Here is a 57,671-nt window from a genome sequence, read left to right as displayed (position 1 = left end):
GCGCCATTTTTGAAGCTTTTTCAAGTCTTTGTCAGTGACATACTCTTTTGAATGGGCAACATCGATTAGCGCTGAATAATTGCTTAACGAAACTGCTGTAATCTTTGCTTCCGATAATAATTCATCGGCCTTTGGCAGCTCATAATTGAAAATGGATACAATCCCTAATACGTCGCAGCCTTCTTGTCTTAAAGCTTCGACTGCTGTAATCGCACTGCCGCCAGTAGAGATTAAATCCTCTACCACTACGGCTTTTTGACCGGCATTTACTTTTCCTTCAATTTGATTTCCTTTTCCATGGCCTTTCGGCTTACTGCGGACATAGCACATTGGCAGATCTAATACCTCACTCACCCATGCTGCATGTGGAATGCCTGCTGTTGCTGTGCCTGCAATGACCTCTGCCTGGGGAAAGTGAGTTTTAATAAGATCTGATAAACCTAATGCAATTTTCTTTCTTACTTCAGGATAAGATAATGTTAAACGGTTATCACAATAAATGGGAGATTTTATTCCGCTCGACCAAGTGAAAGGTTCATTTGGCTGCAAAAACACAGCCTTAATCTTTAACAAGTCCTCTGCCAATTCCTTTTTCATACTTTCAATCCTTTCCATTCATCGTTCACTTTTAAATAAGCATTGAAGGGTTCCGCCGCTCTTGTAATGCTTCTTCCGACAACTATAGCTGATGTTCCAGTACTTCTTGCATAGCCAGGCGTCGCTACCCGGACTTGATCATCTGCACGATCTTCATTTAATCGTATGCCAGGTGTTACAGTTAAAAAGGAAGGGGATATCTTTTCATGAATCGTTTTCACTTCATGGACAGAGCAAACAACCCCATCAAGACCGCTTTCAAAAGCAAGCTTCCCATAATGGAATACAGTCTCATCGAGGTCTCTCTCTATTAACAATTCCTCTTTTAGCATCGAAGAAGAAGTGCTTGTTAGCTGTGTAACCCCGATACAAGAAGGTCTTGAAAAGCCTGATTGTGTTCCTGCCTCTAATCCTTCAATGGCTGCCTCCATCATCCTTTTGCCGCCTGCAGCATGTACATTCACAAGGTCAACGTTTAATTTGGCCAAGCCTTTCATTGCCTGGCAAACAGTATGCGGAATATCATGAAGCTTTAAGTCTAGGAAAATCCTGTGCCCTTCATTTTTCAAATAGTGAATAATCTCCGGGCCTTCTTGATAAAAAAGCTCCATTCCCACTTTTACAAACAGTGACTTACCTTTAAAAGGCTGCAGGAAGTGGTGTACTTCCTCCTTTGAGGAAAAATCAAGGGCAATGATAAGCTCTTTGTCGATCATTCTTCCAGCTCCTTCCCACACACTCTGAAATATGCTCAATTCCATATGAATGTAATAAAGCAGGCAATTCTTCAATAATTTCCGGGCAAATGTAAGGATTGACAAAGTTTGCTGTACCAACTGCTACTGCGCTTGCTCCAGCATAAAAGTATTCAAGCACATCCTCTGCATTTTCAATTCCACCCATTCCGATAATCGGGATATTGACCACCTGACTTACTTCGTGAATCATCCGAATGGCAACTGGTTTAATCGCCGGACCTGATAGTCCTCCCGTTTTATTTGCGAGAATAGGCTTCGCTTTTTTCAAATCGATTCTCATCCCAAGTAATGTGTTGATCATCGTTAATCCATCAGCACCTGCATTTTCGATCGCTTTTGCAATGCCAACGATATTTGATACGTTTGGAGATAGTTTCACGTAGACAGGTACTTCAGACACTTCTTTAACGGCTCTAGTCAGTTGTGCAGCAATCTCTGCATCTGTTCCGAAAGCAATACCGCCCGTTTTTACATTCGGACAGGAGATATTAAGTTCAATGGCTTTAACGTTTTCAGCCCGGCTGATTTCTCTTGTCACTTCAACATAATCCTCGATTGTAGAACCAGCTACATTTGCAATAATCGGCACATCAAATTGCTCAAGCCAGCGTAATTCATTTCCAATCACGTTCTCAAGTCCGGGATTTTGCAATCCAATTGCATTTAACATGCCGCCTGGCGTTTCCGCTACTCTGGGTGTATCATTTCCGAATCTCGCCTCTAAAGTTGTAGCTTTGATCATTATGGCACCAAGCTGACTTAAATCATACAGCTCAGCCATTTCTCTTCCGAATCCAAAACAACCAGAAGCAGGCATTACAGGGTTTTTAAGCGATAAGCCTGGTAATTTTATATCTAACATTGAAGTTTAACCTCCCCTGACTTAAAGACCGGCCCGTCACTGCACACTTTCTTATAGGAAACATCGCTTTCATAAGTATGGCAAACACAAGCGAAGCAAGCTCCAATTCCACAGCCCATCCGTTCTTCAAGTGATATATAAACTTCTTTGTGCGGAAACATCTTAGTTAGTGCACTTAGCATAGGTGTAGGGCCGCAAGAATAAAGACAATCAAAGTCTGGATTTAATTCCTGCAGTAAGCTTGTGACAAATCCTTTTGTCCCGTAAGTCCCATCATCTGTTGTGACATATGTTTCTCCTAGCTTATTAAATTCTTTTTCAAAAAAAACATCTTTTTTAGATTGAAATCCTAATACGTGAATAACGTTTATTCCCTTTTCGCAAAGCTGCTTAGAAAGCTCATATAAAGGTGGGACTCCTATCCCGCCCCCTACAAGCAGAGCTGTTTGCCCTGCCTCAAGGTTGCGGATAGGGAATCCTTGGCCAAGCGGCCCTAATACATCAACGAGATCGCCTTGTTGTTTCTTTGCTAAAAGAGAAGTTCCCTTCCCTTCCACGCGGTAGATCATAGAAAATTCCTTAGCTGATTGATTGATAGCCGAGATACTGATCGGCCTTCTTAATAATGGTGCGATATTTTCAGAAACTCTAAGATGCACAAATTGGCCAGGCTGTTTCATATTGGCAACTTGTTGACCTGTTAATGTTAAATGAAAAATCTTGTCGGCAATCTCTCTTTGGAAAACAACTTTCATTTCTTCACGTTTTTTCAAGAAAAACTCACCTCATGTGCCTTTTTTTGAGCAGGCATAGCATTTGTTGAAAAGCTCATTGATTCCAAGACTCTAAGGATCGCTCTTGCTGTATCCAAGGAGGTTAGACACGGCACACCATTTTCAACCGATTCTCTGCGAATTTTAAACCCGTCTCGTGCTGGCTGCTTGCCTTTTGTAAGTGTGTTGATGACAAACTGGGCCTCACCGTTTCGAATCACATCCAAAAGGTTCGGTGATTCCGTTCCAATTTTATTTACGATTTTTGACGGCACCCCTGCTTCCTTCAGAAACTCTGCTGTCCCGCTTGTAGCCAGAATCTGATAGCCGATATCGTAAAAACGCTTGGCAATTTCTAAGCCTTCTTCTTTATCTTTATCTGCTACCGTAAGAAGAACTGAGCCATATTTTTGAATGTTAATACCAGAAGCAATTAGTCCTTTATAAAGGGCTTTTTCCAAGGTTGAATCTTTCCCCATTACTTCACCAGTTGATTTCATCTCAGGTCCGAGTGTAATATCTACCCTGCGCAGCTTAGCAAATGAGAATACTGGTACTTTTACATAAACTCCTGATGCTTCTTCTTGAAGACCATGTTCAAATCCGTGTTCTTTTAAATTTTTCCCTAAAATGACCTTTGTTGCTAAATTGGCCATTGGGATTTTGGTGATTTTACTTAAGAATGGCACCGTTCTGCTTGAACGTGGATTCACTTCGAGAACGAACACATCATCTTTGTAAATGACAAATTGGATATTAAGTAATCCAACAATGTTTAATCCTTTTGCCAAGCGAATTGTATAATCCACAATTTTGTCTTTAAGATGCTTAGAAATCGTTTGTGGCGGATAAACAGCGATTGAGTCGCCTGAGTGAACGCCTGCTCTTTCAATATGCTCCATGATTCCAGGAATAATGACTGTTTCACCATCTGAAATGGCATCCACTTCAATTTCTTTTCCAATTAAATATTTATCAATTAAAACGGGGTGCTGCGGGTTTATTTTCACAGCATTCCTCATGTAATGGAGCAGTTCTGTTTCTTGGTAAACAATTTCCATTGCACGCCCGCCTAGAACATAGGATGGTCTTACAAGGACGGGATATCCAATAGTTGATGCAATCTTAACTGCTTCATCGACAGAAGTTGCTGTTTTACCTTTTGGCTGAGGAATGTTTAATTCATTTAACGTTAATTCAAATTTGTCGCGATTTTCCGCTCGATCAATATCCTCAAGGGTTGTTCCAAGGATTTTAACTCCCCTCGCTGACAGCTCCTCTGCCAGGTTGATCGCGGTTTGTCCGCCGAACTGGACAACAACACCCATAGGTTTTTCTAGATCGATAATATGCATAACATCCTCGATTGTTAAAGGTTCAAAATAAAGCTTGTCTGAAATACTGAAGTCTGTTGAAACAGTTTCCGGGTTGTTGTTCACAATAATCGCTTCATACCCTGCTTCCTTTATCGCCCAAACAGAGTGAACTGTTGCATAGTCGAATTCAATCCCTTGTCCAATCCTGATTGGTCCAGAACCAAGCACGATGACACTCTCTTTATTTGTTACAAGTGATTCATTTTCCTCTTCATATGTTCCATAAAAGTATGGTGTAGTTGATTCAAATTCTGAAGCACATGTATCAACCATTTTATAAACCGGAATGATATCAGATTGTTTTCGATATTCATAAATTTCACGCTCTGTTGTATTCCATAGCTTTGCAAGGGCAATATCTGAGAATCCTAACTCTTTCGCTGTCTGCATGACCTCTGCATTAAATACATTTTCCTTGAGAACCTCTTCATATCTGACGATTTTTTCGATTTTGTTTAAGAAGAATAGATCGATCATGCTCCACTCATGAATCGTTTCAATGGTGATCCCTCTTCGAATCGCTTCTGCAAGGTAGAATAACCTTTCATCCCCAGCTTTTTTAATTCTTTTTGTAAGCAGTTCATCGTCGATTTCGTCTGCATCTTTTAATTCTAAATGATAAACATCTGCTTCAAGGGAACGGACTGCTTTTAATATAGACTCTTCAAATGTTCTTCCGATCGCCATTACTTCGCCTGTTGCTTTCATTTGCGTTCCCAGCCTGCGGTTTGCAGATTCGAATTTATCAAATGGCCAGCGCGGGATTTTAGAAACAACATAGTCTAAAGCCGGCTCGAAGCAAGAATACGTTTTGCCTGTAACAGGATTCATCATTTCAGCGAGTGTTAACCCGACAGCAATTTTAGCAGCAAGCTTTGCAATCGGATAGCCTGTTGCTTTTGAAGCTAGCGCAGATGAACGGCTTACACGCGGATTTACTTCAATAATGTAATATTGAAAACTATCTGGATCGAGCGCAAGCTGAACGTTACAGCCCCCTTCGATTTCAAGGGCGCGAATGATCTTAAGAGAGACATTTCTTAATAATTGATATTCTCTGTCACTTAACGTCTGGCTCGGTGCTACAACGATTGAGTCACCAGTATGAACGCCGACAGGATCAATGTTTTCCATATTACAGACGACAATGGCATTGTCGTGACTGTCACGCATGACTTCATATTCAATTTCTTTAAATCCTGCAATACTTTTTTCGAGCAGGCATTGAGTAACAGGGCTTAATTTAAGTCCATTTGTAACAATTTCTACAAGATCCTCTTCATCCTCACAAATTCCGCCGCCAGTTCCGCCTAATGTATAGGCTGGTCTTACAATGACAGGATATCCTACTTGTTCAACAAACGATTTGGCTTCATCTAGAGTATGAATAATTTCACTTTCTGGAACTGGCTCTGAAAGTTCATTCATTAAGTCTCTAAACAACTCTCTGTCTTCTGCTTGTTTAATAGCTGATAGCTTCGTTCCTAACACTTCCACATTACATTCTTCAAGGACTCCTGCTTCAGCTAATTCAACAGCAAGGTTTAAGCCTGTTTGACCTCCAAGAGTAGGTAAAATGGCATCTGGGCGTTCTTTGCGGATAATATGTGTGACAAATTCAAGTGTTAATGGCTCAATATAGACTTGATCAGCAATTTCGGTATCAGTCATGATTGTTGCAGGATTGGAGTTAACGAGAATAACCTCATAGCCTTCTTCCTTTAAAGCAATACATGCTTGTGTTCCTGCATAGTCAAATTCAGCTGCTTGACCAATAACGATTGGACCTGATCCTATTACAAGTATTCTTTGAATATCTAGGCGTTTAGGCATACGGCTGTCCCCTCTTTCTTTGATGTTTCAATCATGGATATAAAGCGGTCGAACAAGTTATTGGCATCTTCTGGTCCCGGAGATGCTTCAGGATGATACTGTACTGTGAAAGCTGGATAATTTTTGTGCTGCAAGCCTTCGATAGTTTCATCATTTAGAGCGACATGAGTCGCTATTAAGTTAGTACCTTCAAGAGAATCACTTTTAACGGTGTAGCCATGGTTTTGCGCAGTAATCGCTACCTTCCCAGTCGATAAATCCTTTACAGGATGATTAGAGCCCCTGTGGCCAAATTTCATCTTCTCTGTATCAGCTCCGCAAGCAAGGGCAAATAATTGGTGTCCTAAGCAAATTCCAAACAAGGGCACCTTCCCTAATAAGCCTTTGATCATTTCCATCGCAACCTCTACATCTTTTGGATCCCCAGGACCATTTGAAAGCATAATCCCGTCAGGTTTTAACTGCAGAACTTCATCAGCTGTAATGTTATAAGGAACAACAACTACGTCACAGTTCCGTTTATTTAATTCCCGAAGTATTCCGTGCTTCATACCAAAATCAACGAGAACAATGCGATGACCGCGTCCAGGACTTGGGAAAGCTGTTTTTGTTGAAACTTTCTGAACTTGATCTCGGGGTAATTCTGTTTTTCTAAGCTTTTGAAGGATCTCCTCCACACTTACATCTGCAGAACAGAACATTCCTTTTAATGTTCCGTGTTTACGGATAATTCGTGTAAGCTTCCTAGTATCAATCCCAGCTAGACCCGGGATCTCTTTTAATTTTAAGTATTCATCTAATGAATACTCACTTCTCCAGTTTGAAGGAAGTTGACATAATTCTTTTACAATCAACCCATTAACAGAAGGAGAGATCGTTTCAAAATCATCTCTATTTATACCGTAATTTCCAATTAGCGGATAAGTAAGAGTGACAATCTGCCCGCAATAAGAAGGATCTGAAAGGATTTCTTGATAACCTGTCATCCCTGTATTGAAAACGACTTCCCCTGCAATAGCTTTTTCGCTGCCAAAGCCTTCACCTTTAAAAATAGTTCCATCTTCTAAAACCAATAATCTTTTCATCAAAGCCCTCCTATGGTGACTAGTTCTCTAACCTTCGCAGTATTTGCATAGTTTTTATACTATTTGCATCGAAAATGAATGGCATGCTTATCTCATTGCACAAATGTGGACTACCTGATTTTTTTAGGAAGAATCCTCTGATTTTACTATTTTGTTTAAAGAAGATCCTTCCCGATCTCTTATGCAAAAACTTTTCCATCCTCCCATACCACTTGACCTTCAACCATTGTTAATACCGGCCAGCCTTGACACTTCCAGCCTGTAAATGGTGTATTTTTTCCTTTTGATAAAAACTCATCCGGATCAATTGCTTTTTCTTTTTCCAAGTCAATGAGGGTGAGGTCTGCTATTTCATTAATAGCCAGCTTTCCATATGGAAGGTCAAATGCCTGGCAAGGTTTAGTTGTTAGGTAGTCGACAAGTTGTTTCAACGTCCATTTGCTGCCTGCAACAAAATGGGTATACAATAATGGAAATGCTGTTTCAAGCCCTACAATTCCAAATGGTGCAGCACTTAATCCTTCTTGTTTTTCTGCTGTTGTATGCGGAGCATGGTCTGTTGCAATAAAATCAATTGTTCCGTCTAATAAGCCTTCCAATAGGGCCTCTTGATCTTCCTTCCCTCTTAATGGAGGATTCATTTTAAAATTAGCATCTAAGCCTGGGATATCATCTTCACATAATAGCAAGTGATGCGGTGTTACTTCTGCAGTTACCTTTATACCTGCACGTTTGGCATCTCTAACAACTCTTACAGATTCCTTTGTACTAATGTGACATACATGGTAATGGCATCCTGCTGCTTCAGCTAAAAGCACATCGCGTGCAATATGGACTGATTCACAGATGGAAGGAATTCCGTTGAGCTCGTGTTTCTTTGCAAACTCTCCATCATGCACAGATCCTTTGTATATGAGGGAATTGTCTTCGCAATGAGCAACAATGGAATACCCTTTTTCAGCTGCCTGCTTCATCGCTTCAAACATTTTTGCTGCTGTCTGAACTCCAACACCATCATCTGTAAAAGCAAATGCTCCTGCAATTTTAAGTGATTCAAAATCAGTTAATTCTTCTCCTAACTGACGAGTTGTGATCGCTGCATAAGGCAAAACTCGAACCTTTGCGGTCTCTTTAATCTTGCTTGTGACCCATTTCATTTGTTCTTCATTATCGGGTACAGGTCTTGTATTAGGCATTGCAGCAACCGTCGTAAAGCCCCCTCTTGCTGCTGCTTTTGTGCCTGTTTCAATCGTTTCTTTCTTCTCTCCACCCGGCTCTCTTAAATGGACGTGCAAGTCTACCAAACCAGGGGAAACAAGCTTTCCATTTGCATCCATCACATCAGAACCTTCATCATTTAAGCTATCGGCAATTTCAACAATTCGCTTACCGTCAATTTTAATATCTTTCTTTACCATTTCACCTGTTTCATTTAAAATCAAACCGTTTTTAATAATGATGGACATGCTGCCTCTCCCCTTTTCTCAAATGCTCTTTTTAATACAGCCATTCTCACAAAAACACCATTTTGTACTTGTTTAAAAATTCGGGATTTCCCGCACTCTACTAGGCTATTTTCTATTTCAACTCCTCTGTTGACAGGAGCAGGATGCATTATAATAGCTCGAGGCTTCATTAACTTCGCTCTTTCTTTTGTTAACCCATAAGCTTCTAAATATTGATCTGTCTTCTTCTCTTGGTCATGCCTTTCATGCTGAATTCTTAACAGCATGACTACATCGGATTTTTTAATCGCTTGATCTGTATCAGTAATCATCCCTGATGTGTTAAAAGGGTCCATCCACTCTTTTGGCCCGGCAAACATGACATTTGCTCCAAGTCTCTTTAATGTTTCAGCATTTGATCGTGCGACCCGGCTATGACGGATATCTCCGTGAATGGATACTGTTAATCCATCAAAGCGTCCGAATTCTTCATAAATTGTCATGAGATCCAATAAAGATTGAGTAGGGTGATGTCCACACCCATCTCCAGCATTTAAGATCGGAATTTGGACATTTTCAAGCAATTCATCAAAGTAATGATCTTGCGAATGTCTAATGACGCAAGCTTGAGCTCCGATTGCTTCCAGAGTTTTCACCGTATCGTATAATGTTTCTCCTTTTTGAACACTTGATGAATGAGCCTCAAAATTAAGGACCTCAAGCCCTAATTTCTTTTCAGCTACTTCAAAGCTAAAGCGAGTTCTAGTACTCGGTTCAAAAAACAAATTGGCGACAAAAAATTTCTGATCCGGCGCCCAGCCAGCTCCGTTTTTATACTCTTGTGCATCCTCTAAAATCGTCATAATCTCTGTTTCACTTAGATCACTCATTTTTAATAAGTGCTGCATGGAATGAACTCCCCCTCATTTTAGAGTAAAAAAATGCCCTGACAGTCGGCTCAGGGCGTATAAAAGGAGAACGAAGCTATCATCTTCCTCGTCTTCCTTTTACACCCTTTGAAGCCTCTCTGTACTTCGTTAAAAGGTGTATTATGCAATTGAATGTTTTTTATTGCTATTCACTTCATCTTCATTAGAACTAGTACCGACCGATTTTGGCAGGATGGCATTTAGCAGAATGCCGATAATAGCGGCAAGCGCCATCCCATGGAGTTCAAATTCGTCTGAGAACTTGACAAAAGCTCCTCCGATTCCAATAACAAGAATAACGGAGGCTATAATTAAATTTCGTTTATCACCTAAATCAATCTGGCTGTCAATCATCATGCGAAGACCGCTTGATGCAATAATTCCGAATAAGAGGATGGATACCCCTCCCATCACTGGTGATGGAACCGAAGAAATCAGTGCAGATATTTTCCCTATAAACCCAAATCCTATTGCAAAAATGGCTGCTCCGGCGATGACAAACACACTATATACTCTGGTAATCGCTAAAACCCCTATGTTTTCTCCATAAGTTGTATTTGGAGGCCCTCCGAGTATCGAGGCAATCATTGTTGCCGTTCCATCTCCTAATATAGATCGATGTAATCCGGGTTTTTCAATATAATCTCGTCCAACTACTTTACTTAACACAAGTTGATGACCAATGTGCTCAGAAAGAGTAACGAGAGCAACAGGTACCATTAATAGCGCAATTTGCCAAGAAAAAGTTGGCGTATAGTTTACAAAGGGAATGATAAATTCTGGTCTGGAAAACCAATTCGCTTCGACCACCGGCTGTAAGTTTACGATTCCGATAGCCAGTGAGTATCCATAGCCGCAAATAATCCCGATGAGAATAGGAATGAGACTAAAAAACCCTCTGAAGTAGATGGAAAAAATGATGGTTATAAGCAATGTCACTAATGCTGCGGAAAAATGCAGCAAACTGTATTCTTGATTAGGATTATTCATCGCCATATCAACAGCTGTACCTGAAAGACTTAATCCGATGACCACTATCACCGGGCCGACTACAATCGGAGGAAGCATTTTCATGACCCATTGATGTCCTGATGTTTTTATTAGGATGGCAACAAGTCCATAAACAATCCCGGCCATAAAGCTGCCAACCATTGCTCCTCCAGGTCCAAAAGCTGCCTTTGCAGCAATAAGTGGCGCGATAAAAGCAAACGATGATCCAAGATAAGCAGGAACCTGGCCTTTTGTTATAAGTAAGAAAGCGATTGTTCCGACACCACTGGAAATTAATGCTACAGCAGGATCAAGATCTACTAAAAATGGCACTAAAATTGTTGCTCCGAACATCGCAAACAAATGCTGAAAGCTTAATGTTAGCCATGTAATAGGTTTTGGCGTATCACCAACATCTAATATGATTCCTTGTTGTTGTTCTTTCATATGTTATCCCTCCTCTTGCTCTTATAAAAAACCTCTTTGCGAGAAGGTGCAAAGAGGGAATGACAGATTTCACCGGTTATAAAGGCCATGTGAAATCGAGCTTCCCCTTTACAGCCTCACTGGACTACAGTTAAAAGGGATTACCTTTATTTATTTTTTTCGAAAATCGTAACTTGATCGAGTTCGTCTACCTCTTTCAGTGTTACAACAATTTTTTCTGACCCTGAAGTCGGAACATTTTTGCCAACATAATCGGCTCGAATCGGCAGCTCGCGGTGACCTCTGTCAACAAGGACTGCTAATTGAATCTGATTTGGTCTCCCCATATCAACCAATGCATCCATTGCCGCCCTTACTGTTCTCCCAGTATAAAGGACATCATCTACAAGAATTACCTTTTTATTTTCTACATCTACAGGAATATCGGAGCCTTTTACCAGCGGCTCACGATCAGTAGTTTTTGTTGTTAAATCATCCCGATATAATGTGATGTCGAGTTCTCCTACTACAATGGATTTGCCTTCAATTTGTTCAATTCTTTCTGCAAGCCTGCCTGCTAGGTAGATCCCTCTTGTTTTAATACCAACCAGCAGACAGTTTTCAATACCTTTATTATGCTCGATAATTTCATGGGCAATTCTCGTTAAAGCTCTTCTAATTGCCTGTTCATCTAGAACAATGGCCTTCTGGTTCATAAAGTCTCCCCCTATGTTTTCCGATATAAACAAAAAGCCCTCTTGCCTATTTGGCGAGAGGGCATAGATATCCTATATAGCGATAGGAGAACATTGCTTCATTCTGATATCCGTTTCCTTCTCAGCCTCACGGGACTGTGTTAAAGGTTCTTATTCAACTGAATTTATTATTTCAAAAAAACGCGGAGCTGTCAACGGTTTTTTCTCAGCTGCTCAAGCAGCTTTTGAAGCTCCTTAGGCATTTGAGCTTCGAATTCCATATACTTACCTGTTCTGGGATGCTCAAACCCTAAAACAGCTGCATGTAAAGCTTGACCATCCATAGAAATCGTCTTCTTAGGTCCATATTTTGGATCTCCAGCTAACGGAAACCCAATATATTTCATATGAACACGAATTTGATGAGTCCGACCTGTTTCAAGCCTGCATTCAATAAAACTGTAGTTCGTAAAACGTTCTAGCACTTGAAAATGTGTAACTGCCGGCTTACTATTTTCATCTGTAACAGTCATACTTTGCCTGTCCTGCTTATCTCTGCCTATAGGAGCATCTATCGTTCCTTGATCATGGGCGATGACACCGTGGACAATTGCCTTGTACCTTCTTGTTACTGTTTTTTCGACCAATTGATTTACAAGAGATTCATGGGCTAAGTCATTCTTTGCTACCATTAAAAGCCCTGATGTATCTTTATCAATTCTATGGACAATTCCAGGTCGCAAAACACCGTTAATTCCTGATAAATCCTTGCAATGAGCCATCAGCCCATTTACAAGGGTGCCTGATAAATGACCAGGAGCGGGATGAACGACCATCCCCCTTGGCTTATTAACTACTAAAACATCTTGATCTTCATAGTAAATGTCAAGATCTAATTCCTCTGGCAACAAGTCAAGAATCTCCGGTTCAGGTATTTCGACATAAATATGATCCTCTTCTTGACACTTATAATTAGGCTTTACCTGTTTGCCATTTACCTGTACATTGCCCTCTTTTATCCACTGTTGTACCTGAGAACGAGACCATTCCGGTTCATAGGCAGAAATGATCTTATCTATCCGTTCACTTCCTTGCTCTGAAGTGACCTTTATTTCAACTACATTCATCCCCTATGCTCCTTCTCTCTTTTTCCTTCTAACAGCATTTGGATAAACAATAATCCAACCCCAATGCACAAAGAAGCATCCGCAATATTAAAGATTGGAAAATCATAACCAAATATGTATGTGTTGAAGAAATCAACGACTTCTTTTCTAAAAATCCGATCAATAAAATTCCCAATCGCCCCTCCGAGCATGAGGCCTAGGGCCATTCCCATCAGCTTTTCCTTTTTTGCATAACGCTGCATATAATAGATAATCCCAATAATGACGATGACTGTCACAATGTAAAAAAACCACATTTGCCCTTGAAGAATTCCCCAAGCTGCTCCGGTGTTTCGATGAGACGTTATATAGAAAAAATCTTCAATAACAGGTATATTCTCACCAAGTTCCATATTTTTTACAACAAGCCATTTTGTAAGCTGATCCAATAAAATCACACCAGCAGCAATTAAGTAATAGAACACGAAGTTTCCCCAACTTTCCTATTATGTACCCTATGAATTTTATCATAGACGAATCAATCGAGTAAAGAAAGTGTTTGGGCAAAAGGAAATAGCTACGCTTTCTGTTTGCGGAAACAAACGGTAATTACGGTACCAGGTACCTTTGGTACCGTAATTAATTGATTGGATTAATGATATGAATATGAGTTAAAATACTCTGGAGATAACGAGAGGCATTTTCGTTCAAATTGTTCTTGATAAGAGAAATCATAAATTGTTCTCGCTGTTGGGATAATTCGTAATTTATCTAATGGAATTGGTTCACTTGTTAGTTCACAAATTCCATAGCAGCCCTCATCCATTTTCTTTAACGCATATTCAACATCCTGCAGCTCTTCTTTAATATGAAACAGCAGTGTTTTTTCTTGGTGAATCGACATTATTACTTGCGGCATCCGAACTTCCATATCAAAAAGGGAATGTTCAAACAATCGGGAGGTTAACTCTTCGCGCATCAGTTCTAACTCATAACGAATGGAAGCTAAAAGCTCTGGCAATTGAAACAGCTCCTCTCTTGCTCGAGTCGTGGTTGTAATGATAGTGTAACCCGCCATAATCTTCTTCAAGCTGTTAAGAATTTTCCTATCTTATCAATTTTCTGGAGATGAGATATCAGAATGTGGAATAGCTGCAATCATCGGTGAAGGTAATGGAAAGCTGCTGAGAAGAGAACGAAAAGCGCAGAGCGCTAGTCCTTCGGCGACAAGCACAAGGCGAGCCGGCAGGGATTGACCCTGAGACTTAAGGACCGATGGCGCTCGGCCGGCAAAGGCGTCACGGCCTTATGCCTGCCGGCACTAGGACGTCCTGTCCGCCTGCGCTGGACAATGATACCACTCTTTATTACGTTAATATTTTAATTAACTTAAACTTTCTAAACTGACAAGAAAAGGAGCCGCCCCATTATAATCACCAGGGCAGCTCCTATTTCTTTTGTTAAGCATTTGCATAATGTTCTTTTACAATTGAAGCACAACGAAGACAAAGTGTTTGATGATCGGGGTCTTCTCCAACTTCAGGAGTGACGATCCAGCAGCGTTCACATGTTTCACCGTCAGCTTTGTTTACGACTATTTTTACGGTTTCAAAGGTGTGAGCATCTTTTGGAGCTTCTTCATATTTGCCGCCAATTTCAAAGCCTGAAACGATAAACAGCTGTTTCAAATCCTCATTTACAGATTCAAGCAGGTTTGAGCTTTCCTCATTTGGATATAAAGAAATGCTTGCAGCTAAAGATTTGCCGATAACTTTTTCATTTCTTGCTGCTTCTAATGCTTTTAAAACATCATCTCTTAATGCCATAAAGGCATCCCATTTCTTTTCTAATGCATCAGCATTTTCAAGCTTCTGTACATCAGGCATATCTACAAGTTGAACACTTTCTTCCTTAACCGATTCAATATGCTGCCAAACTTCATCAGTTGTATGCGGCAGTATTGGAGTTACCAGTTTTACCAGTGATAAAAGCGTCTCATAAAGCACAGTTTGAATAGCCCGACGATCTTGATGATCAGCACTTTCAATATAGAGAATATCCTTAGCAAAGTCTAAATAGAATGAGCTTAATTCAATTGTACAGAAATTGTGAACAGCATGGTATATTGCCGCATATTCATATTGTTCATAGGACTTTTTCACTTTATCCGTCAGCTTATTAAGTTTTACAAGCATATAACGATCAACATCCCGCAACTCTTCGTAAGGCACTTTGTTTTGATTAGGATCAAAGTCAGCTAAGTTTCCTAGTAAAAAACGGAATGTATTTCGAATCTTTCGATATACTTCAGCAACTTGTTTTAAAATCGCATCCGAAACACGCACATCTGCTTGATAATCAACAGATGCTACCCAAAGGCGAAGGATGTCAGCACCAAGCTGTTTCATAACTTTTGCAGGTACGACAACATTGCCCAATGATTTACTCATTTTTCGGCCATCTCCATCCAAAGCAAATCCATGGCTTAGAATACCTTTGTATGGGGCTTTCCCTGTTACTGCAACAGCTGTTGATAAAGAAGAATTAAACCAGCCGCGATATTGATCAGACCCTTCTAAATAAAGGTCTGCAGGACGAACTAAATCCTCCCGCTCTTCCAGCACAGCCTGATGAGAAGAGCCTGAATCAAACCATACATCCATAATATCCTGCTCTTTCGAAAACTTTCCGTTAGGACTTCCTTCATGAGTAAACCCTTCAGGTAAAAGCTCGTTTGCTTCACGCTCAAACCAAACATTAGAGCCATGCTCGCGGAATAAATTTGATACATGTTCGATCGTTTCATCAGTTATAATGGGTTCACCATTCTCAGCGTAAAAGACAGGAATTGGCACACCCCAAGCTCTTTGACGGGAAATACACCAATCTCCCCGGTCACGAACCATGTTAAACAATCTTGTCTCTCCCCAAGCAGGTACCCATTTTGTTTCTTTTACTGCTTGCATCAGCTCTTCTCTGAAATCTTTTATAGAAGCAAACCATTGTGCTGTTGCTCTGAAAATCGTTGGTTTCTTCGTTCTCCAGTCATGTGGATAGGAGTGTGTAATAAAGCTTAATTTTAATAGAGCGCCTGCTTCATCAAGCTTCTCTGTAATCGGTTTGTTCGCTTCATCATAAAATAACCCTTCAAATCCAGGTGCTTCACCCGTCATATATCCTTTTTCATCTACTGGACAGAGTACATCTAATCCATTTTTCTGGCCAATAATAAAATCATCTTCCCCATGTCCAGGTGCAGTATGAACACAGCCCGTACCAGCATCTGTTGTAACATGTTCACCTAGCATTACTAGAGAATCACGTCCGTATAGAGGGTGCGATGCAACAATATGCTCAAGCTCGCTTCCTTTTAACGTTTTGTCAACGGTGTAAGCTTCCCATTCAACAGCCTTCGCAACAGAGTCAACAAGTGCAGAAGCAACAACATATCGATTTCCTTCCACCTCAACAATGCTGTACTCTAAGTCAGCATGAACAGCTATTCCTAAATTTGCTGGGATCGTCCAAGGAGTCGTCGTCCAAATAATAAATTTTTCACCATTTTTTAAAACATCTTTTCCATCTATTATATCGAAGGCAACATAAATGGATGGAGAACGTTTGTCAGCATATTCAATTTCGGCTTCTGCAAGCGCAGATTCACTTGAAGGAGACCAATAAACTGGTTTTTTACCTTTATAAATGTATCCTTTTTTCGCCATTTCACCGAATACTTTGATTTGCTGTGCTTCATATACTGGTTTTAGGGTAACATAAGGATTATCCCAATCTCCGCGAACACCTAAGCGTTTAAATTGTTCTCTTTGGCTTTCAATTTGCTGCCATGCATATTCTTCACATAGCTTTCTAAATTCAGCTACACTCATCTCTTTGCGTTTTATTTTTTTATTTTTCGTTAAGGCCGTTTCAATTGGAAGACCATGTGTATCCCAGCCTGGGACATATGGTGCATTGTATCCGCTCATCGATTTGTATCGAACAATGAAGTCTTTTAAGATTTTGTTAAGGGCATGACCCATATGAATGTCACCATTTGCATATGGAGGGCCATCATGCAGAACAAACATCGGCCGGCCTTTTGTATGATCTTGAACCTTTTTATAGATGTTCATTTCTTCCCATTTTTCTTGCATTTCCGGCTCTCGATTCGGTAAATTCCCGCGCATTGGAAACGCAGTTTTTGGCATGAGAAGCGTGTCTTTGTATTCCATACCTTTTTCCTCCTATATTTAAAATAAAGCTGTTTTCACAAAATTTGTTACTGCGAACGAAAAGCTCAGGGGAACTAATCCTTCGGCAGCAAGCATAAGCCAATCCGGCAGAAAGGTTGTTCTTTAACCTTTTTGACAGATTAACCTTCTGCTAGTGGCCGATGGCACTTGGAGCTAGACAACGATAACATTTTTTACACATTAATACGTTTAGAAAATAAAAAAAGCCCTCTCATCCCATAAGGGACGAGAAGACTTAGCTCTCGCGGTACCACCCTTTTAGATAAACAGAAAAACACTGATTATCCTCTCCACTATTCGTAACGTGAATGAAACGCCACTGCTTACTCTTTTTCAGCGTGGAACTCAAGGGTGATCTTCATTCTTTTTCCTTTATCGAGCTCCCACCGCCCTCGACTCGCTTTTAAAAGACTTTAAAAGAATTACTGTCCCTATCTTCGCATGTCATTTTATATATCAGCTATTTTGAAGGTATTATATGCGATCAATCACTTAAAAGTCAAGGTTTACACTTTAGACTCTTCTGCCTCGTTGTAAATTGGTTCTACATCATACTCTAATAAATGATCCCAATCGTCATTTTTTAATAAGTCAAGCTGAGCTTCAATAAGCATTTGAAACCGGGTACGGAAAACTTTGGACTGTTTTTTCAATTCTTCAATATCCATTGCAATCCGTCTTGATTTTGATAAAGCTTCATTTATTATCCGATCTGCATTTTTTTCAGCTTCTTTAATAATCAGCTTTGCTTCTTTCTGGGCAGACCGGCGAACTTCTTCTGCTGCTTCTTGAGCGATAAGAATTGATTTATTCATTGTTTCTTCAATATTCTCAAAATGAGTAAGCTTTTCTTTTAAATCATTTACTTTTGATTCCAGTTCTTTTTTTTCACGAATGGCCATTTCAAAATCTTTAATAATTTGATCAAGAAATTCATTTACTTCATCTTCATCATAGCCGCGAAAACCTTTATTGAATTCCTTGTTATGAATATCGAGCGGTGTTAAAGGCAAAACTGCCACCTCCAGTATGTATTAAGAAAAACTGCTGCTTTTCTAACCAACATTATAAATGATATTTCGACAGAGCAGGTGAAAATCCTTCTAAAAACTTTATTTATTTTTGAATCCCGACTACAAGCCGCCATTTATCTTTTTTTGTTTTTCCCTCTACCCCAATTAGCTTGCACCTGCCTATCCCCCTTACTGAGATGGTATCACCCGTGCGGCACTGGAAAGAAGGCTGTTCAACTTTCTTAAAATTCACTTTGACAAGACCGTTTGAAATATAGGGTCCTATTTTCTGCCTAGATAATTTATAGATAGCTGAGGCTACTGCATCTAAGCGGAGTGAGGAAACAGTTGTGGTCATCTCTTCCAGCACTACTTGTTTTTGAAGCATAAGATTTAAAGGAATTTCTTTTAAAGAAATTTTACTTTTACCTATTTCAGTAAAATTCATCCTCAAGTAGTCAGAAACATCCTTTGCCACTACAACCTGAATTCGATCAGCGGCCGTTAAAATATCACCAAACTTTGACCTTTTGAGCCCCAATGACATGAGTGAGCCTAAAACATCACGATGTTGGATCGTAACAAACTTGGAAGGATATTCAAGTTCAAAAAGGACAAGTTCAAAATCATCTTGCAAGGGAGCATAGTATTCTGGATAAAGGAGAGCCCTCTTTCTCTCCGTATCATACAGACCACCTGAAAGCTCTACTCTCACTTCATGATTTTGCCCTACAACTGCCTGTATGATTTCTTGTTCTCTTGGATCAAGAAAATCTGTAAGTTTTGATCGATATTGGTCGGTAACAACTTCTTTCCACTCCATAACCTGATCGAGAAAGTGATGTTCTTCTGGTCTGAAATGCTGGTAAATTGAATTCATCGGTTAATCTCCAAATAATCACATTTAAAAATTACATTTATCTTAATTTATATTGGAATGCGATCGCCAACACAATTAAGAGAAATTTAGACAAGTAACAAAGTTGGATCTTATAAAAAATTTAAAGCTGCTTCATACCCTGACTTTCTAGATGTAAGAGGTCAGAGCCAGGATTTGATGAAATCAGCGAAAGGGCTAATTTCTTTTATATAATCCAAAGTGCTTTGATGAAATTAAACATTCTAAATCGTAAAATAAAAAGGGCACTAAACGTGTCCTCTTTACTATGCAAACATTCTAAAAAGGGCTAATAAACCAGAATCAGCAAATCGCAGCACCAAAATAGCTACGATTGGGGAAATATCTATCATCCCAAGCGAAGGAATAATTCGGCGAAACGGTTCTAAATATGGCTCAACAATACCTGCGAGTAATTGGCCTACTGAAGATTCCCGTGCATTCGGGAGCCAGGACATAAAGATGTAAATAATAATCGCAAATGAGTAAATACTTAATAAACTACTTAAAATTGTATAAAGGGTCCACATTAAATTTTACCACCTCTGATGATGATCTTCTTCTTCTGAAAAAATTTCGGAAATTGACCCGGAAACATCTACATTATCAGGGGTGCAAAGAAAGATATTTGAACCTATCTTTTGAATGTCTCCCCCAATTGCATAAACCGTACCGCTTAAAAAATCAACGATTCTTTTTGCTTGATCGTGCTGAATTCTTTGAAGATTAATGACGACAGCACGTCTGTTTTTTAAATGATCTGCTATTTCTTGGGCCTCTGCATATACACGAGGTTCAAACAAGATAACTTTAGACGATTTTTGAACACTTTGCAAACTTACAACATTATGCTTCGCCTGTGATTTTGCCGAAGATTGAGAAGACGCCCCCCTTTGCTGGCGAATCTCCGGCTCTTCCACCTCCTCAGTTTCAATATATTCATATTCCTCGTCATCTAGAGAAAAAAAGTTTTTAAACTTGTTTTTAATACTCATTGTGTTACACCTCCAGATTCATTTCCTACTAAAGAGGAGCCGATTCGAATAAAGGTTGCTCCTTCCCCAATAGCAATTTCATAATCATTTGACATCCCCATTGAAAGGTCTTGACAAGGTGCATGAGGTAAAGCTAATAATTGGATTTCATTACGTAAATTCCTTAGCCGTCTGAAAGTTTGCCTAATCACTTCTTCATCGTCTGTATTTGGAGCCATTGTCATCAACCCGATAACTGATATATTTTCATACTTCTTTAGCTCCTGAATAAAAGGGATCGTTTCATCAGGCTTAAGGCCATGCTTAGATTCTTCCCCAGATGTATTAACTTGGACAAAGCATTTCACTTTTTTATTTGAACGATTATGAATTTCCTTTGCAAGTGAAAGCCTGTCCAAAGAATGGATGTAGTCTACTTTATCAATTATATTTTTCACTTTTCTAGATTGAAGGCTGCCGATAAAATGCCATATTGGCTGCCCTTCTAATTGCTCATATTTATGAAGAAGCCCATCATCCCTGTTCTCTCCTAAATGAATAACACCATTAGTAAGAGCTTCCTTTGCTCTTTCAACTGAAACATACTTTGTGACAGCAATGATGGTGATCTCTTTCGGATCTCGATTTGATAATGAACAAGCATGATTGATGTTTTTTTTGATTTCAGCTAAATTCTCTTGTACATTCATGGTGCCTAAGATTCCTCCTTTAAACCAATAAAGCTCATCATGCGGCCAGTTTTTCCTCTATCACGCCGGTGTGAAAAAAACAGGTCCGAATGACAGCTTGTACATAAAGAAGAAGAGTGGATCTGTTCTTGCTTTAACCCTGCTTTTAATAAAAGCTGTCTATTTAATTTCTTTAAATCCAGCCTATACTGACCTTTACTCACTTCTTCATAAGGTTTATCGTCAGATTTATGTAGATGTTTATTAACTTGATCCACTACATAATCATCCACTACATAGCAATTTTCACAAATAGACGGTCCAATTACAGCCTGAATTGATTCGATAGCAGAATTTTCTTCTTGTTTCCACCTCTGAATCATCTTACCGGCAATATTAGCAACAGTTCCCTTCCAGCCGGCATGGACAACTCCAACTAATTTTTTATCATGATCATAAAAATAGATTGGCACACAGTCTGCATAGCAAAGAACTAATAACAAGCCTTTTTCCCCAGTATATAGTCCATCGGTGTCCTGAATACTTGTAAGATACTCTGTTGCACCCTTTCCAGCATCTAGCCTTGACACTTTTTTAATTCGGTCCTTATGCGTTTGTTCAGCGCATACCCAGCTCTCAAGTGGAAAAGAAAGAAAGTCTGCGATTCTTCTTCGATTGTTTATGACGTCTTCTGGATCATCATGGACATGTAAGCCTGTATTTAATGATTCAAAATGAGACTTGCTGACTCCGCCATTTTTTGTAGAAAATCCTGCGACTACGTCTTTTAATTGCGTAATCTTTAATATGGATTGATTTTCATGTGAAAAGGAATTTGTCATTTTTCTCCTTCCCTTTCCGCATATATGTCGTTTTATGGGATAGCTCACCCACTTATTTTACCACATCTTTCCCTTGACGTTTAGGTTACAACATAAATTATTCGTCAATTTGTTCGACATTCCTGTTCATTCGGACTAAAATGACATCTTCCCCAACCTTTACGATATTTCTCCAAGGGATAATAAACTCTTCTTCACGACCGAAGAAACCAAGTACCTTACCGGATCCAACGATAATGATTGCCTGAATTTTCCCAGTAGTCACATTGATATCAAAGTCTCCAATAGCGCCGAGTTTTTTTCCATCAGAGACATTGACAACATCCTTTGTCTGAAATTCTGATATATTCATCAATTTATGATCCCCTCATTTCGCTCAAAATGTCCTTTATATAATGTATGTTGTCATGACTCTTTGCATGATTGTGGTTTTACCTTTTATTTAAAACGAAATTCAAGAAGGATAAGTCACAGTTGAATTATTTGGAGTTGATGGAGCTAGGTGATTTGTTGCCGTGTGAAAACGTTAATGTCTTATTCAATATGAACTTTTTAGTATAAAAAAACTGCCCTTAACAGGCAGTTTTCATTGTTGGATATTCTTATTCATTTGTTTTATTGCTGCTTTTTCCAGTCTAGATACTTGAGCTTGTGATATACCAATTTCTTCAGCGACTTCCATTTGTGTTTTACCCTGAAAGAACCTTTTTCTAAGGATGAGTTTTTCCCTGTCATTTAACCGTCTCATGCCTTCTTTTAAAGCAAGCTCCTCGATCCAATGACTATCTTTGTTTCTTTCATCGCTCAGCTGGTCCATGACAAAAATTGGATCACCGCCATCATTATATATTGGTTCAAATAAGGAGACAGGATCTTGAATGGCATCTAGAGCGAATACAATTTCTTCATGTGAAACCTCTAATACTTTTGCTATTTCCTCTGCTGTTGGTTCTCTTGAGGTTTCACTCATTAATTTTTCTCTTACTTGGAGTGCTTTATAGGCGATATCTCGCAAGGACCTTGATACTCTGATCGGATTGTTATCCCTTAAATACCTTCGAATCTCTCCGATAATCATTGGTACAGCATATGTTGAAAATTTTACATTTTGGCTTAAATCAAAATTATCAATAGATTTCATTAGTCCTATACAACCAACCTGAAAAAGATCGTCAACAAATTCGCCTCTGTTATTAAACCTTTGGATAACGCTTAAGACCAGCCTCAGGTTTCCATTAACTAGCTTTTCTCTTGCTGTTATATCACCGCTTTGCATTTCTCTGAATAGCCGTCTCATCTCTTCATTTTTTAAGACGGGAAGCTTTGAGGTATCCACTCCACAGATTTCGACTTTATTTCTTGTCACATCTTTCCCTCCCACCAGGAGTTGCTGTTCAAAGTTAAGTATCTCCTCGAGTGGGAAAAATATGCACAAGTAAAAAAGGGGAAATCGCCCTAAAACCTGTAAACATTTGTAAAGCTTGGCTTTAATAGCAAAAAAATTTTTTTAGCTCAAAATTTTTCTACTTATGTGATTCTGGAGGTGAGATGGGAGAGGTGAGATTTGTTGAAATTAGTGAAAAAGCTGATTTCTTTTTATAAAAACCCACGCTTTACCTTTTTATTCTTTAGTGAAATTACACCTTTGAATTTAAGGCAATCGGCGGCACTCCGATTGCTTCTATTCTGACCTCTCATTTCTCATCTCTAGAGATAGGAGGTGGGAATTGATGAAATCAAACGAAAGAGCTGATTTCTTTTTTCGCAATGTCAAAAGCCAATCCGGCTGGATAGTTAAAGAACAACCATTCAGCCGGATTGGCTTTTGTTTTTAGCCGAAGGACCAGCGCCTTGCACTTTTTGTTGTTTTTCTAGAACATTAAGTAGTACTTCACACCATTTTGTTAAATTCTTTTTTCAATCTTTTTATAATCCGCTTTTCGAGTCTTGAAATATAGGATTGGGAAATTCCCAGCATATCTGCTACATCTTTTTGGGTTTTTTCTTCTCCGCCCTGCAAACCAAAGCGAAGCTCCATAATTTGCTTTTCGCGATCATTTAACTGTTGTAAGGCCTTTAAAAGCAGCTTTTTATCGACATTGGCTTCCAAATCCTTTGTAATAATATCTTCTTCTGTTCCTAAGACATCTGACAAAAGTAATTCATTTCCATCCCAATCAATGTTGAGAGGCTCATCAAAGGAAACTTCCGAACGGATTTTATTGTTTCTTCTTAAGAACATTAAAATCTCATTTTCTATACATCTTGATGCATATGTAGCGAGCTTGATTTTTTTCTCTGGATTAAATGTATTAACAGCTTTAATGAGGCCGATTGTTCCAATACTGATTAAATCTTCAATATTGATTCCTGTATTCTCAAATTTTCGGGCGATATACACAACCAGCCTTAAGTTACGTTCAATAAGGATGGCTCTTGCTGCTTGATCCCCTGCGGGCAATTTTATTAAAAGAACCTCTTCTTCCTCTTTTGAAAGCGGCGGTGGCAGAGCTTCGCTTCCACCGATGTAATAGATCTCATCCGTTTTAATTCCCAATTTAATTAAGAGCTTATACCAAAGATAAGTTAACCGAAGCTTAAGTTTTTTCATTGTCCTCTCCCTTCTATTTTTCTAAAGTGTGAGTAAGATAATACTATTAATAACAAATTAGGAAACTTGCTGACTCGTATTCTGGAGCATTTTAGGATGAACAATGCACTCATAATCACCATCTGTTGAAAGATTAGTTGCATTCAATCCAATTAACGCTTTTTTTACTGTGTATGTCTCTGTTTTACTTGTTAGGACAATTGATTCAGGCTTTAAAGCTAGTAAAAACTGATGACTTTGTCCAACTCCTCGATAAGGAATTAGGCGAATCCGGTTTGCAAGCGGAAAATCATCCTCAGTGTCGGGAGTAGAGAAAACATTCATCACATCCTGGTTCAACACATGATCCACCAATCGTTCTGGCAGATGATGTGCAATTTTGTTAACATCCAAAATCATGACGGGATTTTTCGTGATAGGGTCATACAGTTGGTTTCCGCTATCAATCAATCCTCTGATTTGCATGTGAATATCTTTTGTCAGATAAATAGACACTTGAATGATTTCATCATACTGAATTTTCTTCGTTTCCAGGTCATCTATTCTTTTTCTAGAAAAATACCATATCGCCGGAAATCCAAGTACTACGAAAAGCCAGCTTATCGGATCTCCAAAACCGGAAGTTTGAGTCATGAGAACCCCATCCACAATTTGATTTTCAGTTTGAAGAAAATAATGAAAGCCTAGCATGCCTCCGCCAACCATAAATGTTACAAAATAGAATGTTAAAGTATTTTGAACAAAATACCGGAATCGTTTAAAACCAAATGCAGAGTAAACCATTAAAAGAGAAATAATCATTTTTCCAAAAGGATGTGTGACATAATAAGATAACGGTGAGAACATAAAGAGCACAATACTTGCTCCAATCAAACCTCCAATTACTAAACGCCATTTAATGATCTTTCTTTTTAAGAGAATTCCAGTCAACAAGAGAAGGAGCAAATCAAAACAGAAGTTTAAAAACCATATCACATCTAAATAAATAGCCAAAAAGCGTCCATCCCTTATTTGTATTTCGCGAATGATTTCTCTACTACTCATGTGCTGTTTGAAACTAGTATAAAGCAGAGGGGATGAGGAAGTCTGTCACTTGATGTTGCGTAAAACCTACAATTTTTGAGAGATATGATAAGTTTTTGTCGTTTAAGTCTCCTCTTATTTTTACGTGAGAATGTACTAAATAGAACTGGTATTTATAGAAGTGAGAGGTTAGAGGCGGGAATTGATATACGGATGTACGGTACCTGGTACCCAAAGGTACCTGGTACCTTGCTGTTGTTAATTATTTTAAGGTTTCTTTACGTTAATAAACAGTTTTCCTACTGCTGTTTCCCTCGTATCATGACCAAATTCATCTATAGCAATAACTTCTATTTCTGCCCCATCTGCTTTTAAGTTAGATGGTGCTGTCCAGTAGCCAACATAGTAGCCTGGAGATGCTTCTCTCATTGGCAGTTCATTAGCATTTTGTATAGACGCTTTCGCATTTGTCAAAGGCATGCGAATAATGAAGGTCGCATCCAACCCAGGGGCACTATCAAATTCTATTTTGACCGATTCTCCTGATTTCAAATAATGGTCTTCGGTTGGCTTCACATTTTCAAGTATAGGAGCTTCAAAATTTACATCTATCGTAACCTTTTTATTTACCCGATTTCCCGCTTTATCTTGAGCCACTACTTTTATTACATTTGTGCCGTTTTCAAGTAAAATTCTACGGCTGTATTCTCCATTTTCTATCTTTGCTTTTTTGCCATTTACCTTTACCCAAGCAAGATTTTCATCTTGAACGGTTCCTTCCACTGTAGCTGCTTCAGAATTCAGTTTGTCACCATTTTTAGGACTATCTATTGTTAATTTAGGCTTACTTTGATCAAGTGTCACTTTAACTGCTTCTGAAGCATCTGTCATACCAGCACCTGTTGACGCTTTGGCAGTTAAAATATTCTCACCATTTTGTAAGGTAACTTCAGAAGAGAACGTTCCATCTTCAGTTGTTTCTGCAAAAGCAGCTTCTTTTTTCCCATTGTAAATATGGACTTGTGTTGTCGGAGCTGAATTTCCTTCAATGGTGATTCGCTCCTCACTTGTATATGATCCGTCTTTTGGTGAAGTGATTTCTGGAGCTGTCACTTCATAATTAACTCCTGCACGGATCATATAATTTCCTTCCTCTTCTGCTGAAGGTGACCACATTCCACCTGTAAATTGCCAGCTTCGGCCAGCATTTTCACCATCTTCATCTGTTCCCAATCCTGGGGCATTTGGATTTGGAGCAGATTGGAAATAAACCATGTAGAAGTCACCGTCTACCATAATTCCATGCTCAGACAAGTCAACTTCTGTCCATTCCCCATTTCGAAGGGCTGTCGCGTCAAAAGGACCGGCTAATTTCTTGCCAGGCGCATCATCAGTACCAGAAGTATCATAAATGGCTACTTGAAAGTCTGTTCCTCCAGGTACTGGCCATTCTGTATTCCAGAAACGGAACATTCCAGATGTGATCATTGCTCTTTCTTTTCCTTCAGCAAGGCTCATTTTTACAGCCCATCCACTGCCTGCATCAAAAAATGCACGAGCATTTTCAGCGGTTCCATCATCATACCCAATTTCACCAGGATATCCGATGTATGGCTTTAGTTCGAAGTTTTGCACAGTTGTTTCATCCCTAACTTCTATTGTAGCTTCCTGACTGTAGAAAGAAGGAGCAATTATTTTAAGAGTATATGTGCCTTCATATGCATTCAGGGAATATTCGCCGTTTTCGTTTGTTTTCACAGGAGTAATTGCTGCATCCTCAACAAGATAGATGGTCGCACCCGATACAGGCTCACTTGTAGCTAAGCTTGTAACAACTCCACTTACTTGGCCTTTGGGCAATTCTTCTAAGATAAAGTTAGCTTCTGTTACCCCATCTCGTTCAACTGTGACGGGCTTGGTTAGAGAACGGTATCCATAAGCCTCTGCTTGTAATGTATAATCACCAGCCCCATGAGTAAGCTCATAACTTCCATCTTGCAAGCTTGAATAAGTGGATTTCCCCGTCTCAAGTACACTTACTTGTGCTTTCATTGGAAGTATGGCCGGCTTTGCGTCATGATCAATTTGCTCTTTTGTTATCACAAGTTGTTTAAAAGGCTTCATTTTGTCTGGATTGACTTTTTCTTTTTTAGATTTTACAGAAGCTTTGGCTTTTTCTTGCTTAGTTATCCCTAACTGTGCTTTATTTGTTGAACCTATTGCTTCATTGGAAAGTTTCACATCATCCAAGTACCATCCTTGCTTAACTACACTGCCATCTGTTGTAACGTTAAAAGAAATGTAAATTCTTTCGCCAGCATATTCTGACAAATCGATTTCTCCATCTATCCATCCGCTGGTTGTGCCATTAACTCGGAGGAGTTGTGTCCAGTTTTCTTGATCAGTTGAAACAAACACATGACCGAAATCATAATTGTTTTCAAGTTCATGCCACTGTTTAAATTGCAAGTAAGCCGAGCTATTTTCTGGTAAGTCAATCGGCGGCATTAATAAATTCATATTAGCCGAGCTTTGATAGTTCCCATCAATATTTGTTGCATAAACTTTCTCACCTGAAACTGCATTCCCAGGACCAGTTGTAGGTATCCCCCACTCCCATACATTTTTTGTTCCGTTTGAATTCCATCCAGTTGGATGTGATTCAAAGTCTTGTTCATATCCAACAGAAATGCCTGGCAATACCGCTACTTGGTACGTTTCTGATTCGACTGAATTTGCGCCAAAATCATCGATAGCCCATTTATAAGTTAGCTGTTCGCCAGATACGGCATCCCCAGGAATGACAGCTTCATAGACTCCGCTCTTGAAATCTCCTTCTGATCGGACAGCTTCAATAGTCTCCCAGTTTCCATCCCCTGTATGAAATGCGAGCGTTACGTTTATAACAGAAATATTATCTTGAACTTCAATTGAAAGGGGTAAGTTCAAACCAAAGAAGGTTTCTTCTGGAGCTTGATGCTTGAATGTAGGGGCATCTAGGTCTTCCCCTTCTTTCGCTACTTGCCCTTTTACTTTACCTAATCCTGTTAAGAGAGATGCAACGGCATCATGTGCATTTACCAACCCATGACCATAACCATTGTTTGGTGATTCCGGGAAAGTAGAATCGGTTAGAGGCGTGGCAGTAGCAAGCAAAATTTCTTCGATTTCATCTACTGTTAAAGAAGCATCAACTTGTCTAAGAAGTGCGGCAATAGCAGAAACATGCGGTCCTGCCATTGACGTCCCATTCCATCCGCCTTCATAATTGCTTCCTGGAACAGCTGAACGGATATTTACACCTGGTGCAGATATTTCGGGCTTCACTTCATCATATGGAGAAGGTCCTTGTAAGGAAAAGCTTGCTAACAAATTATTTATGTCGGTAGCTCCCGTTGCAAAAGATTCAGGGTAATTTGCAGGGTTTGCTACTGATTCAGGACCTCCTGGGTTCGTTAGAGTGGTGTTCCCAGCTGAAAATTCAGGGAAAATATCAGCAGCACGCCAAGTTTGGACCATTTCCCGGTACCATTCATCTAGTCCAGGTCCCCCACCCCAAGAATTGTTTACAACATCAGGAGCCATTTCTGGATGAGGGTTGCCTTCTGCATCTTTAGGTGCTAGTATCCATTCCCCTGCTTCTAAAATGTCTACATCTGTTCCCCCGTTTTCAGAAAAAGCTTTTACAGCAATCCATTTTGCGCCTGGGGCTACACCTATTTGATTTGATCCATCTGGCTCTGACCCAACCATTGTCCCAGTTACATGTGTACCATGACCATTATCATCATATGGGGCTGCTTCTCCAACTGTTGCATCAAACCAGTTAAACTCATGATTCAGCTGTTCTGGGTTACCAGAATGGTATCCTCTGTACTTTTCCTTTAATGCCGGATGATCCCACTGAACACCAGTATCAATCGAGGCAACGACCGTTCCTGTTCCATCAATACCCATTTCCCAGACAGACGGAGCACCAACTCTGTCAATATTCCATTCAATTGAATTAGTTGATGCTTTCGTTTTCATAGCTTTATTAGCAGTTGATTTTACATCAACCTTTACATTTTCAACGCCTGCGTGTAATTCCCTCGTTTCATTAGGAAGGACTTTCTCAACTTCAGGAAAAGCAGCAATTTGTTCCATTATTGTTTTACCCGCTGTAACTGCCATCCCATTTACAATATAGAATGATTGAATGTCTTCAACTTTTCCATCTTTTTGTTGCTTTTCAAGAAATACTTTTAGGTTAGCTTGTGTTTCAGCTGCCTTAGAACGAAGAGCAGAAACGATTGCAGACCTCTTTTCCAATTCAGTTTGAAGGGACAAGGCTTTTTTCTGTTTAGCTTTTTCGGCTGCTTTTTTTGCCACTTCAACTGAATTTACTTGATCCTTTAATTTGATTAAAAACGTTACTTTTTCTTCTTTTTTATACTGATTATAAAGAGATTGAGTTATTTTCGATTTTAATGATTTTGTTTCACTGACTTGTTCTTTTAATGAAACTGAGTTTGAATTGATTTGACCTGATACCATTCCAGGAAAAAATAAAGAGAAAACTAGTGTGAAATTAAAAATGAGATACATTGTTTTTCTGAGTGATATCATCAACTATTTCTCCTCTCTCAAGTTCATTTAATCAGCTAACTTGCTCCTCCTTTCAATTCAAATCTTTACTATGTAATTCTAAGCAGCTACAATTATCGTACATAAGGAAATAGATGATTTATGTCATTTTATGACGCAATATTCTCTATTTTCAGAATTTAGTAATAATGGAGGTAAAATACAAGATTAGGAAATTGGGGAAAAAGACTGCTTCGAGGAAGGCCAACGGTCCAAATGGTTAAAAAATAAGATAAATGGAGGAATATCCCATTACCTTTTCCCTATAATAAAAATTATGAGTTTATAAGTTTATGAAAAATCCTTATTTTGAACCTTTTTACCTCTATTTTTAGAACAGGATTGCTTTTGATTAAAGAGAGTCTAAAGAATGAGATAATTGTTATTTTTAGGGAAAAAGATCTCTCTAATTTGACTTTTACTATATGAATTAAGAACTGTTTGACATAAATGCTTATATCATAAAAAAGATTCCTATCATTAAGCAGAAACTTTAAGCCTATTAAACAATTAAAAGAGCATGGTCTTTTTAACCATGCTCTTAATTGGATTTAGAATTTTTAAATTTAATTAAACCGGTACCAATAGTTAGGACACGGTATTTTCGCCATTGTCATAAGAAATGCCGCCAATACCCTGTCAGCGCCAAGCCCGCTTCTTTAGTCCTGAAACAATCCGGACCAGCATTTTCGTAAAGCTCGACTTGTGCTCCTTATTGGCTAATCAAGAGGTTTCTTAAGCTTACCGTTCTATCTCCGTCTATTCCGGTTTCGTAAAAATGTAGGAATATCAAGTGTGTCATCAGCTTGCTGTGACCCGCCGCGGTGCATAGGCTCTTGAACAGGCTCTTCTCTCTTCAATTCACGCTTAGGTGAAGGGGAAGAAGATCCTTGAGGCTTTCCAGTACCACCAAATGGACGAGAAGGTTTACTTTGGGCAAGTTCATGTTCACTAAACCCGGTTGCAATGACAGTCACAACGACTTCGTCCTTTAGATTTTCGTTCATGACAGAACCAAAAATCATATTTACATCTTGATCTGAAGCAGATGCAACGATGTCAGCTGCTTCTTGAACTTCATATAGACTTAGGTTAGTTCCACCTGTGATGTTCATAATGACACCCTGTGCACCATCAATTGATGTTTCAAGCAGCGGGCTGGAGATAGCCTTTTTCGCAGCTTCAGCTGCCCGGCTCTCACCAGTAGCTATGCCGATTCCCATTAAGGCAGAGCCTTTATTGGACATGATTGTCTTCACATCTGCAAAGTCAAGATTGATAAGTCCCGGAGTCGCAATTAACTCAGAAATACCTTGTACACCTTGACGTAATACATTATCTGCTTCTCTAAATGCTTCCAGCATCGGTGTATTTTTATCAACAATTTCTAATAAACGGTCATTTGGAATAACAATAAGCGTATCTACTGCTTCCTTCATGGAGGTTATTCCGCCAGCAGCCTGCATAGCCCGTTTGCGTCCTTCAAATGTAAACGGTCTCGTAACAACACCTACAGTTAACGCACCTAAATCCTTTGAAATTTGCGCAATAACAGGTGCAGCACCAGTTCCTGTTCCGCCTCCCATTCCAGCTGTTACAAAGACCATATCAGCGCCTCTTAATGCTTCTTCGATTTGTTCTTTGCTTTCTTCAGCTGCCTTTTTACCAACTTCAGGATTAGCGCCTGCCCCTAATCCACGAGTTATTTTTGAACCAATTTGCATTTTTGTTTCTGCTTTTGATAAGTTTAAAGCTTGAGCATCTGTGTTAACCGCGATAAATTCTACTCCTTGTACACCATGCTCTATCATACGATTAACAGCGTTGTTTCCTCCACCGCCAACCCCAATCACTTTTATGGTAGCTAAGCCATCAATATTTGTTTCAAACTCCAACATGCAAAATCCTCCTAATCCATCATATAACTTCCTGCGCCTCGCTGATCATTCAAAGAAATAACCAAAAATTTTCTTCATTTTACTTTCTTTCTTTTCCCCTTTTGGTTGTTCCTTAGGCTTTGAACGCTGTACTTTTTCTTCCCTTGTAGCCGCTACTTCTTTCGTTTCTACTGGTACATTTGAACCTATATTTCTGCCTTGAATTTTCGCATTCTTGTAAGCAAATTTAATTAAACCGACACCTGTCATATACTGCGGCTCTCTTACTCCAATATAATCAGGCTTTGCAATTCTAACATTATTTTGAAGAACAGCTTGAGATAGTTCTAAAACTCCTGGAAGATTCACTGTTCCGCCGGTTAGCACGAAGCCCCCAGCCAGATCACGAACACCCATTCTTCTTAGTTCCTGCCTAATCATCTCAAGTATTTCTTCTAATCTAGCTTCTATAATATCAGAAATATCTAATTGGCTAAACTGTTGCTTTTGATCCGTTCCAATAATGGAAACTTCAAATATCTCATCTTCTGATGCAAAATCATAAAAGGCATGGCCATGCTTCATTTTAATTCTTTCCGCTTCTTCAGTTGAAGTTCGAAGACCGATTGATAAATCTTTTGTAATATTTTCACCGCCAACAGGCAATACGCTGGTTGAAGTTAAGTGACCCTCTTCAAAGACAGCTATCGTTGTTGAGCCTCCGCCGATATCTATCGAAGCAACACCTAAATTCTTCTCATCTTTAGAAAGAGCTACAGAACCAGCTGCCAAAGGCTGGAGACATATATCAGAAACTTCTAAATTTGCTCGATCAACGCATCTTAAAAGATTATGTAAAATCGTTTTGGAGCCGGTTATCAGGGTTCCTTCTACTTCTAAACGAACACCCAGCATTTTTTTAGGATCTGTTATCTCATCCCGGCCGTCTACGATAAACTGCCTTGGAATAATATCAATAATTAATTGTTCCGGCGGTATTGAGATGACCTGGGCGGCTTCCATTACGCGTTTTATATCTTCACCAGATATTTCTTTATTCTCACTTGATACTGCTACTACTCCATGAGTATCTTGAACCTGAATATGATTACCGTTCACACCGACGATAACACGGTCAATAGAAACACCAATCATTCTTTCGGCCTGTTCGATTGCTTTACGAATAGAATGAACAGTTTCATCTATATCCACAATCGATCCTTTTCTAAGCCCTTGAGATTGAACATTCCCAACCCCAATAATATTTAGATTTTCATCGGACATTTCACCGATTATGACTTTAACGCTGGATGTACCGATGTCAAGACTTACAAATATTTCGTTGTTGTTCATTCTATGGCACCTCCTTACCATCTATCATTTCTATTCTATTATTTGTTCTACAACAATACAATCATTCTAGTATTACAAGTATGTAACAGGAAAAACTGTCCAAACTTATGAAAAACTAGCTCCCCAAATAAAACGACTAATCATTTTTGGGAACGAAAAAACTATTAGAAAAAGTCTTTTCTTTCTTTGTTGTATTCGGCATAACCGCTTTTTTCCCTTTTTAGAAATTAACTTTTTTTCAACTTTTCTCTTGAAAGACTCCATTTTGATAAAATCAATCTTCGAATAACCGCTATGTTCTGGAACAACCTTACCCCAAATGCAAACATAGCCACTAAATATAAGTCTACACCAAGATGAACACCTAGAAAAGCTAAACTTGCAGCTAAAATAATATTAAAGAAAAAGCCAGACACAAACACCATTTCATCATAAATATTTTGCAGGTGTGCTCGTATTCCGCCTAAAAGTGTATCAAGAGCCGCTAAGATCGCGACAGAAAGATAATTGGAATATTCGGAGGGAATTCTTAATTCTGTTAATAGACCTAAAAAGATTCCTAAAATCAAGCCTATAATTGGAAGCCACATCTTTAGCTCTCCCCTCCTTTTTCTGTCTTAACTGGTTTTAAATGCTTTACACGGATTGATTCGTCATAGGCAGGAATGATCAAGTTTTCATCTGGTTGAGTGATGTCAAGGACTAGGTTATCAAGTGCAAATAAATCCCCAATAGTGGATGCGCTCATTCGGTTGTAAAGCTTCTCTGGATCTTTCCCAATCACCTTTATTTCGATGGGATATGTGTTTAAGCTGTATCCGTCAATTTTTGTTATTTGATTAATGTCTCTAATAACGGACGTGTTGACCAGTCTTCTCCCATTAATGGAAATATGGTCAGCTTCATACGAATTAAGCTCATTTATTAGACGCTTAATTAAATCAGGTGAAACATTTTCCAGCTCCGCGCCTAAAAGCTCTTCCTTCATAAGCGGCTTTATTTTTATAACAATACCTTTGCCGCTTACTTCCGATAAACCAGCATCTTCTTTGAGCTGATTAAGAGTTTCATTTAAAGCTGTTTCAGAACTATCACTTACTTCGTCCTCATAGTTTTTAATAAGCTGCTCATATTTTCTTATTTCAGCCAGTAATTCCAGCTGCAGCTGTTGTTCCTTGGAAAGGTCTTCTTGGATCTGCCATATATCCCTTGTTTCACGAACAACGGGCTCTTTAATTGACTGAAATTGAATAGCAAGCATAAACCCGAAAATAGCCGTTATAACGGCAAAACTAGCTCTTAATTTTACTTTCGGTTTCATTAACCTCATCACCGTCTTATGAATCCCTCAAACCGTAAAAGGTGACCCGGAAAAGCAGTAAAAATTTACCGCCACCCTAAACGGAATAATATTTATGGATTTTTATTTTCTTGCAGGAGCGGATCCATTTTTATATCAGATTTTTCTTCAACTATCACTTCAATGTTATCATACACTAATTGTTCAACAACTCCACCTGCAATGTTTAAAGCCGGTTTAAGAACGTTCGTATCACCTATTGCGGAAATAACAAAGGGGGCAGGATATTGATTTCCATCGACAGTAATAACAGGTCCATTACAATAAATATACGAATCATGTGACAATCTCTGTCCGTTGATTGAAATTGCACTTGCACCGGATATCAGCAATTCATTGACTACTTTAAAAATATGATTTTCATGAACAATGTAATTATTAACATTTTCCGTATCAGGAATATAAGATGCATCCTTTAGTGTAACCTCAATTCCCTGCCCGTGGACTCCAACTTCCCCAACATACATTCTAAATCGTTCTACATCTTCTACGAGATTGTAAAAAATTCGCTTTTCGTTTTTTAAATTTTCTTCATACTCTCTGACTTTTTCTTGATTCCTATAAAGTTCCTGCTGGAGATCACGATTTCTTTCTTCCTGTACAATCAATTTTTCCTTTAATTCGAACTCTCTTTTCCATTGAGCCGAACTTGCCACATTATTATTTGGTTTTTCACTTGTCAATTGATAGGAAAAGGAGATTAAAAAACCAACAACCAGCATTACAAGGGATAATAAAACATATCTACCCTTCAGTTTCATTCTCCTTTTTCTCTCCTTCTTTTTCTTTCGTCTTATACGCTTCGAAATATGTACCCACCTCTAAGTGGATAATTCCTTTTACAGAAGGATCTAATTGGCTTACAATCGAAGGGTAATTAGACATTTTTTCTGCAAAATCTCTGACAGTAGCACTCACTTCATAACCATCGTTCATATAAAGAGTAACATGCCAAGGATCATTTTTCTTAGGTGTATAATAAATTTCAGAAATCATCCCCAGAATATGCAAAGGAAGTTCACTTAACTGGGCAGTCATTTCTTTTAAGTGCTCCTCGGAATTCCAGTTATACATAATAGGAGCATTGATTGGCAGCTCAGCCTGCGCGGATTCCATAGAATTACCGTTTTCTAAAACGGGATAAAATTGCCCCTTTTTTTTCACATAAGCTACCCGGTTATATTCTTTAACGATGATGGCTATGTTATTAGGCAGTTTTTTCTCAATATGAACATCTTTAATTCCGCCTATGCTCTTAATTTTCTCTATTACTTCGTCGTTTTGGATATTCCAATATCCGGTATTTGTCGTTATTCCACTGACATCTTTAATTTTTTCTGCAGTAAAATAGATGTTGCCCTCTACTTTTACTTTACCTACCTTGCTCAAAGGTGATTGGAAATAAATAACTAGGAGAATAAGCATAAAAAAAAGCGATAAAAACATAATTAGTCTTTTATTCGTTTTTTGCTTTCGTTGCTCTTTCAATTTCGGAATACGATCTTCAATGGATACGATTTTTTCTTCTTTTGTCTGGTTTTTCAAGCTTTTTCACCCCAGCCTAGATAAAGTGAACCTTCTACCACAAGGGAAAATTCCTACATCCTGGAGAGGAGAAGCCGGAAGTGGAATGGATGAAATCAGCGAAAGAACTGATTTCTTTATCAAACCCCTCTTATCCCCTTTATGAATTGGTGATCTTAAGCATTCTGAAATAAAGGCAATTGGTGTCTCTCCGATTGCTTCAATTCCAACCACACACTTCTCACCTCTAGAAATGAGGTCGTAGTTAGGAGGTGATGTACCAGCGGAATGCTGAATTCCTTTAATAAAAAGCCGCCTTTTACCCTTTAATGAACCTAAACATTCAGATTTAATAATAAAAGCAAAGTGCAAGAGCCTCTTCCGCTGCCTGAGGCAAACACGAGTTGAGCTTCTCGGAAAAAGGGTGCTTTTAGCCCTATTGGAAGAATTGGCTTGTGCCCTTTAGAGCCGGGTTAGGCGCTGGAGTCGTACAAGGTAATTTGTTTTATACGCAAATATTTTGATAAACCTAAACTTTTGTTCTTTTTAAAAAATGTTACCTTTGGGAGGATTTTCCTACAAAAAAATAAGAGGTTATATCATTCCGCCAGCTAGAACAGGATAAACATCTTTTTCAAATTAAGAACATAACGATTCAGCTGCTGATTTCAAAGAGGAGTTTGCACCTCCTCATCTTTTATGTATTAAAAACCAGCAAGCTTTCATTTATATTTCAATTCAACTCTCTCAATACAGTGGATCCTTTAATTTTCAGAAAATAAAACCCGGCCCAATATAAAGAGCCAGGCATCTCTGAAACTATTTATCACACTACCAAATGTTGCTATGGCTCAAAACAATTCGTCTATTTCCCTACGACTTCATTATAACATATTAACAGGAAAAATGGACGCATCCTTTTACTGATTTCTACCAATAATTTCTACTTCCGTCTCTATTGTTACTTGATAGTCGTTTAAAATCCTTTCTTTAACATATGCTATCAGGTCTAAAACGTCCCCAGCTGTTGCACCGCCGGCATTAACGATAAAATTACCGTGCATTTCTGATATTTGGGCCCCGCCTATTTGATATCCTTTTAAGCCAGCTTCTTCGACTAACTGGCCCGCATAAAGAGGGAGCGGATTTCTAAATATACTTCCAGCACACGGCAATGACCATGGCTGTGTGTCTCTTCTATAATCTTTATTTTTTTGGATCTCTGCGACAATTTGTTCTTTTTTCCCTTCTTCTAGTTGGAGAACCGCTTCTAATACGATCCCAGGGCGTTTCTTCTGTAAGACAGAAGTCCGATATGAAAATTCCATTTCATCTTTATTTAACCAGCCCTTTGTCCCGTCCGCAAATAAAATATGTGCTTTAATAAGGATATTAGACATGTCTGAACCGTGTGCTCCTGCATTCATATAAACGGCTCCTCCAACGGAACCAGGTATTCCTCCTGCAAACTGTAAGCCTGATAAACCTTGTTTACTCATCATTGTCGCCAATCTTATAATGGAATAGCCCGCTCCGACAGTTAGCGTGTTTCCATCCATTTCAAGGTGATCCAAGCCTGCTCCTAGTTTGATGACAACCCCTTCTATCCCTTCATCTGAGACTAATAGGTTGGAACCTCTGCCTATCGCTCGCCATTTAACACCATGGCTTTTTACGGTAGACAATGTTTTTTCTAAACCTGCCATATCCTTTGGTTCAACAAAAACATCGGCAGGACCGCCGATTTTAATGGTGGTATGACTAGAAAGCATTTCATTTTCGCTGACTTTCCCAATATTTGCGGATCTTAATTCTTGGATTAACTTTTCCATAACTTCCTCCTTTTAGTTCCTTTTTCTTCGATGTCGGTGTCCCTCTAGAAGGATCTGCAGCAATGAAACATTAACTTTTGAAAACTACAATTCTTAAGATAAATCATACAATTTATTAGACAATTTCCTTCATAAGTTTGTAGAGCCTTTGCGCAGCATCAGGTATGCCCAGTTCCTTTGATGCTTTTTTCATTTTATTTAAATTTTCGGAATTTAATAATATATCGTCAATTTTTTCTTCGAGCCGTTTTCCGGATAAATCTTTTTCCAATAATACTAGAGCTGCACCAGAATCACTTAAAGCTTTTGCATTTTTTTCTTGATGGTTCGCTGTAACATATGGACTTGGTATTAATATACTAGGCAAGCCCAAAGCAGTAATTTCTGCTAAAGATGTAGCCCCTGCTCTAGATACAATAAGGTCAACACCCGCTAATACCTCAGGCATATTATGAATAAATGGTTTGATAATAAGCTTGTCAGATTTTCTAGTTTTACCTGCCTCCATCATTACCTTTTCATAATGAACTTCTCCTGTTACATAGATGACCTCATAGTCTTTTTGGTCTATGCTGTTTATCATTTCTAGTACCGCATCATTTATTGGCTTGGCTCCTCTGCTTCCGCCAAAAATTAAAACAGATTTTTTCCCCGGTTTTAAACCAAGTGAGGCTCTTCCCTTTGCACCGTCAACCCCTACTACTTCAGAAGCACGGGGGTTGCCTGTTAATACTGTTTTATTTTCAGGGAAAAAGCTTCTGGCTTCTTCAAAACAGATTGCAATCTTGTCGACATATCGAGCTAAAAATTTGTTTGTTATGCCTGGCAAGCTATTTTGCTCATGAATGACTGTTGGGATGTTAGATTTTGCTGCTGCATAGACGACAGGTCCGCATACAAAGCCTCCTGAACCGATGACGACATCTGCTTTGAATTCCTTTAAATACCGCCTGCTCTTGTTTACTCCTTTAAGAAACCTCATAATTGTTTTGATATTTTCAAATGAGAGACTTCTTTTAAAGCCGGTAATTTCAATTGATTTGAAGGGAATCCCTTCTCTTTCTACAATCTTTTTTTCAAGGCCTTTTTCAGTCCCGATATATAAAAATTCAACATCTGCATGATTCCGTTTAATTTCTTTTATCAAGGCTAAAGCGGGATAAATATGTCCCCCAGTACCGCCTCCACTAACAACTATGCGCATACTATCTTCCCCTATCCTGCCTAATATTGAGTTACAAAAATGAGATAAGGCTAACTCAAATTACCTGTGCCAGCTGCCTCAAACGATCTCGATCCTCTTGTCAAGAAGAAGGAAATGGTTATAAAGGACTGCACGAATGAGTCAGCCTCTGCTGTTATTATTATAAATCATGTACATCTTTAGAAACACAGTAAAATTTATTATGGCTAATACCTGGCATACCGGCTTACATTTAAAAGCACTCCGACAGCCATCAGCATTAAAGTAAGCGAAGAACCTCCATAACTTAAAAACGGCAATGTAATGCCTGTAACAGGCATTAATCCTGTTACAACACCTATATTGATCATAACCTGAATAGCCACCATGGCAATGATTCCGACGGCTATAAAGCTTCCGAAAAGATCAGGTGCACCTAAAGCAATCCTAATTCCCCTCCACAACAGCAGGCTGAAAAGCAGAAGAATAAAGGACCCTCCGATAAAACCGAGCTCCTCGGCCAAAATAGCGAAAATAAAATCAGTCTGCGGCTCTGGAAGATAAAAAAACTTTTGTCTGCTTTGCCCTAATCCAAGACCAAACAAACCTCCGGGTCCAATCGCATAAAGGGATTGGATAATTTGAAATCCGCTCCCGAGAGGATCCTCCCATGGATTTAAAAAAGAGGTAATCCGTTTCATTCGATAAGGAGCAGATAAAACAAGCCCCACAAAGCCGCCAAGTCCAATTAAACCAAGGGCGATAAAATGACTGATGCGAGCTCCAGCTATAAAAATCATGACCGTACATGTCCCAACCATAACGGTTGCGGTGCCTAGATCCGGTTGAAGCATAATCATTCCAAAGGCTATAAACACTAATCCAAGCGAAGGAACCAGGCCCTTTTTAAACGACGTTATTTTCTTTTGATTTTCAGATAAAAACTTGGCTAGGAAGGCAATCATCGCGAGCTTCATAAATTCGGACGGCTGAATGGAAAACGCTCCAACGCCAATCCAGCTTCTTGATCCGTTCCGTTCCATACCTACACCAGGAATTAACACGACAATCAATAAAAAAAAGCAAACAATGATAAGTACCTTTGCCCACGTCCGCCACGTCCAATAATCGATATTCATAATGAAGAACATGGCCACAACTCCAACTCCTGCAAACAAGAGCTGTCTTTTTGCAAAATAAAAGGAGTCATCGAATTTATAAGTAGCCCACACGGCACTTGCACTATAAACCATGATGAGTCCAATTGTTAATAAAAGTAACGTAAGAATGACTAGTATAAAATCTGGTGTAGACTTTTTTGCTGTCAACGCCGAACACCCCAATGACCATTATTAAGGGCTTGGCTATAAAGAACCTTGTTTGTACGAGCCCTTATTTTAACTTATGCACGGCGTTTATAAAAATGTCTCCTCTTTGCTCAAATGTTTTGTATTGATCCCAGCTTGCACAGGCTGGTGATAAAAGAATCACATCTCCCTCTAGAGAGAGATCAAACGCCGAAAATACTGCTTGTTCCACATTATCGACACGTTTGACCACTTCTATTCCTGCCTCGGTGCAGATCCGCTCTAATTTAGGTGCAGTTTGACCAAAAGTTACAATTGCTTTTACATTAGTTAGAGATGGTAATAACTCATCAAATTCATTTCCTCGGTCTAATCCGCCTGCAAGTAAAATGGTTGGCTCGTTAAAAGCCTGCAGCGCTTTTGTTGTCGCAAGAATGTTTGTTGCTTTTGAATCATTATAAAATTTACGATTATGAATCTTATCAACAAATTGAAGGCGGTGTTTGACTCCCGAAAACGAGGTTAATACTTTTTGTATAGCGGAAGTGTCTACCCCTCGTGATTTTACAATCGCAACAGCAGCAAGGATGTTTTCTAAGTTATGCCTTCCAGGTAATACAATTTCCTTTACATCGATAATTTTTTCTTGATTAAAATAAAGGGTATTTTCTTTAATATAAGCTCCAGAAGTTAACTCTTTAGAAACAGAAAAGTAAATTTTTTCTGCTTTTGATAATTCTCCTAAACGGCAAACGTCCTGATCATCGTAATTTATGATTGCAATATCTTCCTCCGTTTGATTTTCATAAATCTTGCCTTTTGCGGTTGTATATTCGGCTCTTGTCCCATGATAGTCTAGATGAGCATCAAAAATATTTAATATCGCAGCAATCTTTGGTTTGAATTCAATTGTTCCTAAGAGCTGGAAAGAAGACAATTCAGTTACAAGAACATTATGCTTTGTTGCTTCCTGTGCAACTTCACAAGAAACGGTACCAATGTTACCTGCAATTAAAGGCTTCTTTTCTCCTTCTCTCATCATTTCATAGACTAGCGTAGTCGTTGTCGTTTTCCCATTAGAGCCTGTTATTCCTATGATGTCAGCTTCAGAAATTTTATAGGCAAGCTCAACCTCTGTGACAACAGGAATATTTTTTTGGAAAGCCTGTTTTACAATTGGGTTGGAGTAAGGAATACCAGGATTCTTGACTACAAACGATATTTTTTTATCTTCAAGTAAAGTAGGCGGGTGACTTCCGCAAATAACATCTAAGCCTAAAAGCTCCAATTCTTTTGCCGCTTCGTTATCTTCTAATGGCTTCATGTCATTTACGGTAACGACCGCACCAAGAGTATGCAGGAGCCTCGCTGCTGCCAGTCCGCTTTTAGCTAAACCTAATACAAGAACTTGCTTATTTTTAAATTCATTCACCTGTTTCACTTTACAACCACACCTCAATATAAATTCCTAACACAGCTAAAAGAAAGCCAACCGACCAAAAGGTCACAACAACGCGCCATTCAGACCAGCCTACAAGCTCGTAATGATGATGAAGCGGGCTCATTTTAAAGACGCGTTTTCCTGTTGTTTTAAAAGAAATTACCTGAATAATAACAGAGAGTGTCTCAAGAACAAAGACGCCTCCGATTAATACTAATAATATTTCAAGCTTAGTTAAAATAGCCACTGTCACAATGGCTCCCCCTAAGGCAAGAGAGCCGGTATCACCCATAAATACTTTTGCAGGATGTGCATTAAACACTAGGAAACCTAACACAGCCCCGACAACAGCAACAGAAAAGATGGCAACATCATATTGCGACTGGTTCCATGCCAGCACAGCAAACGCGCCAAATGCAATCGCTGCTGTCCCAGACAATAAACCGTCCAAACCATCTGTTAAATTAACGGCATTTGATCCGCCGACTAACATAAAAATAATCAATAGAACATAAGCCCAGCCAAGATCCAGCGAGAGATCTGTACCAGGTAAACGCACTTCTGATGAAAACCCATATTGGTTAAAAACAATATAAAATATGATGGCAATGATAATCTGACCGAGCAGCTTTTGTTTTGATGTAAGGCCTAAGTTCCTTTTCATGACTACTTTAATAAAGTCGTCCAAGAAACCTAGTAAGCCATATCCTAATGTAACAAATAAAAGCAGATACATTTCAACTGACAGCTCTGAAAACTTCCCGGTCATGACAATTGTAGCCACTACAATTGAGAGGATGATCATGATTCCTCCCATAGTTGGTGTTCCTGTTTTTTTCAGATGAGATTGCGGGCCCTCTTCACGAATACTTTGTCCGAATTTTAACCTTCTTAAAAAAGGAATGAAAATGGGCGAGAGTAAGACACTTATTAAGAAAGCCATTAAGATCGTAAATAAGATAACTTGCTCAAGCATCGGGTCCCACTTCCCTTCCTGAGGATTTCATTAACGTTTTTACGAATACATCATATGTACCTATTTCAAATTTATGTTTACAAACCTTTAACAATCTCATTTTATCAACATCTCTTTCTAAAAAATTCTTTCATTCCTGATTAAGTTTTAGTTCTAATAGAGCGCTTTTTGCTACTTCCCGGTCATCGAAATTAAAAATTTCTTGTCCAATTTGCTGGTACGTTTCATGGCCTTTACCGGCAATCAGGACAACATCCCCCGGTTTAGCATTTGCAATCGCAAAATAGATTGCCTTCTCTCTATTCACAATAGAATGATAGTATTGATCTTTCGCCCCAGCTTCCATATCTTGAAGGATATCGATTGGATTTTCACTTCTCGGATTATCAGAAGTGAAAATGGATTCGTCCGCATATTTCGTTGCGATTTCTGCCATCAATGGACGTTTCGTTTTATCTCTGTCTCCTCCGCAGCCAACAACAACGAATGTTCTGTTTTGGGCAAATTGCTTCACAGTTGTTAATACATTTTCAAGACTGTCCGGTGTATGAGCGTAATCAACAATAACTGTAAAATCCTGTCCCTCATTCACAACCTCAAATCTGCCTCTTACCCCCTCCATGTCTTCAATAGCACGAACAATCGTTTCAAAATCAATATTAGAAGCTAAACAAGCAGAGACAGCAGCAAGGACATTATACACACTAAATTTCCCAATTAGCTTCATGCATACCTTGCGCTGTCCTTTTGGTGTATACAAATCAAAAACAGTCCCTGCCGATGTCATTTGAATATTATCAGCCTTTACATCCGAATCTTGCTCTATACCATACGAGATAATATGAGCTGTCGTCATTTTGGAAAAATGTTCTGTTGCTGGGTCATCAAGATTTAAAATTGCAAACTTCGGCCGCTTATGATCAAAGCGATTACCTAATTGAGCAAACAATAGCCCTTTAGCTTGTCTATAGGCTTCCATTGTTTCATGATAATCCAAATGGTCTTGTGATAGATTTGTAAAGACAGCCACATCATAATCACACCCATGCACTCTTCCCATATGAAGAGCGTGCGAAGATACTTCCATAACCGCAGTGTCTACTTTTTGATCTACCATTTGTTTAAAAGTCTTTTGCAACGTTAAGCTTTCAGGAGTTGTATTCTTAACGCTATATGTTTGTTCACCTATTTTTATGTACATTGTTCCGATTAACCCGTTTTTTTTCTGTGCTTTGTTTAAAATGTGTTCAATAATATGGGTCGTCGTCGTTTTTCCATTGGTTCCTGTTACTCCGATCAGATTCAGCTTGTGTGTCGGCTGTCCATAAAACACATCAGCAAGGACAGCCATCGCTCTTTTTGTATCTTTAACGATGACGACAGGAACATCTGCTTCCACAAACTCCTCTGCAAGGATTGCTGCTGCACCCTTTTGGACAGCTTGCTTCACATAATGATGGCCATCAACAGTAAAACCTTTGATGCAAATAAACAAGCTCCCAGCTTTTACTTCACGGGAGTCCATTTCAATTGATTGAATAACAGGGTTTTCGTCTAAATGTATTGAATCATTATGTAAATATTGCAGTAAATCTTTTAATTTCATCTTTATCAAACCTCTCAGGACACATTCATTTCCATTGATAACATACAGTAGATATTTTAGCGCAATTAGAGGAAAAGAGCTATATTTCATTTCAAAATTAGCCTAAGTTTTATGAATAATACTAATTATTTTCCTGAGTTTAAGAAAAGGAATAGGGCATACCTAACGATCAGAGCCCGGCACTTCCCGCTCTATAGACAAGCGATCCAAAATGAAGTGTTCGTTGACGAGCCGGTTACTTATCAGGTACACCCCTTCTAATTTCTTGCTTTTTCGTCTTTATTCCTCTTTGGATTGATCTTTTTCTTCACCTAAATAGACCCGCAAGGTTGATCCTTCCTTCACTTTCACACCGGGCTTAGGTGACTGTTCTACAACGACGTCTCCTTCACCTGCTACATCTAATTTAATGTTATACAATGCTTGAGAAATTTCATTTGTTGTGAGCCCTAAAACATTCGGAACTTCAAATAATTTTGTGTCCAACCATTGGTATTCTTTTTCAATTTGATTCTTTCGCGGTTTCACACCTATTGCCGGCAAGCTGTCTCTCATAATATTTCCAACAATTGGAGCTGCAACTGTCCCCCCGAATTGAATGGTTCCTTTTGGATTATCGACAGCAATATAGACAACAAGCTCAGGATCATCTGCAGGGGCAAAACCAATAAAGGAAACAATATGATTATTTTTCATATACTTTCCGTCTTTTACTTTTTGGGCAGTACCAGTTTTCCCTCCAACTCTGTACCCTTCTACAAACGCATTTCTCCCAGTCCCTTGGGCAACTACACTTTCTAGGGCATGACGAATTTGTTTAGAAGTTTCCTCTGATATTACCCGCCTTTTTGCTTCTGGTGTCGTTTTATTGACAACTTCCTTTGTAGCAGGATCAATCCATTCCTTTGCTATATATGGTGTGTATAGCACACCTCCATTAACAGCCGCTGCAACAGCCGCAACCTGTTGAATTGGAGTAACAGATACCCCTTGGCCGAATGCAGTTGTTGCTTGTTCAACTGGTCCGACTCGATCTAAATTAAAGAGGATTCCTTTCCCTTCCCCCTGCAGATCAATGCCTGTTTTCTCTCCAAAACCAAAGCCTTTAATATATTTAAATAATGTTGATTTTCCTAATCGATCTCCTAACTCCACAAATCCTGGGTTACAAGAGTTTTGGACGACTTCAAGGAAAGACTGACTTCCATGACCGCCCGCCTTCCAGCACCTAAGTCTTGCCCCATCTACCTCTACAGCACCAGAATCGTGAAAATGATCATTCTCAAGGTTTACTTTATTTTCCTCCAGTGCAGCTGCAAGTGTAATAATTTTAAAGGTTGATCCTGGCTCATATGAGCTCCAAACAGGTAAATTGCGATTATAAACCATAGGATCAACTTCTTTGTAATTAGCCGGGTCGAAAGTTGGCCTCGAGGACATCGCCACGATCTCCCCATTTTTTGGATTCATCGCAATGGCAATCATTCCATCCGGGTTATAAGTCGCTTCAGCATTATCCAATTCTCGTTCAATAATCGTTTGAACTCTAGAATCAATCGTTAGCTTTAAATCAAGTCCATCCTCAGGAGCTGAATATTCATCTGCCTCTTCCGGCATCCTTTTCCCTTTCGCATCAGAATAAAATTTTACATTACCTTTTTCCCCTTGTAATTGTTCATCGTAAAACGCCTCTAACCCTAATAATCCTTGGTTATCAATGCCTGCAAATCCTAAAACGTGTGAAAGATAGCTTCCAAACGGATAATGACGAATAGAATCCTCTGCAATATAAACACCTTTTAAACCAAGCGCCTGAACCTCACTCGCTTTTTCATTCGAAATTTTTCTTCCTTCTGGATTAATTTTTTCAATCGAAGTTTTTTTCGTAATATGCCCGTAGGCTTTTTCTTTTGACATATTCAGAACGGCAGCCAGCTTTTCAGCTGTCTCCGCTGGATTTTCTACTTGTCTTGGGACGACATATATAGTAGGCGCACTTTTGTTTGTCGCAAGTTCAACCCCATTTCGATCAAGGATTTCCCCTCTTTGCGGTTCAAAAGGAATGTTGCGGCTCCATGAATCCTTCGCCAAAGCAGTCAGCTTTTCTCCTAGAAAGAATTGAACGTATCCAAGACGCATATCAATCACAAAAAAAATGAGAAATCCGATGAATAGAACGATTGCCAATCTCCGCCTAACTGTTACATTCGAGACGCGCATTCTTCGACCACTCCTTGTCCATGCTGATTCAAATATATGCTTGTACCCGCTTAAATAGAACGAAAAACGCCAAGGCTCTGGTTCGTCGTTAACAAGCAAAAAAAGAGAGCAGGAAGGATGTTCATTAACCTAATACAGGATGGTTATATCCATTAGACCAAAAGCGGCCGATGCTTGGAAAAAACCACCCATTTCCCTTTATAAATGTGGCGATCTTAAACATTCCGTAATAAAGGCAATCAGAAAAATAGAGCAAATCGGGCATCATATGCGGTTCATGATGCCCCGAAATCGGAAAAAAAGTAAATTGATCGCCATCGTTAAAGGTTGATGTCCAATGACATCTTAAATAGCGAAATAAATTGGGAACGAAATTTTTCTTGTAAGATAAACAACAATTTTTTGAAAAGAGCCTTTTATAAAAACACCTCACTTTAGTGTGCCACTCGAAATTAATCGGATGACGGTGCAATTATTTGGGTAACGGCGCATTTATTAGGATAACGGTGCATGCATTCTCATGAACAGCGCTTGACTCAACTTAAACTTCCTTCTGAACAGGCAAAGAAAGCATAAACCATTCAAAATGCTGAATTTACTTTTTTAAAGGATTGGCTTGTAATTTGTAAAGCTCGTTAGGCCTGTTCACTTGATCTTTAAAAAGCATTGCAATTAATCAAAAGGGGACAGGCACCTTATTGATAAGATGTCTGTCCCCCAACTTCAAACGATGCTTTATGGCTTTTTAAAGCTGACTTTAATTTTATCCCCTTTTTTTACAACTGTGCCAGGCTTCATATTTTGCGTTTTCACAAAGCCTGATCCACTTAAGTCTAATTCAATTTCTAAAATCGTTGAGAGCTTCATGACATCACGCTTTGACCATCCAGTTAAATCAGGCAGCTTTACAGGACCGCCAGAGTGTATAAACACTTTCTCGTTTTTAGAAACAGAGATTCCCTCTTCAGGATATTGAGTTTCAGCAGTTTCTCCATTTCCAAGCACGACAGGGTCGACGCCCATCTGTTTTAACTTCTCGTTAACAACAGACATGCTTTCACCTTCAAAATCAGGCATTGAAAGCGGACTTTCCGGCTTTTCTTTTTCCGCCTTTTTACTATCATCAGGCTTAATTTGCTTATATTGCAGACTGTTTTTCATGACCGTGTTAAAAACAGTGGCAACAGGCATTGACCCAGCTTCATCAGGTTCCAGTTCTGGCTGCTGGACAGCTACATAGACAATAAATTCAGGGTCATCCTTAGGAGCAAATCCCATAAATGAAAAAATATAATTATCCTGTCCGGTTAATAATTTTCCATTTTCATACAATTGAGCAGTTCCTGTTTTACCTGCAACGTCATAACCATCAATTTGAAATGGCTGCCCAGTTCCTTTTTCAGAAGTTACGGCCGTTTCTAAAATATCTAGAACTTTCTCAGAGGTTTCTTTAGAGATTGGCTGGCCGACAATTTCTGATTTATTCTCGCTGACTACCTCTTTCTTGTTTGGGTCAACGATGCGGTCTATAACGTATGGCTTCATCATTTTCCCATCATTAGCGATTGCTGTAGCTGCTTGAATTTGCTGGATAGGAGTGATGGCGGAAGCCTGACCAAAAGCAGTTTGAATTTTATCAATTTTATAATGGTAGTTTATTTTGCTATTTGCCTCTCCGGGGAGATCGATACCTGTCTTCTTATCAAAATGAAACTTGCTTAAATATTGCTTAAATCTTTCAAACCCTATTTTCTTTTCGACTAAATTGGCCATGGCAACATTAGAAGACCTTTGGATCCCTTCATCATATGTGATTGAACCCCAGCCTTTATTATTATGGTCACTTATTCTTCCACCAGAGCCTATTTCATAGGAACCAGACTGAAATTTTTCCTGACCATTATAAACACCCTCTTCAATCGCGGAAGCTAACGTATAAATCTTCATCGTTGAACCCGGTTCAAAAGGATAGCTGATAATATCATTGTAAAAAGAATTGATATCTCTTTTGTTCGGATCAAAGCTTGGACGTTGTCCCATTGCAAGTATTTTCCCTGTTTTCGGATCGGCAACTACACCCATTATTTTCTTAGGTTCATACTTCTCTGCTGCTTGATTCATTGCATCTTCTAAGAATGCTTGGATCTTTTGGTCAATTGTCAAATAGACATCTTTTCCATGTTCTGGTGGTACTATTTTATCCTCGCTGTTTGGAAGTTTCCAACCATAGTGGTCTTGTTCATATTTAATATAACCATTTTTTTCTTGTAAATGTTTATCTAAGGTTTTTTCCAGACCCATTTTTCCGATAGTTTTGTCTTTCCCATTTGATTGAGCATAGCCGATAAGATGGGAAGCAAATGTACCGCTTGGATAAAACCGGTCTGTCTGCCTTGTAAAAGCTAGTCCAGGCAGCTCTAATTGTTCAATTTTTTCTTTTTGGGAAAAGTCTAAATTGCGGCCTGCTGATCCAAATTCAACTTGATCTCGATCCTTGCTCAATGTTTCTATCAAACTGCTTTCGTCAACCTCCAAAATAGGAGCAAGTTTTGCGGCAGTCTCCTCAACATCAACGACATGGCGAGGTTTATCTGGATCTGTCGTTAGCTTTTCATCTAGAACAGCTACTAACGAATATGTAGAAACATCCTGTGCGATCGGCTCGCCATTTTGATCAAAAATTGTTCCTCGCTTGGCTTCAAGCATTTGTTCCTCTTCATATTTCTCTGCTGCACGTGCAGCAAGAATTTCTCCATTAACCTTGCCAACAGCCTGTAAATATACAAATCTTCCAGTAATGATAAAGAAGAGCAAAGCAAATATTAATGTTAATATTGCTGCTCCTCTATTTATATTTTTATTCTTTTTTTTCATCATGTTTATTGTTCCCGTACGTTTTTCACATTATTTTCGTTGAGTGTTAAGCCAAGTTTTTTTGCTTCCTTCCAGATCCGATCATACTTGCTTAGCTCTGCCACTTGAACCTCGAGGTCACTGTTGGCTCTGTTTTGTACTTCAATACGCTGCTCTAATTTTTGTATTTCCACGTTCGATTGATAGACATTTACGCTGTTGGAAACAATCTTTACCGCTCCAAGCAAAAAAATAGCGGCAAATAGGATAATAAGAGCCTTTTCCCCTAAAGTGATCGAAGCTCGCCTTCTGATGACTACCGTTTTTTGTTTTGGCACCTGATTGGTTTGTTCTTTTTTTTGATGTTGAATTTGATAGGCTAAATTTTGATTCACCACAATAACCTCCTTTTATTAAGTCGGCTGCTTTCGTAAATAATTGCTGCATGAGGCAATGTCTATCTCTCCCGAGGTTTGCGGTTAAATGTGTGACTTTTAAACAAACTGAGGGTTCACCGCTTATTTTAATTCTTGAGGTGAAACTAGAAGCAATTGGCGATTCTCGTTTGCTTTTATTAAAACTCCCCCATAAAACAAAGCAACAATTTTCTAGAAAAGAGCCTTTCATTGTTATCTATTTTTTTATATCTTTTCAGCAATTCTTAATTTTGCAGAACGTGCTCGATTGTTTTCTGTTAATTCTTCTTCAGAAGGGATGATCGGCTTCCTCGTAATAATCTTTACCTTTGGTTCAAATCCTTTTGGAATCATCGGTAAATTGGGAGGCAAGTCAGGTAATTCAGCTGCCTTTTTGTATGCTATTTTGCAAATACGATCTTCAAGAGAGTGGAAAGTAATAACGGATACTCTTCCAGAAGGCTTAAGCAACTCAATTGCTTGTCCAATCGCATCCTCAAACACCTTTAGTTCATCGTTTACAGCAATACGTATGGCTTGGAAAATTCGTTTTGCCGGATGACCTCCAGTTCTTCTTGCAGGTGCCGGAATAGAATCTTTAATAATATCGACTAATTCCGCTGTTGTTTCAATAGGCTGCTTTGCACGAACAGCTTCAATTTTCCTCGCTATCTGCTTTGAGAATTTTTCTTCTCCGTAGCGAAAAAAGATTTTTACTAATTGTTCATATGTCCACTTATTTACCACATCATATGCTGTAAGATTTGCTTCTTGATCCATTCGCATATCGAGCGGTGCATCATGATGATAGCTAAAACCCCTCTCTGGTGTATCAAGCTGAGGAGAAGAAACTCCTAGATCAAATAGGATTCCATCCACTTTTGTCACACCGAGTTCATTTAGCCGCTCTTTTAAAAATTTGAAGTTACTTTTAATAAGAATCGATTGTCCCTCAAATGAAGAGAGCTTTTCTTTTGCATGCTGGATGGCTGTTTCATCTTGATCAAAAGCATACAGCTGACCTTCGCTTGAAAGCTGTGAAAGCAAATATGTACTGTGTCCAGCGCCGCCAAGCGTACAATCTACATATGTTCCATCTTTTTTAATGTTTAACCCATCAACGGTTTCTTTTAATAATACAGTCTTATGTTGAAACATTGCTGTTACCACCTTTGTTAAAAATCGACTTAAGCTTTTGCACAAGATTCAATTATATATCAAAGTCAATCATGTTTTCAGCTATTTCTTCAAATGAATCTTCTTGTTCTGTTACATAGTCTTCCCAAATTGCCTTACTCCATAGCTCAATTCGATTTGAAACACCGATAACAACACATTCTTTTTCAAGCTTTCCATATTGGAGAAGAGATGACGGAATGTTGATACGCCCTTGTTTATCTAATTCACATTCAACTGCTCCTGAAAAGAAGAATCGGGTAAATGCGCGTGCATCTTTCTTTGTTAAGGGGAGTGCTTTAAGTTTTTCTTCAATAACCTTCCATTCGCTCATGGGGTATCCAAATAAGCAATTATCAAGGCCTCTGGTTAAAACAAATGTTTCACCAAGTCCCTCCCGAAACTTTGAAGGGACAATCATTCGGCCTTTTGTATCAATGGTGTGATTGTATTCTCCCATGAACATGCTCTTTGTCCCCACTTTCTCTCCCTAACTCACCACTTTCCCCCACTTCTCTCCACAAATTTATTTTACACCTTTTCTTCATAAAAAAAAACCCCGCAAAATGCAGGATTTCATAAAAGTTTTATTCATAGTTTGACAACCTTATGTTGATTATTAAAAGAATATGACAGATTTTTGACCTTCTTGAGAATATCTGGTCCATATTTATTTAGAAAATAAACTAAATTCCACATTCTCTCTTGTAGTCTTCCTTCGGGTTTCAACGACATCTCTACTCTTTGGAATTTAGAAATATCATTTTCGAGTTTTAATTTGATTTGTTTTTCCACTGCCTGCTCTGCGAACTCCAGCTGTTTTTGAATAAAGTACGCATTTTTCTTCATGAGTCCTTCAAGGCTTTGATCGATTTGAATAGCTGCATTTCTAAGCTCAGCATGCAAAGAATCAACCTTTTGTTTTGTTTCCGCCACTAAGGGTGAGATAGGAATTGGGGTATTCATTGAAATCCAGTTATCCATTTCATCTGCAACACCTTTGTTTAAAACGGTGGTTAGTGATAAAGACAATTCATCAATTTCACGTTCTATAGGCCTTTCTAAAAACGTAATGTTCAGCCTGGGAACGACTGGGGGCATTTTTATTTTCATTTTTTCAAAAACTTGTTTCAGCTCTGCCCAATAATGTATTTCACCATAGCCTCCGATGAAAGCTAAAGTCGGAAAGAGGAATTCTTGCATTAGAGGCCTCGTTACAACATTGTTACTAAAAAGGTGTGGTTTAGTCTGTATTAGGTCATCCATTTCATTTTCAGTTAAAGTTAATCCAACCTCTGGAGCAACAAAAACAGCTTGTTCTTTTTTTAATAGGATTCTTTCCCCATCATATTCATAAAAAATGTTGGCACTGTTCGGTTGGCTTTGAATGATCGGCTTATACCCCAACTCCACCATAAATTTTTGTTGTTGTTGGAGAGCAGACTGCATTTCCATACTATTTTTTGACAATCGTTTAAAAAATGGCTGTTCAATTTTTCTAAGTTCCAGGTCACCTGAATTAATAAGGATTAATCCATCCTCCTTAAAAAACCACATGACAATTTCTTCAAAAAATTGAACATAAGTATCAGATCGTTTCATACAATTTTCAAGAAATTTTATTAGTTCATTTGAATGGTCCGTTTCACCAAAACCTTCAACAATTTCTTTAATCCATTCCCCACATTGCCTATGGTCCAATTGCATACTAGCTACAGAAGTTTTGCCAATTTGCCGCTGGGAAATCCCTTTTTTCTTCATTCTGCCATTAGAAGGGACAAACACATGGTTAATCTCATCAAAATCATGGTCCTCTCCTGCAATCCAAAACACTGGAATCACAGGCTTTTGTAGGTTTCTTTCCTGTTCTTTTGCTAACTGAATAATCGAAATGATTTTATGAATCGTATATAATGGCCCGGTCAATAAACCTGATTGCTGTCCGCCTATTACAACAGATGAAGAAGGATCCAGCAGTTTTTTTATGTTTACATTCGTTTCGGGAGAATGAAATCGTTCATTGTATTTTAATAAATAATCAACCAATTGCTGCCGTGGATAGCTATGGTTTTTTATGTCAGCTAAACGATCTTCGTATACTGAATCTGAGTGAATAGAATAATGAAAGAAATCGGTATTTGTTAAGTTATTATGTATAAGCTCATCAATAAATTTATTTTCAAATTGAAGGGAAAGTTCTTCAATCTCCATGATAGACTTCCTTTCTATGATCGGTTTCTAGCTTTTATTTAAAGACAGTTTTCAGAATTTTGTTGCTACCTGACACAAAGTCAATCCCCTTGAATCTTTTGAGGTGAAATGTGAGACTAAAAGCAATCGGCGATTCACCATTTGCTTTTATTGTTAGCACCTCTCATTGTGTAAATCGCAACAACCACTTAGAAAATCGCCTTGTTTAATGATTAGACCTTTTAAGGATGAGCAGAAATTTTGATCCTTTTTCTTTGATTCTCCAGAGGTCTAGCGTTCATAAATAGTTGAGCAGTGCGGCTTGCCCACCTATCTTCTTTGTTACCTTTAGGCACTAGAAAGGTGGTTTTACTGCATGAATCAGATGGTATAAAATATGTATTCCGAATTGAGTATAGCATTTAATATCACGAAACAAAAAAAATTTGCTCCAATTAGTATATTCTTTTATCGGCCAGAAAAGCACAGGAGCGCTGGTCCATCGGCGGACAAGCATTCGGACGGACAGGCTGGAAGGTTGTTCTTTAACCTTCTCGGGCGGATGGGCTTATGGCTATGGGCCGATGATGCCTTGCGCTGGATTTCATAAAAAAACGGAAGCACCTAAAACCAGCCCGCCGGTGAGCGCCGGACGAGTTTTAAAGAAAGGCGTTTTTTCCTTCCTTTGAAGATTATTCGCTTGTGTCCTTAGGGGCTTGGTCCTGCAGCTGGACATCGATAGTATCCTTAAAATTTCTTGTTAAAACGATAAAAAAGCCTTCCTAATATGCAATAAGTAGTTCCGTTGTAGTGGAGAAACATTGTAATTAGCATATGAATTAGCATATCAATTATCACAGTAATTGGTATGCTCTTTTTGGTTATACATCAACCTTTATGAAGAAATAATACATAAAATAGTTTAGTAAATAGCATCCTGACAATCCCTGTTGTCATCGTGCAAATTAGGATGCTAATTTCAATGATAATTAGAGGCTATTGTAAAAAGTAAATGACACTAACGGTATGATGTACCAAATACTGGTTTTATTTCCTTTTCCCCCAATTGAATGTAACCACTTGACATTTTTGTAGGCTTTTTTTAATACAATTCTTAGTAGAGGTGATGAAAAGTGACGAGAGTAAAATATAGAGATAGTGACATTGATTTAATTGCACGGATGATGCGGGCAGAGGCTGTGGGTGAAGGGCGACAAGGGATGCTTATGGTTGGGAATGTCATTGTAAATCGAGCAGTAGTTGATTGTTTAGATTTTAAGGATTTAAGAACCATACGGGATGTAATTTTTCATGTTCAAGGTGGAAATTACTCTTTTGAAGCAGTACAAAAAGGTAGTTTATTTTATAATCCAGCAAGAGATGTAGAGAGAAGATTGGCACAACGAGTAGTAAAGTATTGGAGACAACATCCTTCTAAGTATGCTCTTTGGTATTTTAATCCGTATGGTCCGTGTCCACCTACATGGTATGATCAACCAATTGCAGGACAATATAAACAACATTGTTATTATGAGCCACAGGCTAATACATGCGAAAGTGCTTATAGGTATTAAAGAAAGCTTGGCGATCGTTGCTACCTGTTCTTCAACTTATGTGGCATTTAATAAGCTATACACACTTCAAATCAAAAAGCTTGAGTTTTTTATTTACCTCAAGGTTTTTTGTGTGCTGATTACTTTGTTATTTATGTTGCTAATTTCTATGTTATTTAACCTGTGATTTTGGATTTTCTCCACGTTATCGGAACTACATAAATATATAAAGGACGGCCATTAGTTAAATAGATTGAACTACAAATAGACATATTCCTATTAATGATAAAGAACACGAGAGGAAAACACTTGTTATCAACATCATTCTCCATGTCCTTTTTAATGCTTTTTCAATGGAATTTTGCGCTGTGTAGCGATAAAAAAGGATAAAAAGGGTAATCATGCACAAAATGTATAGAATGATAAGGATGAAAACAGCTTCCGTAAAAAGCAGCCTAACCTTAAAATAGACGGATACAATAAAAATGATAACAAAAAGATCTGACACAATATGTACGGATCTTTTCTTCTCCTTGGTTAATAATAGGAAGCAAGCCAAAGTTAGTATGTAACATAGTAAAGGAAGTGTTACCAATAGGGCTGCAAACACACTGATAAAAGAAATCAAGTTAGCTCCCCCTTTTCCTCTTCTAATCCTTTTATGGCAAAGTACAAAAACCGTAAAGCAGGTACAGGCATTCCTTCTCGTTTTGCTTTTTCCAGCATATATCCGACTATTGCGTCAACTTCTGTTCTGCGATGGTGAAGAATGTCTTCAAGCATAGAAGAGGTATTTGCTGAAGTTTTTTCACAGATAGTATGCACATGCCTCCAATAAAATTCTCGATTGTTCAGCTTCAACGCAAGAAATGCTTCATCAAAAACGGTTTCAAACAGCTTGTACAAATAATCATTTTGGAGGAGCCCGCCATTTTTCACTTTAAAAAGTGCTGTTAATGGATTAATACAAATATTGACTAAAAGCTTTTTAGATAGCATTTCATACCAATCTTCTTCGTAAATAAACGGAAAAACAGCCAGTTTGGAAACTAGGAGAGGTTTTAGATTTTTATCGTCATTGTGATGGTAAGCACTCAATCTTGTTAAGCCTTTACCTGTATGGCAAACATGATAATCATTGATTTTCAATGCACCATGCTCCACCACTCCAACATATAAACGGTGGTGAGCCAATTCATTCATGCAGGATATATGAGACATTCCATTTTGTAAGAAGATCACCGTCCTGCTGGTTGTACGCTTTAAATTTCCGACTATTTTTTCTAGTTGATATTGTTTGACTGTTACAATTTGAATATCCTCTTCATAGATCGTTTCCGAGCTTGCATGAAAGGAGGCAGACTTCACCTTTGTTCCATCTAATAGAATGCCATTATCATTAAGTAATTTTGCTTGGGTTTTCGTTTTTGTATAGAGTGTAACGGGGAAAGATGCTGACAATTTCGCCGCAAAGAGTAAACCTACAGAACCTGCTCCGATTATTCCTATTTTCATAATATCCCTCTAATATTTAAGTTGTTTATGGTAAACTTTGTTGCCTCTTAAAACTAGTTCATCATTGAGAAACGATCCACACTACGATTTATTAATATGTTTTAATATGTCGTTCACCCACCCCTCATAATGAGCGGCGCGATAGAAGAATTGAGTAATCGGCGTCGATCGTACTGTAAATATTTAACACCAATCCTAATGTAGAAAACATTTCAATGATGATCATCCTTATCTTACCAAACAAACGGCTTTTGTTACCATCTTTTCTAACATAAAAAGTGCCCCCTTTTCTCATTCACTCCCTTTTTGAAGTGTACTGGAAAAAGTTGCACTTATTTCTGTTTTATTTATCCATTCTTCAATGAAGCTATACAGGATATACCGGATGTTTTCGATGACTAAACGTCATCTCCTTCGATTGGTACATTGTTAGTCTTTCAATTAATACTTTGCGAAGTTCTTCCGGTTCTACAACATCATCAACGATCATTTCAGAGGCAAGTTTATAAATATCAATATGTTCTTTGTATTCTTGATGTTTCTGGCTAACAAACTGCAGACGTTCATTTGGATCTTGAATTTCGTTAATTTTGTTTGAATAAACTGCATTTACTGCAGCCTCAGGACCCATAACAGCTATTTGAGCGGAAGGCAGAGCGATACAGCAATCCGGCTCAAAGGCAGGTCCTGCCATTGCGTATAATCCAGCTCCATAAGCTTTTCGGATAATAACTGAAATTTTCGGAACAGTGGCAGAGCTCATAGCTGCGATTAATTTCGCACCATGACGGATAATCCCTGCTCTTTCAACCTTTGTTCCAATCATAAATCCCGGCACATCGGCCAAAAAAAGAAGCGGGATATGAAAGGCATCACATAATTGAATGAATTTCGCGGCTTTGTCTGCAGAATCTACAAACAAAACACCGCCCTTAACCCTAGGTTGATTCGCGATGATTCCAACGACTTTTCCGTTTATTCTCGCAAGCCCTGTGATTAATTCTGGGGCAAATAATTTCTTAATTTCAAAAAAGCTGCCTTGATCAATTAACTGGTTGATGCATTCGTACATATCAAAAGGAGCATTTTGATTTTCAGGAATAATATCTGATAATGTTCTTCCTTCGATTGGGTGGCAGCTTTCAATATCCGCTGATTTTTCTAAAAAGTTTCCAGGAAAATACCGTAAATATCTTCTTGCTTCCAGAATCGCTTCTTCCTCATTTGCAGCAAGGATATCACCGCATCCGCTTACACTGCAATGCATTCTCGCACCGCCCATTTCTTCCAGTGTAACTTTTTCACCGATTACTTTTTCTGCCATCCTTGGGGAACCAAGATACATTGATGCATTTCCATCAACCATAATGACAATATCACAAAATGCAGGGATATAAGCACCGCCCGCTGCAGATGGTCCAAATAAAATACAAACTTGCGGAATCATGCCAGATAATTTTACTTGATTATAAAAGATACGTCCTG

At 38.7% G+C, this 57,671-nt stretch carries 47 protein-coding genes and 1 other annotated feature (2 of these 48 cut by a window edge); of the genes, 1 reads left to right on the top strand and 46 read right to left on the bottom strand.

What is annotated here, in order from left to right; genetic code table 11:
- The 43 genes from pyrE to bshC form a co-directional block, all read right to left on the bottom strand.
- A protein-coding gene (gene pyrE, locus IC621_RS06990; protein WP_191157291.1) for an orotate phosphoribosyltransferase crosses the window boundary here: on the bottom strand, positions 1–597 show its 5' portion. It extends 36 nt beyond the left edge of the window; 597 of the gene's 633 nt are visible here — the first part of the coding sequence; it begins with the start codon at positions 595–597; its stop codon lies beyond the left edge, outside the window.
- Positions 594–1,313, bottom strand: coding sequence for an orotidine-5'-phosphate decarboxylase (pyrF, locus tag IC621_RS06985; RefSeq protein WP_224752368.1), 720 nt, complete (start codon positions 1,311–1,313; stop codon positions 594–596). The genes pyrE and pyrF overlap by 4 nt, the downstream gene beginning before the upstream one ends.
- Positions 1,282–2,217, bottom strand: coding sequence for a dihydroorotate dehydrogenase (locus IC621_RS06980; RefSeq protein ID WP_191157093.1), 936 nt, complete (start codon positions 2,215–2,217; stop codon positions 1,282–1,284). The genes pyrF and IC621_RS06980 overlap by 32 nt, the downstream gene beginning before the upstream one ends.
- A complete protein-coding gene (locus IC621_RS06975; RefSeq protein ID WP_191157289.1) occupies positions 2,211–2,972 on the bottom strand; it encodes a dihydroorotate dehydrogenase electron transfer subunit in 762 nt (253 codons plus the stop codon). Before IC621_RS06975 ends, IC621_RS06980 begins: the two co-directional genes overlap by 7 nt.
- 14 nt (positions 2,973–2,986) lie before the next feature.
- Positions 2,987–6,199: a carbamoyl-phosphate synthase large subunit gene (gene carB, locus IC621_RS06970; RefSeq protein ID WP_191157091.1), complete on the bottom strand. Its 3,213-nt coding sequence runs from the start codon at positions 6,197–6,199 to the stop codon at positions 2,987–2,989.
- Positions 6,184–7,284 (bottom strand): carbamoyl phosphate synthase small subunit, encoded by a 1,101-nt coding sequence (locus IC621_RS06965; protein WP_191157081.1) that lies wholly within the window; start codon positions 7,282–7,284, stop codon positions 6,184–6,186. Before IC621_RS06965 ends, carB begins: the two co-directional genes overlap by 16 nt.
- Positions 7,285–7,463: 179 nt before the next feature.
- Positions 7,464–8,750: a dihydroorotase gene (locus IC621_RS06960; RefSeq protein ID WP_191157072.1), complete on the bottom strand. Its 1,287-nt coding sequence runs from the start codon at positions 8,748–8,750 to the stop codon at positions 7,464–7,466.
- Positions 8,723–9,637 carry an aspartate carbamoyltransferase catalytic subunit gene (locus IC621_RS06955; protein ID WP_191157070.1) on the bottom strand — a complete coding sequence of 305 codons (915 nt, stop codon included), beginning with the start codon at positions 9,635–9,637 and terminating at the stop codon, positions 8,723–8,725. The genes IC621_RS06960 and IC621_RS06955 overlap by 28 nt, the downstream gene beginning before the upstream one ends.
- 141 nt (positions 9,638–9,778) lie before the next feature.
- Positions 9,779–11,095, bottom strand: coding sequence for a solute carrier family 23 protein (locus tag IC621_RS06950; RefSeq protein WP_191157068.1), 1,317 nt, complete (start codon positions 11,093–11,095; stop codon positions 9,779–9,781).
- Positions 11,096–11,241: 146 nt separating this feature from the next.
- Positions 11,242–11,790 (bottom strand): bifunctional pyr operon transcriptional regulator/uracil phosphoribosyltransferase PyrR, encoded by a 549-nt coding sequence (pyrR, locus tag IC621_RS06945; RefSeq protein ID WP_191157066.1) that lies wholly within the window; start codon positions 11,788–11,790, stop codon positions 11,242–11,244.
- A gap of 191 nt (positions 11,791–11,981) precedes the next feature.
- Positions 11,982–12,896, bottom strand: a complete 915-nt coding sequence (locus IC621_RS06940; protein ID WP_191157064.1) for an RluA family pseudouridine synthase — start codon at positions 12,894–12,896, stop codon at positions 11,982–11,984.
- Entirely contained in the window at positions 12,893–13,360 is a 468-nt protein-coding gene (gene lspA / locus IC621_RS06935; protein WP_191157062.1) for a signal peptidase II, read from the bottom strand. The genes IC621_RS06940 and lspA overlap by 4 nt, the downstream gene beginning before the upstream one ends.
- A gap of 167 nt (positions 13,361–13,527) precedes the next feature.
- Positions 13,528–13,896 (bottom strand): TraR/DksA family transcriptional regulator, encoded by a 369-nt coding sequence (locus IC621_RS06930; RefSeq protein WP_191157287.1) that lies wholly within the window; start codon positions 13,894–13,896, stop codon positions 13,528–13,530.
- A gap of 439 nt (positions 13,897–14,335) precedes the next feature.
- Positions 14,336–17,107 (bottom strand): isoleucine--tRNA ligase, encoded by a 2,772-nt coding sequence (ileS, locus tag IC621_RS06925; protein WP_191157060.1) that lies wholly within the window; start codon positions 17,105–17,107, stop codon positions 14,336–14,338.
- Between the two features lie 239 nt (positions 17,108–17,346).
- Positions 17,347–17,575 (bottom strand) — a binding site (T-box leader).
- A gap of 59 nt (positions 17,576–17,634) precedes the next feature.
- The gene (locus tag IC621_RS06920; RefSeq protein ID WP_191157058.1) at positions 17,635–18,141 is read right to left on the bottom strand and encodes a DivIVA domain-containing protein; all 507 of its coding nucleotides are present in this window, start codon (positions 18,139–18,141) and stop codon (positions 17,635–17,637) included.
- Between the two features lie 103 nt (positions 18,142–18,244).
- The gene (locus IC621_RS06915; RefSeq protein WP_191157057.1) at positions 18,245–19,021 is read right to left on the bottom strand and encodes a YlmH family RNA-binding protein; all 777 of its coding nucleotides are present in this window, start codon (positions 19,019–19,021) and stop codon (positions 18,245–18,247) included.
- Between the two features lie 284 nt (positions 19,022–19,305).
- Positions 19,306–19,569, bottom strand: a complete 264-nt coding sequence (locus tag IC621_RS06910) for a YggT family protein (RefSeq protein WP_191157055.1) — start codon at positions 19,567–19,569, stop codon at positions 19,306–19,308.
- 6 nt (positions 19,570–19,575) lie between these two features.
- Positions 19,576–20,034 carry a cell division protein SepF gene (locus IC621_RS06905; RefSeq protein WP_191157053.1) on the bottom strand — a complete coding sequence of 153 codons (459 nt, stop codon included), beginning with the start codon at positions 20,032–20,034 and terminating at the stop codon, positions 19,576–19,578.
- Positions 20,031–20,723 (bottom strand): YggS family pyridoxal phosphate-dependent enzyme, encoded by a 693-nt coding sequence (locus IC621_RS06900; protein ID WP_191157051.1) that lies wholly within the window; start codon positions 20,721–20,723, stop codon positions 20,031–20,033. Before IC621_RS06900 ends, IC621_RS06905 begins: the two co-directional genes overlap by 4 nt.
- A 5-nt stretch (positions 20,724–20,728) precedes the next feature.
- Positions 20,729–21,544 (bottom strand): peptidoglycan editing factor PgeF, encoded by an 816-nt coding sequence (pgeF, locus tag IC621_RS06895; protein ID WP_191157049.1) that lies wholly within the window; start codon positions 21,542–21,544, stop codon positions 20,729–20,731.
- Positions 21,545–21,641: 97 nt separating this feature from the next.
- Entirely contained in the window at positions 21,642–21,899 is a 258-nt protein-coding gene (locus IC621_RS06890; protein ID WP_191157047.1) for a YlmC/YmxH family sporulation protein, read from the bottom strand.
- Positions 21,900–22,130: 231 nt separating this feature from the next.
- Entirely contained in the window at positions 22,131–22,979 is an 849-nt protein-coding gene (gene sigG, locus IC621_RS06885; RefSeq protein ID WP_318153015.1) for an RNA polymerase sporulation sigma factor SigG, read from the bottom strand.
- A 456-nt stretch (positions 22,980–23,435) separates the two neighbouring features.
- Positions 23,436–24,155, bottom strand: a complete 720-nt coding sequence (gene sigE / locus IC621_RS06880; protein ID WP_191157043.1) for an RNA polymerase sporulation sigma factor SigE — start codon at positions 24,153–24,155, stop codon at positions 23,436–23,438.
- A gap of 57 nt (positions 24,156–24,212) precedes the next feature.
- Entirely contained in the window at positions 24,213–25,148 is a 936-nt protein-coding gene (gene spoIIGA / locus IC621_RS06875; RefSeq protein WP_191157041.1) for a sigma-E processing peptidase SpoIIGA, read from the bottom strand.
- Between the two features lie 297 nt (positions 25,149–25,445).
- Complete coding sequence (locus IC621_RS06870) at positions 25,446–29,786, bottom strand: S8 family peptidase (protein ID WP_191157039.1); 4,341 nt, start codon at positions 29,784–29,786, stop codon at positions 25,446–25,448.
- 767 nt (positions 29,787–30,553) lie between these two features.
- Positions 30,554–31,702, bottom strand: coding sequence for a cell division protein FtsZ (gene ftsZ, locus IC621_RS06865; protein ID WP_191157037.1), 1,149 nt, complete (start codon positions 31,700–31,702; stop codon positions 30,554–30,556).
- Between the two features lie 45 nt (positions 31,703–31,747).
- On the bottom strand, positions 31,748–33,034 hold the full coding sequence (gene ftsA, locus IC621_RS06860) for a cell division protein FtsA (protein ID WP_191157035.1): 1,287 nt from the start codon (positions 33,032–33,034) through the stop codon (positions 31,748–31,750).
- A 227-nt stretch (positions 33,035–33,261) separates the two neighbouring features.
- Positions 33,262–33,624: a small basic family protein gene (locus tag IC621_RS06855; RefSeq protein WP_191157033.1), complete on the bottom strand. Its 363-nt coding sequence runs from the start codon at positions 33,622–33,624 to the stop codon at positions 33,262–33,264.
- Between the two features lie 2 nt (positions 33,625–33,626).
- A complete protein-coding gene (locus tag IC621_RS06850; RefSeq protein WP_191157031.1) occupies positions 33,627–34,355 on the bottom strand; it encodes a DUF881 domain-containing protein in 729 nt (242 codons plus the stop codon).
- A 92-nt stretch (positions 34,356–34,447) separates the two neighbouring features.
- The gene (locus tag IC621_RS06845) at positions 34,448–35,149 is read right to left on the bottom strand and encodes a DUF881 domain-containing protein (RefSeq protein WP_191157283.1); all 702 of its coding nucleotides are present in this window, start codon (positions 35,147–35,149) and stop codon (positions 34,448–34,450) included.
- Complete coding sequence (locus tag IC621_RS06840) at positions 35,139–35,939, bottom strand: cell division protein FtsQ/DivIB (RefSeq protein WP_224752367.1); 801 nt, start codon at positions 35,937–35,939, stop codon at positions 35,139–35,141. The genes IC621_RS06845 and IC621_RS06840 overlap by 11 nt, the downstream gene beginning before the upstream one ends.
- Positions 35,940–36,838: 899 nt before the next feature.
- On the bottom strand, positions 36,839–37,750 hold the full coding sequence (murB, locus tag IC621_RS06835; RefSeq protein WP_191157029.1) for a UDP-N-acetylmuramate dehydrogenase: 912 nt from the start codon (positions 37,748–37,750) through the stop codon (positions 36,839–36,841).
- A 115-nt stretch (positions 37,751–37,865) separates the two neighbouring features.
- Positions 37,866–38,954 carry an undecaprenyldiphospho-muramoylpentapeptide beta-N-acetylglucosaminyltransferase gene (murG, locus tag IC621_RS06830; protein ID WP_191157027.1) on the bottom strand — a complete coding sequence of 363 codons (1,089 nt, stop codon included), beginning with the start codon at positions 38,952–38,954 and terminating at the stop codon, positions 37,866–37,868.
- Positions 38,955–39,160: 206 nt separating this feature from the next.
- Positions 39,161–40,261, bottom strand: a complete 1,101-nt coding sequence (gene spoVE, locus IC621_RS06825) for a stage V sporulation protein E (RefSeq protein WP_191157025.1) — start codon at positions 40,259–40,261, stop codon at positions 39,161–39,163.
- 64 nt (positions 40,262–40,325) lie between these two features.
- Positions 40,326–41,681 (bottom strand): UDP-N-acetylmuramoyl-L-alanine--D-glutamate ligase, encoded by a 1,356-nt coding sequence (gene murD, locus IC621_RS06820; RefSeq protein ID WP_191157023.1) that lies wholly within the window; start codon positions 41,679–41,681, stop codon positions 40,326–40,328.
- Position 41,682: 1 nt separating this feature from the next.
- Complete coding sequence (mraY, locus tag IC621_RS06815) at positions 41,683–42,657, bottom strand: phospho-N-acetylmuramoyl-pentapeptide-transferase (RefSeq protein WP_191157021.1); 975 nt, start codon at positions 42,655–42,657, stop codon at positions 41,683–41,685.
- 130 nt (positions 42,658–42,787) lie between these two features.
- Positions 42,788–44,263: a UDP-N-acetylmuramoyl-L-alanyl-D-glutamate--2,6-diaminopimelate ligase gene (locus tag IC621_RS06810; RefSeq protein WP_191157019.1), complete on the bottom strand. Its 1,476-nt coding sequence runs from the start codon at positions 44,261–44,263 to the stop codon at positions 42,788–42,790.
- Positions 44,264–44,542: 279 nt separating this feature from the next.
- The gene (locus IC621_RS06805; RefSeq protein ID WP_191157017.1) at positions 44,543–46,483 is read right to left on the bottom strand and encodes a stage V sporulation protein D; all 1,941 of its coding nucleotides are present in this window, start codon (positions 46,481–46,483) and stop codon (positions 44,543–44,545) included.
- A gap of 735 nt (positions 46,484–47,218) precedes the next feature.
- Complete coding sequence (locus IC621_RS06800) at positions 47,219–49,357, bottom strand: penicillin-binding protein (protein WP_191157281.1); 2,139 nt, start codon at positions 49,355–49,357, stop codon at positions 47,219–47,221.
- 5 nt (positions 49,358–49,362) lie between these two features.
- Positions 49,363–49,731: a cell division protein FtsL gene (gene ftsL / locus IC621_RS26380; RefSeq protein WP_191157015.1), complete on the bottom strand. Its 369-nt coding sequence runs from the start codon at positions 49,729–49,731 to the stop codon at positions 49,363–49,365.
- Positions 49,732–49,977: 246 nt separating this feature from the next.
- Positions 49,978–50,910: a 16S rRNA (cytosine(1402)-N(4))-methyltransferase RsmH gene (gene rsmH / locus IC621_RS06790; RefSeq protein ID WP_191157013.1), complete on the bottom strand. Its 933-nt coding sequence runs from the start codon at positions 50,908–50,910 to the stop codon at positions 49,978–49,980.
- Between the two features lie 52 nt (positions 50,911–50,962).
- On the bottom strand, positions 50,963–51,394 hold the full coding sequence (gene mraZ / locus IC621_RS06785; RefSeq protein WP_191157012.1) for a division/cell wall cluster transcriptional repressor MraZ: 432 nt from the start codon (positions 51,392–51,394) through the stop codon (positions 50,963–50,965).
- Positions 51,395–51,519: 125 nt separating this feature from the next.
- Positions 51,520–53,139, bottom strand: a complete 1,620-nt coding sequence (gene bshC, locus IC621_RS06780; RefSeq protein ID WP_191157009.1) for a bacillithiol biosynthesis cysteine-adding enzyme BshC — start codon at positions 53,137–53,139, stop codon at positions 51,520–51,522.
- A gap of 1,112 nt (positions 53,140–54,251) precedes the next feature.
- Here bshC and IC621_RS06775 point away from each other — a divergent pair.
- Positions 54,252–54,692 carry a cell wall hydrolase gene (locus IC621_RS06775; protein WP_191157007.1) on the top strand — a complete coding sequence of 147 codons (441 nt, stop codon included), beginning with the start codon at positions 54,252–54,254 and terminating at the stop codon, positions 54,690–54,692.
- Positions 54,693–54,915: 223 nt separating this feature from the next.
- Here the strand turns inward: IC621_RS06775 and IC621_RS27155 are convergent, their stop codons facing one another.
- The 3 genes from IC621_RS27155 to IC621_RS06760 form a co-directional block, all read right to left on the bottom strand.
- Positions 54,916–55,281, bottom strand: coding sequence for a DUF3397 family protein (locus IC621_RS27155; RefSeq protein WP_396652990.1), 366 nt, complete (start codon positions 55,279–55,281; stop codon positions 54,916–54,918).
- Positions 55,282–55,295: 14 nt separating this feature from the next.
- The gene (locus tag IC621_RS06765) at positions 55,296–56,186 is read right to left on the bottom strand and encodes a 2-dehydropantoate 2-reductase (protein WP_191157003.1); all 891 of its coding nucleotides are present in this window, start codon (positions 56,184–56,186) and stop codon (positions 55,296–55,298) included.
- Between the two features lie 367 nt (positions 56,187–56,553).
- Positions 56,554–57,671, bottom strand: the 3' portion of a protein-coding gene (locus IC621_RS06760) for an acyl-CoA carboxylase subunit beta (RefSeq protein ID WP_224752376.1). 415 nt of this gene lie beyond the right edge of the window; only the last 1,118 of its 1,533 coding nucleotides appear in the window; its start codon lies beyond the right edge, outside the window; the stop codon is at positions 56,554–56,556.

This window comes from Metabacillus arenae (genome assembly GCF_014773385.1).
Classification (GTDB): Bacteria; Bacillota; Bacilli; order Bacillales; family Bacillaceae; genus Metabacillus_D; species Metabacillus_D arenae.
This window is presented reverse-complemented; position numbering and strand designations above follow the sequence as displayed.

Excerpts from the sequence above, each read along its gene's own strand:
- IC621_RS06855 (WP_191157033.1), bottom strand. The coding sequence starts at position 33,624 with ATGTGGCTTCCAATTATAGGCTTGATTTTAGGAATCTTTTTAGGTCTA.
- IC621_RS06800 (WP_191157281.1), bottom strand. The coding sequence starts at position 49,357 with ATGAAAAAAAAGAATAAAAATATAAATAGAGGAGCAGCAATATTAACA.
- murB (WP_191157029.1), bottom strand. The coding sequence starts at position 37,750 with ATGGAAAAGTTAATCCAAGAATTAAGATCCGCAAATATTGGGAAAGTC.
- ftsA (WP_191157035.1), bottom strand. The coding sequence starts at position 33,034 with ATGAACAACAACGAAATATTTGTAAGTCTTGACATCGGTACATCCAGC.
- ftsZ (WP_191157037.1), bottom strand. The coding sequence starts at position 31,702 with ATGTTGGAGTTTGAAACAAATATTGATGGCTTAGCTACCATAAAAGTG.
- sigE (WP_191157043.1), bottom strand. The coding sequence starts at position 24,155 with ATGAAAAAACTTAAGCTTCGGTTAACTTATCTTTGGTATAAGCTCTTA.
- carB (WP_191157091.1), bottom strand. The coding sequence starts at position 6,199 with ATGCCTAAACGCCTAGATATTCAAAGAATACTTGTAATAGGATCAGGT.
- IC621_RS06955 (WP_191157070.1), bottom strand. The coding sequence starts at position 9,637 with ATGCAGCACTTATTAAAAATGAGTGATCTAAGTGAAACAGAGATTATG.
- rsmH (WP_191157013.1), bottom strand. The coding sequence starts at position 50,910 with ATGTTTCAACATAAGACTGTATTATTAAAAGAAACCGTTGATGGGTTA.
- IC621_RS06915 (WP_191157057.1), bottom strand. The coding sequence starts at position 19,021 with ATGAATTCAATTTACCAGCATTTCAGACCAGAAGAACATCACTTTCTC.
- IC621_RS06905 (WP_191157053.1), bottom strand. The coding sequence starts at position 20,034 with ATGAGTATTAAAAACAAGTTTAAAAACTTTTTTTCTCTAGATGACGAG.
- IC621_RS06960 (WP_191157072.1), bottom strand. The coding sequence starts at position 8,750 with ATGTCCATCATTATTAAAAACGGTTTGATTTTAAATGAAACAGGTGAA.
- IC621_RS06900 (WP_191157051.1), bottom strand. The coding sequence starts at position 20,723 with ATGAATGTACAAGAGAATTTAGCTGAAATCAAAAAAAACATCAATCAT.
- pyrR (WP_191157066.1), bottom strand. The coding sequence starts at position 11,790 with ATGAACCAGAAGGCCATTGTTCTAGATGAACAGGCAATTAGAAGAGCT.
- IC621_RS06805 (WP_191157017.1), bottom strand. The coding sequence starts at position 46,483 with ATGCGCGTCTCGAATGTAACAGTTAGGCGGAGATTGGCAATCGTTCTA.
- IC621_RS06870 (WP_191157039.1), bottom strand. The coding sequence starts at position 29,786 with ATGATATCACTCAGAAAAACAATGTATCTCATTTTTAATTTCACACTA.
- murG (WP_191157027.1), bottom strand. The coding sequence starts at position 38,954 with ATGCGCATAGTTGTTAGTGGAGGCGGTACTGGGGGACATATTTATCCC.
- mraZ (WP_191157012.1), bottom strand. The coding sequence starts at position 51,394 with ATGTTCATGGGAGAATACAATCACACCATTGATACAAAAGGCCGAATG.
- IC621_RS06965 (WP_191157081.1), bottom strand. The coding sequence starts at position 7,284 with ATGAAAAGATTATTGGTTTTAGAAGATGGAACTATTTTTAAAGGTGAA.
- IC621_RS06810 (WP_191157019.1), bottom strand. The coding sequence starts at position 44,263 with ATGAAATTAAAAGATTTACTGCAATATTTACATAATGATTCAATACAT.
- IC621_RS06950 (WP_191157068.1), bottom strand. The coding sequence starts at position 11,095 with ATGAAAGAACAACAACAAGGAATCATATTAGATGTTGGTGATACGCCA.
- IC621_RS06765 (WP_191157003.1), bottom strand. The coding sequence starts at position 56,186 with ATGAAAATAGGAATAATCGGAGCAGGTTCTGTAGGTTTACTCTTTGCG.
- mraY (WP_191157021.1), bottom strand. The coding sequence starts at position 42,657 with ATGCTTGAGCAAGTTATCTTATTTACGATCTTAATGGCTTTCTTAATA.
- IC621_RS06910 (WP_191157055.1), bottom strand. The coding sequence starts at position 19,569 with ATGTGGACCCTTTATACAATTTTAAGTAGTTTATTAAGTATTTACTCA.
- IC621_RS06980 (WP_191157093.1), bottom strand. The coding sequence starts at position 2,217 with ATGTTAGATATAAAATTACCAGGCTTATCGCTTAAAAACCCTGTAATG.
- pyrF (WP_224752368.1), bottom strand. The coding sequence starts at position 1,313 with ATGATCGACAAAGAGCTTATCATTGCCCTTGATTTTTCCTCAAAGGAG.
- IC621_RS06940 (WP_191157064.1), bottom strand. The coding sequence starts at position 12,896 with ATGAATGTAGTTGAAATAAAGGTCACTTCAGAGCAAGGAAGTGAACGG.
- IC621_RS06975 (WP_191157289.1), bottom strand. The coding sequence starts at position 2,972 with ATGAAAGTTGTTTTCCAAAGAGAGATTGCCGACAAGATTTTTCATTTA.
- bshC (WP_191157009.1), bottom strand. The coding sequence starts at position 53,139 with ATGGAGATTGAAGAACTTTCCCTTCAATTTGAAAATAAATTTATTGAT.
- IC621_RS06850 (WP_191157031.1), bottom strand. The coding sequence starts at position 34,355 with ATGAAACCGAAAGTAAAATTAAGAGCTAGTTTTGCCGTTATAACGGCT.
- pgeF (WP_191157049.1), bottom strand. The coding sequence starts at position 21,544 with ATGACAAATTCCTTTTCACATGAAAATCAATCCATATTAAAGATTACG.
- ileS (WP_191157060.1), bottom strand. The coding sequence starts at position 17,107 with ATGGAATACAAAGACACGCTTCTCATGCCAAAAACTGCGTTTCCAATG.